The 56,508-nt window shown below is 65.0% G+C and carries 55 protein-coding genes, 1 pseudogene and 1 riboswitch (1 of these 57 only partly in view); of the genes and pseudogenes, 33 read left to right on the forward strand and 23 right to left on the reverse strand.

From position 1 onward, the window contains the following. Nucleotides 1-174 precede the first annotated feature (174 nt). Nucleotides 175-1,050 (forward strand): annotated as a pseudogene (locus B4393_RS03770) (purine-nucleoside phosphorylase); the annotation flags it as partial. Then, nucleotides 1,047-2,669: a phospho-sugar mutase gene (locus B4393_RS03775; RefSeq protein ID WP_078333036.1), complete on the forward strand. Its 1,623-nt coding sequence runs from the start codon at nt 1,047-1,049 to the stop codon at nt 2,667-2,669. The pseudogene B4393_RS03770 and the gene B4393_RS03775, both read left to right, overlap by 4 nt. 11 nt (nt 2,670-2,680) lie before the next feature. On the opposite strand, the gene upp is transcribed toward B4393_RS03775, so the two are convergent. Next, complete coding sequence (upp, locus tag B4393_RS03780) at nt 2,681-3,322, reverse strand: uracil phosphoribosyltransferase (protein ID WP_078333037.1); 642 nt, start codon at nt 3,320-3,322, stop codon at nt 2,681-2,683. A gap of 280 nt (nt 3,323-3,602) precedes the next feature. Between upp and B4393_RS03785 the strand changes: the two genes are divergently transcribed. Genes B4393_RS03785 through B4393_RS03800 form a run of 4 tightly spaced genes read left to right on the forward strand, consistent with a single transcriptional unit; the run spans nt 3,603 to nt 5,956 of the window. Beyond that, the gene (locus B4393_RS03785; RefSeq protein ID WP_070938641.1) at nt 3,603-3,929 is read left to right on the forward strand and encodes a hypothetical protein; all 327 of its coding nucleotides are present in this window, start codon (nt 3,603-3,605) and stop codon (nt 3,927-3,929) included. Between the two features lie 2 nt (nt 3,930-3,931). After that, nucleotides 3,932-5,287 (forward strand): C40 family peptidase, encoded by a 1,356-nt coding sequence (locus B4393_RS03790; RefSeq protein ID WP_078333038.1) that lies wholly within the window; start codon nt 3,932-3,934, stop codon nt 5,285-5,287. Then, the gene (locus B4393_RS03795) at nt 5,262-5,615 is read left to right on the forward strand and encodes a hypothetical protein (RefSeq protein WP_191987087.1); all 354 of its coding nucleotides are present in this window, start codon (nt 5,262-5,264) and stop codon (nt 5,613-5,615) included. Before B4393_RS03790 ends, B4393_RS03795 begins: the two co-directional genes overlap by 26 nt. Then, nucleotides 5,615-5,956 carry a YbaB/EbfC family nucleoid-associated protein gene (locus B4393_RS03800; RefSeq protein WP_078280134.1) on the forward strand — a complete coding sequence of 114 codons (342 nt, stop codon included), beginning with the start codon at nt 5,615-5,617 and terminating at the stop codon, nt 5,954-5,956. Before B4393_RS03795 ends, B4393_RS03800 begins: the two co-directional genes overlap by 1 nt. Nucleotides 5,957-5,967: 11 nt before the next feature. Here the strand turns inward: B4393_RS03800 and B4393_RS03805 are convergent, their stop codons facing one another. Further along, on the reverse strand, nt 5,968-6,711 hold the full coding sequence (locus tag B4393_RS03805; protein WP_078333317.1) for an FkbM family methyltransferase: 744 nt from the start codon (nt 6,709-6,711) through the stop codon (nt 5,968-5,970). A 319-nt stretch (nt 6,712-7,030) separates the two neighbouring features. Between B4393_RS03805 and B4393_RS03810 the strand changes: the two genes are divergently transcribed. From B4393_RS03810 to B4393_RS03820, 3 genes are all read left to right on the forward strand, one after another. Beyond that, a complete protein-coding gene (locus tag B4393_RS03810) occupies nt 7,031-8,005 on the forward strand; it encodes a GAF domain-containing protein (RefSeq protein WP_078333039.1) in 975 nt (324 codons plus the stop codon). Between the two features lie 62 nt (nt 8,006-8,067). Continuing rightward, entirely contained in the window at nt 8,068-9,066 is a 999-nt protein-coding gene (locus B4393_RS03815; protein WP_078333040.1) for a GAF domain-containing protein, read from the forward strand. Between the two features lie 85 nt (nt 9,067-9,151). Beyond that, nucleotides 9,152-10,507: a primosomal protein gene (locus B4393_RS03820; RefSeq protein ID WP_078333041.1), complete on the forward strand. Its 1,356-nt coding sequence runs from the start codon at nt 9,152-9,154 to the stop codon at nt 10,505-10,507. Between the two features lie 7 nt (nt 10,508-10,514). Here B4393_RS03820 and B4393_RS03825 read toward each other — a convergent pair whose 3' ends face one another. The 3 genes from B4393_RS03825 to B4393_RS03835 are packed head-to-tail and all read right to left on the reverse strand — an operon-like array spanning nt 10,515 to nt 13,320. Further along, the gene (locus B4393_RS03825; protein ID WP_078333042.1) at nt 10,515-11,603 is read right to left on the reverse strand and encodes an adenosine deaminase; all 1,089 of its coding nucleotides are present in this window, start codon (nt 11,601-11,603) and stop codon (nt 10,515-10,517) included. Beyond that, the gene (locus B4393_RS03830; protein ID WP_078333043.1) at nt 11,600-12,922 is read right to left on the reverse strand and encodes a thymidine phosphorylase; all 1,323 of its coding nucleotides are present in this window, start codon (nt 12,920-12,922) and stop codon (nt 11,600-11,602) included. Before B4393_RS03830 ends, B4393_RS03825 begins: the two co-directional genes overlap by 4 nt. After that, entirely contained in the window at nt 12,922-13,320 is a 399-nt protein-coding gene (locus tag B4393_RS03835; RefSeq protein WP_078333044.1) for a cytidine deaminase, read from the reverse strand. Before B4393_RS03835 ends, B4393_RS03830 begins: the two co-directional genes overlap by 1 nt. A gap of 343 nt (nt 13,321-13,663) precedes the next feature. Between B4393_RS03835 and sdhC the strand changes: the two genes are divergently transcribed. The 5 genes from sdhC (at nt 13,664) to B4393_RS03860 (ending at nt 17,797) form a co-directional block, all read left to right on the forward strand. Beyond that, a complete protein-coding gene (gene sdhC / locus B4393_RS03840) occupies nt 13,664-14,002 on the forward strand; it encodes a succinate dehydrogenase, cytochrome b556 subunit (protein ID WP_070938630.1) in 339 nt (112 codons plus the stop codon). Beyond that, entirely contained in the window at nt 13,999-14,481 is a 483-nt protein-coding gene (locus B4393_RS03845) for a succinate dehydrogenase hydrophobic membrane anchor subunit (RefSeq protein ID WP_070938629.1), read from the forward strand. The genes sdhC and B4393_RS03845 overlap by 4 nt, the downstream gene beginning before the upstream one ends. A gap of 12 nt (nt 14,482-14,493) precedes the next feature. Beyond that, nucleotides 14,494-16,272 (forward strand): succinate dehydrogenase flavoprotein subunit, encoded by a 1,779-nt coding sequence (gene sdhA, locus B4393_RS03850; protein WP_078333045.1) that lies wholly within the window; start codon nt 14,494-14,496, stop codon nt 16,270-16,272. Between the two features lie 103 nt (nt 16,273-16,375). Next, on the forward strand, nt 16,376-17,089 hold the full coding sequence (locus B4393_RS03855; RefSeq protein WP_413816131.1) for a succinate dehydrogenase iron-sulfur subunit: 714 nt from the start codon (nt 16,376-16,378) through the stop codon (nt 17,087-17,089). 108 nt (nt 17,090-17,197) lie between these two features. Further along, complete coding sequence (locus B4393_RS03860) at nt 17,198-17,797, forward strand: carboxymuconolactone decarboxylase family protein (protein WP_078333318.1); 600 nt, start codon at nt 17,198-17,200, stop codon at nt 17,795-17,797. Here B4393_RS03860 and B4393_RS03865 read toward each other — a convergent pair. Then, the gene (locus B4393_RS03865; protein ID WP_078333046.1) at nt 17,794-18,714 is read right to left on the reverse strand and encodes a sigma-70 family RNA polymerase sigma factor; all 921 of its coding nucleotides are present in this window, start codon (nt 18,712-18,714) and stop codon (nt 17,794-17,796) included. The two genes, B4393_RS03860 and B4393_RS03865, sit on opposite strands and share 4 nt — an antisense overlap. Before the next feature lie 33 nt (nt 18,715-18,747). Here B4393_RS03865 and B4393_RS03870 point away from each other — a divergent pair, with 33 nt between their 5' ends. Next, nucleotides 18,748-19,767, forward strand: a complete 1,020-nt coding sequence (locus B4393_RS03870; RefSeq protein WP_078333047.1) for an SMP-30/gluconolactonase/LRE family protein — start codon at nt 18,748-18,750, stop codon at nt 19,765-19,767. Nucleotides 19,768-19,843: 76 nt separating this feature from the next. After that, nucleotides 19,844-21,133 carry a D-alanyl-D-alanine carboxypeptidase family protein gene (locus tag B4393_RS03875; protein ID WP_078333319.1) on the forward strand — a complete coding sequence of 430 codons (1,290 nt, stop codon included), beginning with the start codon at nt 19,844-19,846 and terminating at the stop codon, nt 21,131-21,133. On the opposite strand, the gene yhjD is transcribed toward B4393_RS03875, so the two are convergent. From yhjD to B4393_RS03890, 3 genes are all read right to left on the reverse strand, one after another. Next, nucleotides 21,130-22,158 (reverse strand): inner membrane protein YhjD, encoded by a 1,029-nt coding sequence (yhjD, locus tag B4393_RS03880; RefSeq protein WP_078280156.1) that lies wholly within the window; start codon nt 22,156-22,158, stop codon nt 21,130-21,132. The two genes, B4393_RS03875 and yhjD, sit on opposite strands and share 4 nt — an antisense overlap. A 19-nt stretch (nt 22,159-22,177) precedes the next feature. After that, nucleotides 22,178-23,212 carry a tryptophan--tRNA ligase gene (trpS, locus tag B4393_RS03885; RefSeq protein ID WP_078333048.1) on the reverse strand — a complete coding sequence of 345 codons (1,035 nt, stop codon included), beginning with the start codon at nt 23,210-23,212 and terminating at the stop codon, nt 22,178-22,180. Nucleotides 23,213-23,276: 64 nt separating this feature from the next. After that, nucleotides 23,277-24,098, reverse strand: a complete 822-nt coding sequence (locus tag B4393_RS03890) for an exodeoxyribonuclease III (protein ID WP_078333049.1) — start codon at nt 24,096-24,098, stop codon at nt 23,277-23,279. Nucleotides 24,099-24,217: 119 nt separating this feature from the next. On the opposite strand from B4393_RS03890, the gene B4393_RS03895 reads away from it, so the two are divergent. Beyond that, nucleotides 24,218-25,096, forward strand: coding sequence for an alpha/beta fold hydrolase (locus B4393_RS03895; protein ID WP_078333050.1), 879 nt, complete (start codon nt 24,218-24,220; stop codon nt 25,094-25,096). Between the two features lie 93 nt (nt 25,097-25,189). Here the strand turns inward: B4393_RS03895 and B4393_RS03900 are convergent, their stop codons facing one another. After that, complete coding sequence (locus tag B4393_RS03900) at nt 25,190-27,427, reverse strand: NADP-dependent isocitrate dehydrogenase (protein ID WP_078333320.1); 2,238 nt, start codon at nt 27,425-27,427, stop codon at nt 25,190-25,192. 192 nt (nt 27,428-27,619) lie between these two features. After that, nucleotides 27,620-27,769, forward strand: a riboswitch (SAM riboswitch). 185 nt (nt 27,770-27,954) lie between these two features. Between B4393_RS03900 and B4393_RS03905 the strand changes: the two genes are divergently transcribed. From B4393_RS03905 to B4393_RS03920, 4 genes are read left to right on the forward strand one after another with little or no spacing between them, the layout of a single operon-like run. Beyond that, the gene (locus B4393_RS03905; protein ID WP_078333051.1) at nt 27,955-29,283 is read left to right on the forward strand and encodes a bifunctional o-acetylhomoserine/o-acetylserine sulfhydrylase; all 1,329 of its coding nucleotides are present in this window, start codon (nt 27,955-27,957) and stop codon (nt 29,281-29,283) included. Further along, nucleotides 29,280-30,467, forward strand: a complete 1,188-nt coding sequence (gene metX / locus B4393_RS03910; protein WP_413816128.1) for a homoserine O-acetyltransferase MetX — start codon at nt 29,280-29,282, stop codon at nt 30,465-30,467. The genes B4393_RS03905 and metX overlap by 4 nt, the downstream gene beginning before the upstream one ends. 24 nt (nt 30,468-30,491) lie before the next feature. Next, nucleotides 30,492-31,226 carry a class I SAM-dependent methyltransferase gene (locus B4393_RS03915; RefSeq protein WP_078333052.1) on the forward strand — a complete coding sequence of 245 codons (735 nt, stop codon included), beginning with the start codon at nt 30,492-30,494 and terminating at the stop codon, nt 31,224-31,226. A gap of 57 nt (nt 31,227-31,283) precedes the next feature. Next, nucleotides 31,284-31,952 (forward strand): hypothetical protein, encoded by a 669-nt coding sequence (locus B4393_RS03920; RefSeq protein WP_078333053.1) that lies wholly within the window; start codon nt 31,284-31,286, stop codon nt 31,950-31,952. A 3-nt stretch (nt 31,953-31,955) separates the two neighbouring features. Here the strand turns inward: B4393_RS03920 and B4393_RS03925 are convergent, their stop codons facing one another. From B4393_RS03925 to B4393_RS03935, 3 genes are read right to left on the reverse strand one after another with little or no spacing between them, the layout of a single operon-like run. Further along, complete coding sequence (locus B4393_RS03925; protein WP_078333322.1) at nt 31,956-32,255, reverse strand: DUF3017 domain-containing protein; 300 nt, start codon at nt 32,253-32,255, stop codon at nt 31,956-31,958. 14 nt (nt 32,256-32,269) lie between these two features. Then, complete coding sequence (locus tag B4393_RS03930; RefSeq protein ID WP_078333054.1) at nt 32,270-33,115, reverse strand: bifunctional methylenetetrahydrofolate dehydrogenase/methenyltetrahydrofolate cyclohydrolase; 846 nt, start codon at nt 33,113-33,115, stop codon at nt 32,270-32,272. A 19-nt stretch (nt 33,116-33,134) separates the two neighbouring features. Continuing rightward, a complete protein-coding gene (locus tag B4393_RS03935; protein WP_070939308.1) occupies nt 33,135-33,785 on the reverse strand; it encodes a nitroreductase family protein in 651 nt (216 codons plus the stop codon). 89 nt (nt 33,786-33,874) lie between these two features. On the opposite strand from B4393_RS03935, the gene B4393_RS03940 reads away from it, so the two are divergent. From B4393_RS03940 to B4393_RS03950, 3 genes are read left to right on the forward strand one after another with little or no spacing between them, the layout of a single operon-like run. Further along, nucleotides 33,875-35,053 (forward strand): NADH:flavin oxidoreductase, encoded by a 1,179-nt coding sequence (locus B4393_RS03940; protein ID WP_078333055.1) that lies wholly within the window; start codon nt 33,875-33,877, stop codon nt 35,051-35,053. Between the two features lie 10 nt (nt 35,054-35,063). Beyond that, nucleotides 35,064-35,381: a hypothetical protein gene (locus B4393_RS03945; protein WP_070938616.1), complete on the forward strand. Its 318-nt coding sequence runs from the start codon at nt 35,064-35,066 to the stop codon at nt 35,379-35,381. A gap of 54 nt (nt 35,382-35,435) precedes the next feature. Then, nucleotides 35,436-38,006, forward strand: coding sequence for an ATP-binding cassette domain-containing protein (locus B4393_RS03950; protein ID WP_078333056.1), 2,571 nt, complete (start codon nt 35,436-35,438; stop codon nt 38,004-38,006). 16 nt (nt 38,007-38,022) lie between these two features. Here the strand turns inward: B4393_RS03950 and B4393_RS03955 are convergent, their stop codons facing one another. Continuing rightward, nucleotides 38,023-38,577 carry a pentapeptide repeat-containing protein gene (locus B4393_RS03955; protein ID WP_078280795.1) on the reverse strand — a complete coding sequence of 185 codons (555 nt, stop codon included), beginning with the start codon at nt 38,575-38,577 and terminating at the stop codon, nt 38,023-38,025. A gap of 82 nt (nt 38,578-38,659) precedes the next feature. Between B4393_RS03955 and B4393_RS03960 the strand changes: the two genes are divergently transcribed. Continuing rightward, the gene (locus B4393_RS03960) at nt 38,660-38,896 is read left to right on the forward strand and encodes a hypothetical protein (RefSeq protein ID WP_078333057.1); all 237 of its coding nucleotides are present in this window, start codon (nt 38,660-38,662) and stop codon (nt 38,894-38,896) included. A gap of 46 nt (nt 38,897-38,942) precedes the next feature. After that, the gene (locus B4393_RS03965) at nt 38,943-39,404 is read left to right on the forward strand and encodes a tRNA (cytidine(34)-2'-O)-methyltransferase (RefSeq protein WP_078333323.1); all 462 of its coding nucleotides are present in this window, start codon (nt 38,943-38,945) and stop codon (nt 39,402-39,404) included. Here the strand turns inward: B4393_RS03965 and B4393_RS03970 are convergent. Beyond that, nucleotides 39,401-42,679 (reverse strand): error-prone DNA polymerase, encoded by a 3,279-nt coding sequence (locus B4393_RS03970; RefSeq protein WP_078333058.1) that lies wholly within the window; start codon nt 42,677-42,679, stop codon nt 39,401-39,403. The two genes, B4393_RS03965 and B4393_RS03970, sit on opposite strands and share 4 nt — an antisense overlap. Nucleotides 42,680-42,849: 170 nt before the next feature. Between B4393_RS03970 and B4393_RS03975 the strand changes: the two genes are divergently transcribed. The 3 genes from B4393_RS03975 (at nt 42,850) to B4393_RS03985 (ending at nt 45,301) form a co-directional block, all read left to right on the forward strand. Then, a complete protein-coding gene (locus B4393_RS03975; protein ID WP_078333059.1) occupies nt 42,850-43,875 on the forward strand; it encodes an alcohol dehydrogenase catalytic domain-containing protein in 1,026 nt (341 codons plus the stop codon). Between the two features lie 101 nt (nt 43,876-43,976). Further along, entirely contained in the window at nt 43,977-44,549 is a 573-nt protein-coding gene (locus B4393_RS03980) for a TetR family transcriptional regulator (protein WP_078333060.1), read from the forward strand. Further along, nucleotides 44,546-45,301, forward strand: a complete 756-nt coding sequence (locus tag B4393_RS03985) for a nucleotidyltransferase domain-containing protein (RefSeq protein ID WP_078333061.1) — start codon at nt 44,546-44,548, stop codon at nt 45,299-45,301. Before B4393_RS03980 ends, B4393_RS03985 begins: the two co-directional genes overlap by 4 nt. An 82-nt stretch (nt 45,302-45,383) precedes the next feature. On the opposite strand, the gene B4393_RS03990 is transcribed toward B4393_RS03985, so the two are convergent. Genes B4393_RS03990 through B4393_RS04000 form a run of 3 tightly spaced genes read right to left on the reverse strand, consistent with a single transcriptional unit; the run spans nt 45,384 to nt 46,860 of the window. Beyond that, nucleotides 45,384-45,878, reverse strand: a complete 495-nt coding sequence (locus tag B4393_RS03990; protein ID WP_078333062.1) for a hypothetical protein — start codon at nt 45,876-45,878, stop codon at nt 45,384-45,386. Between the two features lie 2 nt (nt 45,879-45,880). Further along, complete coding sequence (locus B4393_RS03995) at nt 45,881-46,402, reverse strand: PH domain-containing protein (RefSeq protein WP_078333063.1); 522 nt, start codon at nt 46,400-46,402, stop codon at nt 45,881-45,883. After that, nucleotides 46,402-46,860, reverse strand: a complete 459-nt coding sequence (locus tag B4393_RS04000; RefSeq protein ID WP_078333064.1) for a hypothetical protein — start codon at nt 46,858-46,860, stop codon at nt 46,402-46,404. The genes B4393_RS03995 and B4393_RS04000 overlap by 1 nt, the downstream gene beginning before the upstream one ends. A 130-nt stretch (nt 46,861-46,990) precedes the next feature. Here B4393_RS04000 and B4393_RS04005 point away from each other — a divergent pair, with 130 nt between their 5' ends. After that, nucleotides 46,991-49,003, forward strand: coding sequence for an SDR family oxidoreductase (locus B4393_RS04005; RefSeq protein ID WP_078333065.1), 2,013 nt, complete (start codon nt 46,991-46,993; stop codon nt 49,001-49,003). On the opposite strand, the gene B4393_RS27125 is transcribed toward B4393_RS04005, so the two are convergent. Beyond that, a complete protein-coding gene (locus tag B4393_RS27125) occupies nt 48,981-49,148 on the reverse strand; it encodes an FAD-dependent oxidoreductase (RefSeq protein ID WP_109558537.1) in 168 nt (55 codons plus the stop codon). The genes B4393_RS04005 and B4393_RS27125 overlap by 23 nt on opposite strands. A 129-nt stretch (nt 49,149-49,277) precedes the next feature. Between B4393_RS27125 and B4393_RS04010 the strand changes: the two genes are divergently transcribed. Next, entirely contained in the window at nt 49,278-50,309 is a 1,032-nt protein-coding gene (locus tag B4393_RS04010) for a nucleoside hydrolase (protein ID WP_078333066.1), read from the forward strand. A 10-nt stretch (nt 50,310-50,319) separates the two neighbouring features. Here B4393_RS04010 and B4393_RS04015 read toward each other — a convergent pair whose 3' ends face one another. Both B4393_RS04015 and B4393_RS04020 read right to left on the reverse strand, forming a co-directional pair. Continuing rightward, the gene (locus B4393_RS04015) at nt 50,320-51,963 is read right to left on the reverse strand and encodes a DNA polymerase Y family protein (RefSeq protein ID WP_204985579.1); all 1,644 of its coding nucleotides are present in this window, start codon (nt 51,961-51,963) and stop codon (nt 50,320-50,322) included. Further along, nucleotides 51,941-52,633 carry a hypothetical protein gene (locus B4393_RS04020; protein ID WP_078333324.1) on the reverse strand — a complete coding sequence of 231 codons (693 nt, stop codon included), beginning with the start codon at nt 52,631-52,633 and terminating at the stop codon, nt 51,941-51,943. The genes B4393_RS04015 and B4393_RS04020 overlap by 23 nt, the downstream gene beginning before the upstream one ends. A 132-nt stretch (nt 52,634-52,765) precedes the next feature. Here B4393_RS04020 and B4393_RS04025 point away from each other — a divergent pair, with 132 nt between their 5' ends. After that, entirely contained in the window at nt 52,766-53,821 is a 1,056-nt protein-coding gene (locus B4393_RS04025; protein WP_083069988.1) for an SMI1/KNR4 family protein, read from the forward strand. On the opposite strand, the gene B4393_RS04030 is transcribed toward B4393_RS04025, so the two are convergent. Together B4393_RS04030 and B4393_RS04035 are read right to left on the reverse strand one after the other, a co-directional pair. Beyond that, on the reverse strand, nt 53,818-54,459 hold the full coding sequence (locus B4393_RS04030; protein WP_078333069.1) for a LuxR C-terminal-related transcriptional regulator: 642 nt from the start codon (nt 54,457-54,459) through the stop codon (nt 53,818-53,820). The two genes, B4393_RS04025 and B4393_RS04030, sit on opposite strands and share 4 nt — an antisense overlap. After that, nucleotides 54,459-55,658 carry an ATP-binding protein gene (locus tag B4393_RS04035; protein WP_191988854.1) on the reverse strand — a complete coding sequence of 400 codons (1,200 nt, stop codon included), beginning with the start codon at nt 55,656-55,658 and terminating at the stop codon, nt 54,459-54,461. Before B4393_RS04035 ends, B4393_RS04030 begins: the two co-directional genes overlap by 1 nt. A 162-nt stretch (nt 55,659-55,820) precedes the next feature. Here B4393_RS04035 and B4393_RS04040 point away from each other — a divergent pair, with 162 nt between their 5' ends. After that, nucleotides 55,821-56,508: the 5' portion of a PspC domain-containing protein gene (locus tag B4393_RS04040; protein ID WP_078333070.1), read on the forward strand. It continues 485 nt past the right edge of the window; the window shows 688 of its 1,173 coding nt (coding positions 1-688); its start codon is at nt 55,821-55,823; its stop codon lies off the right edge, out of view.

Genomic DNA, 56,508 nt, shown 5'->3' on the forward strand with positions numbered 1-56,508 from the left:
GGCGACAACACCGATGAGCAGCTTGCGCGAAGAGGCGACAACACCGATGAGCAGCTTGCGCGAAGAGGCGACAACACCGATGAGCAGCTTGCGCGAAGAGGCGACAACACCGATGAGCAGCTTGCGCGAAGAGGCGACAACACCGATGAGCAGCTTGCGCGAAGAGGCGACAACACCGATGAGCAGCTTGCGCGAAGAGGCGACAACACCGATGAGCAGCTTGCGCGAAGAGGCGACAACACCGATGAGCCTCAGTCTCCGGACAACGCGGCGGCTCTCGCGGCCGCGGAAATCGCGGCCCGCACCGGCATCGCCGCCCACCGCGTCGCGGTGGTTCTCGGATCGGGCTGGGCCCCGGCAGCCGAGGAGCTCGGAACCCCTGCCACCACGATTCCGATGGCCGATCTCCCCGGATTCAGCCCACCGAGCGCAGCCGGACACGGCGGCTCGGTGTTGTCGGTGGCCATCGGTGACAGCGGCGAGCGCATGCTGGTCCTGCTGGGCAGGATCCATGCGTATGAAGGCCACGACCTGCGCCACGTCGTCCACCCGGTGCGCACGGCCTGCGCCGCCGGCGCGCAAACGATCATTCTCACCAACGCAGCCGGCGGGCTACGCGAGGATTACACGGTGGGTCAGCCGGTACTGATCAGCGACCACCTCAACCTGACGGCCCGTTCGCCGCTGGTGGGGGCGCAGTTCGTCGACCTTGTCGACGCGTATTCACCGCGGTTACGGGCACTGGCCCGGGAGATCGATGACAGCCTCGCCGAGGGTGTCTATGCGGGTCTGCCGGGCCCGCATTACGAGACCCCCGCGGAGATCCGGATGCTGCGCACGTTGGGTGCTGATCTGGTGGGCATGTCGACAGTGCATGAAACCATCGCGGCACGGGCGGCCGGGGCCGAGGTGCTGGGGGTGTCCTTGGTGACCAATCTCGCGGCCGGAATGACCGGGGAGTCCCTCAATCATGAGGAGGTGCTGGCGGCCGGGCGTGCGTCGGCGACTCGCATGGGCCAACTTCTACGCTCGGTGATTGGTCGGTTATGACGGGGTCCCCGCTGGCGGCGCACACGATCCAAGAATGGATCGACCACGACCCGGATCCCGAGACCGTGGCCGAGCTGCGCGCGTGCTCCGAAGACGAGCTCACGCAACGCTTCTCCGAACCGTTGGTGTTCGGCACGGCGGGCCTCCGCGGCCCGGTCCGGGGCGGCCCGCACGGAATGAACCTGGCCGTGGTGCTGCGCACCACCTACGGGGTGGCCAAGGTACTCAAAGATCGATGCCTCGGTGGGTCAACCGTGGTGGTGGGTCGCGATGCCCGACACGGATCCGAGAAGTTCGCGCAGGGCGCTGCCGAAGTCCTCGCCGCCGAAGGATTCAAGGTCGTGCTGTTACCCCGCCCGCTGCCGACCCCGGTGCTGGCGTTCGCGGTCCGGCACCTCGATGCGGCCGCCGGCATCCAGGTCACCGCATCGCACAATCCTCCCGCCGACAACGGCTACAAGGTGTACTGGTCCGGCGGAGCTCAGATCATCTCGCCCACCGACCGCGATATCGAATCAACCACGGCGACGGCACCTTTCGCCGATCAGATCCCCCGCACCCCCGTCGCTCCGGCCGACGACTCCCTGGTGGATGCCTATATCCAACGTGCCGCGACGGTGCGCCGAGGTTCCGGCGGCCTGCGCGTCGCGCTCACCGCACTGCACGGAGTGGGCGGGCCCACCGCCCTGGCCACCCTGAACGCCGCGGGCATCACCGACATCCACGTGGTGGACGAGCAGTTCCAGCCGGATCCGGACTTCCCCACCGTCGCGTTTCCGAATCCGGAAGAACCGGGAGCCTCCGACGCGGTGCTGGCCCGGGCCGCCGAGGTCGACGCCGATGTGGCCATCGCACTCGACCCAGACGCCGATCGATGCGCCATCGGAATCCCCAGCACCACCGGTTGGCGGATGCTGTCCGGGGATGAAACCGGCTGGCTGCTGGGCGACTACATTCTCTCGACGCAGCCGCATTCATCCACTCCGCCGGTGGTGGCCAGCACGGTGGTGTCCTCTCGCCTGCTCTCGCGGATCGCGGCATCGTTCGGCGCTCGGTACGTGGAAACCCTTACCGGGTTCAAGTGGCTTGCCCGGGCGGCGGATTCCGACCTGGTCTATGCCTACGAGGAAGCCATCGGGCACTGCGTCGATCCGGCGGCGGTACGCGACAAGGACGGCATTTCCGCGGCGGTACTCGCCTGCGACCTGGTGACACACCTTCGCGAGCTGGGTACCAGCGCGGAGGAGAAGCTCGAGAATCTGGCGATCAGGCACGGCATCCACGTGACCTCGCAGGTGTCGCGGCGCATGGACTCGCTCGACGAGATCACGGCGATGATGACCCGACTGCGCCAGAACATCCCCTCCGCTCTGTCCGGGTTCCCGGTCACCGCGGAGGATCTGTTGGAACGGCGCGGGCAGGAACGCACCGATGCGGTGATCCTGTCCGGCGAAATCGGCGGGTCATCCATCCGGCTGGTGATGCGCCCGTCGGGAACCGAACCAAAGGTCAAGTGCTACATCGAGGTCCGTGAGCCCGTCATCACCGATCCCACCGTCGCGCGGATCTGGGCGGGCGTGGTGGTCTCCGAGTTGGAGGCGTACGCCCGCAACATCTAGCTCGGCCGGCGCTATCTGGGCCCGAACTGCCGATCACCCGCATCACCCAGGCCGGGCACGATGTATGCGGCCTCGTTGAGCCCCTCGTCGATGGTGGCAGTGAACAGCCGCACGGACGTGGACGGACCGAACCGTGTGGCGCACTCCTGAACCGCCGCGACCCCCTGGGGTGCCGCGACCACGCACAACATGGTGATGTCGGCGGCACCTCGCGCGTGCAGCAGATCGAGCGTGTGCACCATCGACCCCCCAGTGGCAAGCATCGGATCCAGCACGAACACCGGCTGTGTCGACAGATCCGCGGGAAGCGATTCCAGGTACGGGGTGGGTTGCCAGGTCTCCTCGTCGCGCGCCATCCCGACGAATCCGACGCGCGCCTCAGGGATGAGGGCATGCGCCTGATCCACCATGCCCAGACCCGCCCGAAGAACCGGCACCAGCAACGGTGGATTGGCCAACCGGTATCCCGTCGTCTCCGCTACCGGCGTGCGCACCGTCAACGACTCCACCGGCGCCGAACTGGTGGCCTCGTAGACGAGCATCAGTGTCAGATCCCGCAGCGCAGCCCGGAATGCCGCATTGTCGGTACGGGCATCGCGGAGGCTGGTCAACCGGGCCGCGGCCAGCGGATGCTCGACTACGTGCACATGCATGGACCGACCCTAAAGCAGCAAGCATCGATCCCGGCGATCTCGAGTGTGATGGGCATCACCGGAACCCCTCGGCAGGCACATCCGCCGATATTGTTTCCAGCAAAGCTCAACAAGCTATGCTGAGCAGGTAATACGACGGGGTGGCCAGGTTGCCAAAAAATCTTTCAAAAATTTTGAGAAAGATGGAACCGAATCGCGACCACCCCCGTCGTATCTAAGTACAAGGCGAAAACTGCCCGAAAACAGGCGGTAGCCGAACCACCGAGGAGATGGAGGGGACATGGCAGAGGAATTGTCGGCCAATACAGACATGTTGCGCGGCGTTGCCGGCGTGCAGATGGGCATGGGCGGAACGCTCGCGGCGGTGGGCACCGCAGTCAGTATCTTTCCGGTCGCCGCACTGGCGCCGATCTTCGGTCCGATTGGCGCCCAGTACCTGGGTGCATTCGCCGCAACCTCCGCCAAGCAAGGGCTGGACGTCGGTCAGCTGGCAATGGGCGTCACCGAGTCCGGCGTCAGCACCACGGTCGGTAGCAATGACTACGACAACACGGAAGACCACTTCAGCCAGGGCTTTACCGCCACTACTGAAGGAATCGAGGCCTGATCATGGTTGACACCACACCATTGAGCAGCAGCCACGAGCTGTCCTCGGCGACCAACACCAACTACCCGAGCTTCGAGAACAATCCCTTCTCGGCGGGGCTGATCGGGCCGGCCTTGGACATGGCGGGCACGGTCGGTAACGGCCAGTTCAAAGAGGGCCAGGACCCCAGCAAGATGCTGGAGGGCGGCATGCAGGTCATGCAACAGGTCATGCAACAGGGCATGCAGGCGGGAAGCCAGCTCATCGGCTCCTTCGCCGGTGCGGCGGCTCAGGCTCTGGGGCAGTTCGCCGGCATGGCCGGCCAGGCGCTGAGCAGCATGGCCACCCGTAGCGGCGCCATGGGCGCCAATGTCGGACAGGCATCCGAGTCCACCGGCCGCGCCAGCGCCCTGATCACGGAGGCCCTGCAGCAGTTCCAGCACACCTCCGAGGCACTGACGCCGCTGATCGGCATTTTCCCTCCCGCTGCTGCCGAGCTCGCCCAAGCGGCATCCGAGTGCGCCACCAAGGTCTCGGCGTACACCGCGACGCTCGAGGGTGAGCTCACCGGACAGGCCGGTGAACTGACAGGTATGGCGGGTGCCGACATGGGCAACCCCGCCACCCCTGCGTCCGGAGCCACCCAGCCCGCCATGTCGGCCATGCAGGGCGGCCTGCAAGCCGGCACCCAGGCTTTGTCCGGCGTCGCGAGCGGCGTCACCCAGACCATGAGCTCCATGGGGCAGGGCCTCGGTCAGATCCCACAAGCCCTCACCGGCATGTTCAGCGGTGGCGGCGGCAGCGGTGCTGCCAGCGCGCTGGCGGGCGGCTCCGGCATGAGCGGCATCGCCGCGGGTGCCCTCGCCAACCCGTTCGGTGCGGGTGGCGGCCACGCCTCCAGCACCGCGGGCGGTAGCTCCAGCGGATTGGGTAGCTCGAACGCCGGCGCGTCCAAGATGCTGCTCGACCCGCGCAGCATGGGCAAGGGCGCACAGCTGTTCCTCCCGGACGGCAGCACCAGCCAGGCGCCGAACGCCGCCGCCGCCGAGGCAGTGCGCAAGGCGCTCAGCCAGGTGGGTGTGCCCTACGAGTGGGGTGGCACCAAGCCGGGCGTCGGCCTGGACTGCAGTGGCTTGACCCAGTGGGCCTACGGAGAGTCCGGCGTCAACATCCCCCGGCTCGCTCAGGAACAGGGTGTCGGTATCCACGTCGATCAGGGATCGGTCATGCCCGGCGACCTGGCGGTGTGGGATGGCCACGTCGCCATGGTGATCGGCAACGGCATGATGGTGGAGGCCGGTGACCCGGTACAGATCTCGCCGATCCGCACCACCAACGCCGGGCAGGGATTCCATGGATTCTTCCGACCCACTTCCTAGTTCGGGAGTGCCGCGGCCCGAGCCGCGTGCGAGCATCGACATGACAAATCGTGCTCGCACGCTGCGGGTCAAGGTGTCGGAATTCGGTCTGCCGCTTGAGGTTCAGGTCGAACCGGACATGCTCAACCGCGGCGCGTCGGCACTGGCACGGGAGATCATGAACCTGTGTCAACTCGGTGCGGCGCGCTGCGGTGCGGCCCGCCGCGAAGAACTCGCCGAAACCGGCATCCCGGAATACATCCTGGACAAGCTGGGGCTGGCGACACCCGCCCAGGTTGCCGACCTTGAACTGCGCCAGTCCGAAGAGCAGATGGAACGGAGATCCTGATGACGGAGCCAGACCTCAACTTCTTCAAGGCACTCGAACAGCAGTATCAGGAGACCATGGCGAAGGCCCGCGCCGGCGGCCATATCCTCAACGGCGCGGTCGAGGAGCTGAAGGACCTTCGCGGGTGGGCACGTTCGGCGCAAGGGCATGTCGAGGCGGAAGCCAATGGCAATGGCGCCCTGACCAACCTGAAGCTCGACGACTCGGTCACCAAGCTGTCGCCCAAGATCGTCGGGCAGATCGTGGTGGCCACCGCCGCAGCCGCCGCGGGCCAAGCCTTCGATCATCGTGAGCGAGTGTTCGCCCAACTGATGGTGGATCTCAAGGACCCGCAGCCGTAACCGATTTCGGGCTACAGCCCCGCACGGTCCCGATGCGAATCGGTAAGGAACACGGTGTTTTCGGCGTCACGCCAACCATGGCTGAGCCGACCATCTCGGTAGGCATACGGTTTCAACTCTGCCTGCTGTAACAGCGACACCACTTCGTCGGAGGGCGTCTCGACGATCATCACCGGCCGCGAGGCCGTGATGGTCGCGAGCCCGCCGCGAATCACCGCCGCCTCCATCCCCTGCACGTCGATCTTGATCGCCTGGGGATCCAGGCCGAAGTCATCCAGCCGACGTACCTGCACCGGATGGCGTTCGATCGTCAGTTTGGATTCGTCGAATCGCGCCATCGTCTCGGGGTTGAGCCAGCCGCGCGCCTCATTCTCATCGAGCGAGGCCAAACCGTCGTACACGAAATTGCGGTATCGCGGAATGAAGAGATCAAAGGTCCCGTCCGCATCGGAGAGCCCGCAGGCATGCACCTGCACGTCCCCGCTTTCATATCTGCGCTTAAGTCGCTGGGCCAGAACCGCATTCGGCTCAAAACTCACGATCCGCCGCGGCGACACCGCCCGTTGTAGCGCACAAATACTCTGGCCCCAGTTGCCTCCGATATCGATCGCTTCCGATATCGGCCCCACCCGGCTCAGCAGGTGGAACTCCGGGTCGACGCGCCATCCAAACAGGCGAGTACCCATGTTGTACGCGCCAAATTTGAGCGGCCGCAGAAACGGCAGATAGGTTTGCGCCAATCTCAGCGCCGGCATGCCCACGTGGGCACAGTAGCGCCATAGGCATTTACTGTCGCCGTCACACCTACCGACCCCTCGTATCTGCACCGGTAGGTGCTCGCGGCGACCAATGTGATGAACTCGTCCGCGGCCAAGTGACCGACGGGCACAACTCATCGACGCTGCGGGCACGGCCCGAAGACACAGGATCCGTACTTAGCCCGCCGATCGCGGGAGCGAGCCGAAAATATCGCGTCTGACCTGCTCTTCGCAACCTTTTTGGAATACTTGCCGCATCGCCCCCACACCGGCCGCTGACCGAATGCCAGGCACGCCCCGCTGATAACATCCGCATGTGGCGCGCGAGTGGCTTCTCCTGGAAACACTCGGCGAACAGCCAACTGTCATCGCCTCCGGCAATCAGCCGCGGAACATGGTTCCCCTCAGCACGTTCCTTCGTCGCAATCGAAATCTCGGTCTGCTTCGCCGGGTTATCACCGCCGCGACAAAGGCAAACAAAGCCGCGACCATCGGTCCCCCCGATTCGGACTCGGTCATCGACATCCGTCCGGTCGCCATGCCCGACGGCAGGGTGCACGGAGTGTGGTTGTGGACCGGCTCCACACCCCCACCCGCCGATCCCCCCGCCGAGGGCGGTGCGGTGGTCCTCAACGCCGATACCGGCGTCCTACACATGAGCGACGGCGCCGCCCTGGCCATGGGGATGGCCGCGGGTGAACCGCACGCCGAAATCAGCATGCCCGAGCTCTACCGCTACCTATCGCCCAATGCCGGCGAAACCGACGTCCTCGGGCTCATCGTGACCGCGACGGCCGGCATGACCTATAGCGCCACCTGGCCCGGAGTGGACAGCCACGGCAATCCCACGTTGTGCCACTTCGCAAGCCGACTTGTTCTCGAACCCAACAGCGAGGGCATCCCCCAGCGTCTGGGGCGCGCGATCAATCTGCGAGTGGGCCGACCCGCACCACCGGTTCCGCTGCTGGAACAGCAGGTCCTCGAGGCCGCCGCCGAACCGGGCGCATATCGCGCGCTGGTCATGATCGCGTCGCGCACATTGATCAAATGGATTGATCCGCCTGCACCGGAATGGCATTGGGAATTCGACCCGCAGGGCCGCCCCAAGGTTCACCCGGACGACGAGGCGAATCTGAACTTCATGATCGACAACGCCATGTTCGGCGTCACCGAAGCGGTGATCAGATTCCGGTGCCACGACGACAGCTGGGAATCGCTGCATTGCTCCACCCAGGTGGTCCGGCTCAACGAGAATGCGACCGTCGCGTTGGTCACCCACCGGCGTCGCTAACCTTCTCGACCCAGACCGGAATCGGGCCGCGCGGCATCACCCCACATTGCTAACATCCGCGCATGTCACGCGATTGGATGCTGCTAGAGACCCTGGGCGATGAACCCACGGTCATAGCCATCGGATTGCAGGCGCGCAACATGGCGCCGCTCGAGTCGGTGCTGCGCCGCAATCGGCACCGCCCCCTCATTGAGACCGCGATCGCCGACTGCCGCCGCACGGGCGAGCTCACGGTGGCCTTCACACCCGCGCGGGACCGCGTGGTGCGCGTGCACCCGATTTCCATGGGGAAGGCGAACGTCCACGGCGTTCAGGTGTGGTTCGGGCCGGCGGATGTCGAGCCGCCCCCACGGCCCGTCGCCGGGGCATGCCTGGGCGATCTTGATACGTCGCTGACAACGCTGACCGCGGGGTATTTCGAGGTGATGGGTTTCGATCCGCAGAACAGGTCCGAGAGGCAAGCCATCGCCGAAGGTCTCGCGCCCGTCCTACCAAGTCCGCGCAATGCCGAATTGATGGCGCACGTCGTGAACCCTGAACTTGATTCGACGTTCTGTGGGACCTGCCTGGCCGCCGACTATCAGGGGCACACTCTCCAAGTTCACTACGCCGGACGGGCATCCAAGGAAATAGATCCGGCGGGGGCCGTGGCGCGCATCAACAGGATCGTGTGCACCCGGGTGGACAACCGGCCTGCCGAACCCCGGGTGGGGTTGGCGCAGCAGATCCTGGATGCGGTCGCCGCCCCCGGCATGCACCGGATGCTGCTCAATGTCGACACCTTCGCCGTCCTCAAATGGATCGACGCGCCATTCCCGGACCTGGCGTGGCGTTACGACCCGGATCGGCCCGAGAACATCCACCCCGACGACGAAGCCGCGGCGCGGAACATGCGCGACGAGCTGCGCGCGGGCGCAACCAGCGGGGTGCTGCGGGTGCGGGCCATCTCCGGCGGTTGGCTGCGGGTGCATGTCTCTGCGACGAAATTCGCTTTGCACGACAACGCTTTTGCGGGGCTGGTTACCCTCACCGCCGCACCGGCAGTGGACATCGAGCCGTAGGCCGGCCGGCACGTGTTGCCGCGGTCACGCCGACTCTGGCGGTGGGTCTTTCCCTCGCGCCACACCTTCTGGCTAGGCTTGCCGCATGGCTGCTGACATCGTTCCCATCGAACTCGGGCTCACCGAAGGTGACGTGGTCACCTTGTGGGCCCCGCGGTGGCGCGACGCCGGGGACGAATGGGAAGCGTTTCTAGGCAAGGACGACGATCTGTACGTGTTCGAGTCGGTGGCCGATCTGGTGGCTTTCGTGCGAACCGACAACGACAACGACCTGGTCGATCACCCGGCGTGGTCCACGCTGGGGGCACTGTCGGCCGACGAGCTGGAGCCAGACGACGACAACCGCTACGACTTGATCGGCGTACCGGAGCTGGTTGCCGACAAGCCCACCGAGGACGCCGTCGACACACTGCGCGCCACGCTGGCGATCGTCGCCTCCATCGGCGCGGTCTGCGAGCTGGCACCCATCAACAAGCTCATCAACGGCAACCCGGTGCTGGGCACGCTGTCCGGCGGGGCCGAAAGCTTCACGGGTAAAGACGGATTGAAGCGCTGGAACCAGATCGGTGCCATCGTCGGCAAGTCGTGGGACTCCGTGGTCGATGCCATTGACGAAATCGCCGCAACACCCGACGTCGACGAGGAGCTCTCGGCCGCCGCGGACGCCGAGCTGCTTGCTGCCGCCGAGAATGCCGTCGACAACGACAACGATCTTGAGGACGACCTCGAGGATGACGACGATCTGGACCTTCTCGACGAGGAAGCCGACTCGGAGACAAAGAGCCCGGACGACGCTGACAGCGCCGACGACGACTCCGACGATGCAGATGAGGACGCGGACGAAGAAGCCGAGGATGACGAGGTCGAGGGAGAGGACCTGATTCTCGGCGGTGACGAGGACTTCTGGCTGGAAGTCGGTATCGACCCGATCCAGATGATCACCAACTCCGGAACGTTCTATACGCTGCGCTGCTACCTCAACGACGAGCCGATCTTCTTGGGGCGCAACGGAAGAATCAGCGTCTTCGGCTCCGAGCGCGCGCTGGCCCGGTATCTCGCCGACGAGCACGATCACGATCTGTCCGACCTGAGCACCTACGACGACATCCGCACCGCCGCCACCGACGGCTCGCTGCGGATCGACATCACCGACGACAACATCTACGTGTTCACCGGACTCGCCGACGATCTGGAGGACGGCGTCGACGAGGTGGACCGGGATCAGCTTGAGCTGGCCGTCGAGCTGCTCACCGATGTCGCCGAATACTCCGAGGACGACAGTGTCGACGCCGAGCTGGACAGCGACACCCCGCTAGGCAAGCTGGTCGGGCATCTGCTCGAGCCGGAGAAGCACGATGAGCCGAAGGGCCCGTTCGCGGACGCCGCCGAGCGTTGGCGGACCCTGGAGCGCGCGATGGAAGCGCGGCTGCGGCGCGAATAGCGCGCAGCTAGCCGATCAGGACCGCGTAGCCGGGCTTGATCACGTCGTCGATGATCGCCAGTCGCTCATCGAACGGGATGAAGGCAGACTTCATCGCGTTGATGGTGAACCGCTGAAGATCACTCCAGCCGTAGCCGAACGTCTCGACAAGGCGCAGCATCTCGCGGCTCATCGAGGTATCGCTCATCAGCCGGTTGTCGGTGTTGACCGTCACCCGGAACCTCAGCCGCGCCAGCAGATCGAAGGGGTGATCGGCGAGGCTGCCGACCGCTCCCGTCTGCACGTTGGAGCTCGGGCACAGCTCCAACGGCACTCGTTTGTCCCGTAGCAGCGAGGACAGTCTGCCCAGGTGGGCCGTGCCGTCGGGGTCGATGTCGATGTCGTCGACGATGCGCACCCCATGGCCCAGCCTATCGGCGCCGCAGAAGGCGATCGCCTCGTGGATCGAGGGCAATCCGAATCCCTCACCGGCATGGATGGTGAACCGGGAGTTGGCATTCCGCATGTATTCGAAGGCGTCCAGGTGGCGGCTCGGCGGATAACCGGCCTCGGCTCCGGCGATGTCGAAGCCGACGGCGCCGCGGTCGCGGAACTTCACGGCGAGTTCGGCAATCTCCCGTGACCGCGCGGCGTGCCGCATCGCGGTGACCAGGGTGCGCACCGTGATGCGCTTGCCGGCGGCACTGGACTGCCGCTCACCGTCGGCGAATCCGGCCAGCACGGCATCCATGACGTCATCGAGAGTGAGTCCCGCATCGATGTGCAGCTCCGGCGCGAACCGGACCTCGGCGTACACCACACCGTCCGCGGCGAGGTCTTCAACGCATTCGGCGGCGACCCGATGCAATGCGGACGCCGTCTGCATAACGCCCACGGTGTGCTCGAATGTCTCCAGATACCGCTCCAGAGAACCGCTGTCGGCGGCGGTCCGGAACCATGAGGCCAGGGCGCCTTCGTCCTCGGCCGGTAGGTTTTCGTACCCCGATTCACGCGCCAGGTCCAGAACGGTGCTGGGTCGCAGACCCCCGTCCAGATGATCGTGCAGAAGCGCCTTGGGAGCCCTGGTGATTGACACCAAATCAAGTTCGGCCGTCACACCGAAAGTCTATCGATGATGAGCGGCCTGACGGTGCTATCTCCTCTTCGCGCGAGCCGCTCATCGGTGGGGCCCGCGGCGATCTCCCAACCACCCTCCAGGGCGGTGAGCGCCGCGGGCAACCGTTCCGGGGTATCGGTGTACAGCGTGAACAGCGGTTCTCCGGCGACGACGGGTTCACCCTGGCGGCGGTGAATACGCACTCCCGCGCCGTGTTGCACCGTCTCTCCGGGCCGGCTACGCCCGGCTCCGAGGCGCCAGGCCGCGATCCCCACCGGCATCGCGTCGATACGGTGCATGACCCCGTCGACCGGGGCGAGCACCGTTTCCTGGCACTGTCCAAGGTTCAGCGGCACCGAAAGGTCGCCGCCCTGCGCGCGGATCATCGCGCGGAACACGTCCATCGCGGTGCCGTCCGTCAACGTGGCGGCCGGATCCTTGTCGTCGATACCGGCTGCGGCAAGCATTTCGCGGGCCAGCGCCACGGTGAGCGCGACAACGTCATCGGGCCCTCCCCCGGCCAGCACGTCGAGTGACTCCTGCACCTCGATCGCGTTTCCCGCGGTAGCGCCCAGGGGCGTATCCATCGCGGTGAGCAGGGCGCTGGTGACGACGCCATGCGCGGTGCCCAGGTCCACCATCGCCGCTGCCAGTTCGCGGGCCTGCTGCTCGGACTTCATGAACGCACCCGCGCCCACCTTGACGTCCAGGACCAGCGCAGCGGTTCCCTCTGCCAGTTTCTTGCTCATGATCGACCCGGCGATGAGTGGTATCGATTCGACGGTGCCGGTGATATCCCGCAACGCGTAGAGCTTTCGATCCGCCGGCGCCAACGACGCTCCGGCGGCACAGATCACTGCCCCGACATCGGAAAGCTGCTGACGTATCTGTTCATTGGTGAGGTCGACACGGATACCCGCGATCGCTTCGAGCTTGTCGAGAGTGCCGCCGGTGTGTCCCAGACCCCGTCCGGAAAGCTGCGGAACCGCCGCGCCGCAGGCGGCCACGACGGCGACCAGCGGCAGGCTGATCTTGTCTCCCACTCCGCCCGTGGAATGTTTGTCGACGGTCGGCCGGGACAGCCCCGACAGGTCCAGCCGCTCGCCGGAGGCAAGGATCGCCGCGGTCCACGCCGTCGTCTCGGTGCTGTTCATGCCGCGCAGATAGATCGCCATCAGCAGCGCGGCGACCTGCTCCTCACCGATGCCGCCGCGGGTGTACTCCTCGATGAGCCAATCGATGGCGCCCAGACTCAGCTCTCCGCCGTCACGTTTGGTCGCGATGATGGACGGCATATCAAACGCGTAGGGGTTTGCCATCAGATACGCCCCCGATCCAGATCGTCGGGGCCAAATGCCTCCGGCAGCAGCTCCGCAAGGCGTAGTGGCCCGTCCGCGTGATCGATCAACAGGTCTGGTCCGCCATGTTCGAGAAGTAGCTGACGGCACCGGCCGCACGGCATCAGCGGCTCACCGCGGGAATCGACACAGGACAGTGCCACCAACCGGCCGCCTCCGGTGGCGAACAGGGCGCACACCACTGAACACTCCGCGCAGAGACCTAGCCCATATGAGACATTCTCCACATTGCAGCCGGCGAGCACGCGACCGTCGTCGACAAGCGCGGCGGCCCCCACCGGATACTTCGAATACGGTGCATACGCGTGCTTTGTTACCGCATATGCCTTGTCCCGCAATTCATTCCATTCGATTTTCATGATCCCGAGACCTCCCCGTCGACCCCAGCAGAGTCGCATCGGCTCATCATTTGCTCGTGCAAGGTTTACCTAACTTACTTTGGAGTACGGTGCATTTCGGCGCTTTTTCGTGCTCACACGATTTCGGCGCCAGATCGGATTGGGTTTAGAGTTCGGAAGACGGTTCGCCGACCACCGTTGGGCCATCGGATGCGCGTCATGGACGCCCCCATCTACCGCACCGTTTGGCCCCAGTCCACCATTGGTGTTGGAGGCCCACGTGACGACTGCGACGCCCGAGACGGCCAAATCTGGCCGTGAAGGTAATCGCCTCAAGCGATCGCTATACCGTGGTGATCCAGGAATGTGGTCCTGGGTCCTGCATCGCATTACCGGTGCCACGATTTTCTTCTTCCTCTTCGTACACGTCTTGGATACCGCTCTCGTGCGGGTCAGCCCCGAGACGTACAACTCGGTGATCGAGACCTATAAGACCCCGATCGTGGGTCTGATGGAGCTCGGCCTCGTAGCGGCGGTTCTGTACCACGCACTCAACGGCGTCCGAGTCATCCTCGTCGATTTCTGGTCCAAGGGCCCGCGTTACCAACGCCTCATGCTGTGGGTCATCGGCACAGTCTGGTTCGTGGTGATGGTTCCCGCAGTGACCCGGATTCTCATGCACATGGCGGAGCGTTTCCTATGACAACTCCTCAGACCGGTTCGCACACGAGCGTTCGCGCCAGCGGCCGCCCCGCTCCCGTGATGGAGCGCAACTACGACCGCCCTGCGGCACTGGACAATCCGCGCGCGCCCCGCCGCGCGTCGGGTATGCCCAACTTCGAGAAGTACGCGTGGATCTTCATGCGGTTGTCGGGCATCGTCCTGATCTTCTTGGCCCTGGGCCACCTGTTCATCATGCTGATGTGGGACAACGGCGTGTACCGCCTCGACTTCAACTTCGTGGCGCAGCGCTGGGCAAGCCCCTTCTGGCAGACCTGGGACCTGACAATGCTGTGGCTGGCTCAGCTGCACGGCGGTAACGGGATGCGCACGATCATCGCCGACTACACCCGCAAGGACTCGACCCGGTTCTGGCTGAATTGCTTGCTGGCACTGTCGATCATCTTCACCGTGGTGCTCGGCACCTACGTCCTACTGACCTTCAACCCGAACATCGGTTAGGGGCACCGTTTTATGTCTTCGCCTAAATCTGAGGCAACCATCCAGGAACATCGGTACGACGTCGTCATCATCGGCGCAGGCGGGGCAGGTATGCGCGCCGCCGTCGAGGCCGGACCTCGAGCCCGTACCGCGGTGCTGACCAAGCTGTACCCGACGCGTAGCCACACCGGCGCCGCCCAGGGCGGTATGTGCGCCGCACTGGCCAACGTCGAGGAAGACAACTGGGAATGGCACACGTTCGACACCGTCAAGGGCGGCGACTACCTCGCCGATCAGGACGCCGTGGAGATCATGTGCAAGGAAGCAATCGACGCCGTCCTCGATCTCGAGAAGATGGGTATGCCGTTCAACCGGACACCCCAGGGCCGAATCGATCAGCGCCGCTTCGGTGGTCACACCCGCGATCACGGTAAGGCCCCAGTGCGCCGGGCCTGCTACGCCGCGGACCGTACCGGGCACATGATCCTGCAGACGCTGTACCAAAACTGCGTCAAGCACGATGTCGAGTTCTTCAACGAGTTCTACGCACTGGACATCGCACTCACCGAGACCCCGAACGGTCCCGTGGCCACCGGTGTCGTCGCCTACGAGCTGGCGACCGGTGACATCCATGTGTTCCACGCCAAGGCCATTGTTTTCGCCACCGGCGGTTCGGGCCGCATGTACAAGACCACCTCCAACGCGCATACCCTGACCGGCGACGGCCTGGGCATCGTGTTCCGCAAGGGACTTCCGTTGGAGGACATGGAATTCCACCAGTTCCACCCGACAGGCCTGGCCGGCCTGGGCATTCTGATCTCCGAGGCCGTGCGCGGTGAGGGTGGTCGTCTGCTCAACGCCGACGGCGAACGGTTCATGGAACGCTACGCACCCACCATCGTCGACCTCGCGCCTCGCGACATCGTCGCGCGGTCAATGGTTCTCGAAGTGCTGGAGGGCCGCGGCGCCGGACCGAACAAGGACTACGTCTACATCGACGTGCGTCACCTCGGTGCCGACGTGCTGGAAGCGAAACTCCCGGACATCACCGAATTCGCCCGTACCTACCTGGGTGTCGACCCGGTGACCGAGCTGGTTCCGGTGTACCCCACCTGTCACTACGTGATGGGCGGCATCCCGACCAACATCAAGGGACAGGTGTTGCGCGACAACGACAACGTTGTCCCCGGCCTGTACGCGGCCGGCGAGTGCGCTTGCGTCTCGGTGCACGGTGCCAACCGGCTGGGCACCAACTCGCTGTTGGACATCAACGTGTTCGGTCGCCGGGCGGGTATCGCCGCGGCCGAGTATGCCGAGGCCCACGACTTCATCGACCTGCCGGAGAACCCGGCGACGATGGTCACCGAATGGGTGGCGGACGTCCTGTCCGAGCACGGCGACGAGCGGGTGGCCGATATCCGCACCGAGCTGCAGCAGTCGATGGACAACAACGCCGCGGTGTTCCGGACCGAGGACACCCTCAAGCAGGCGCTCAACGACATCCATGCACTCAAGGAGCGGTACAGCCGAATCACGGTGCACGACAAGGGCAAGCGCTACAACAGCGACCTGCTCGAGGCCATCGAGCTGGGCTTCCTGCTCGAACTCGCCGAGGTGACGGTGGTGGGTGCGCTCAATCGCAAGGAATCGCGCGGCGGACACGCCCGCGAGGACTACCCGAACCGCGACGACACCAACTACATGCGACACACCATGGCGTACAAGCAAGGTGCCGAGCTGCTGTCCGACATCCGGCTGGACTACAAGCCCGTTGTCCAGACCCGGTACGAGCCGATGGAACGGAAGTACTGACCATGAGCCGCTTGCGCGAAGAGGAGAACGCACAGTGACCGCGGTTATCGAGAAAGCCGAAGCGGGCGACCCGCCGCTGCCTCCGGTCCCCGAGGGCGCGGTCATGGTCGATCTGAAGATTCAGCGTTTCAACCCCGAAGACCCCGACGCCGCCGGGTGGCAGACATTCCGGGTGCCCTGCCTGTCGACGGACCGGCTGCTGAACCTGCTGCTGTACGTGAAGGGCTACCTCGACGGCACCCTCACCTTCCGCCGGTCGTGCGCCCACGGTGTGTGTGGCTCGGATGCCATGCGCATCAACGGCGTAAACCGGTTGGCCTGCAAGGTGCTGATGCGGGATCTGCTGCCCAAGAACCCGAAGAAGACCCTGACCATCACCATCGAGCCCATCCGCGGTCTGCCCGTGGAGAAGGATCTCGTGGTCAACATGGAGCCCTTCTTCGACGCGTACCGCGCCGTGAAGCCCTTCATGATCACCAGCGGTAACCAGCCGACGCGCGAGTACATCCAGAGCCAGACCGACCGCGCACGCTTCGATGACACCACCAAGTGCATCCTGTGCGCCTGCTGCACCACCAGCTGCCCGGTGTTCTGGAGCGACGGAAGCTACTTCGGCCCGGCGGCAATCGTCAACGCGCACCGGTTCATCTTCGACAGCCGCGATGAGGCCGCCGCCGAGCGCCTGGACATCCTCAACGACGTCGACGGGGTGTGGCGCTGCCGCACCACCTTCAACTGCACCGACGCCTGCCCTCGCGGTATCGAGGTCACGAAGGCGATCCAAGAGGTCAAGCGCGCACTGATGTTCGCGCGCTAGCCGGTATCTGTCTGCACTGCCGGGGGTGAGCACCTACGCTCACCCCCGGCAGTTTTTTCTGTGCCGCAACGTCTGTCACACATTCATGGGCCATCTCGTCAGATGGATATGACTGAGACACCACGCAAGACAACGCGCATCAAGCCCGTCCCCCCGCACCAAGCCTCGCCGCTTACCCGCATCATGTATCGGGTCAGCAGGCGGCGGTTCGGCCAAGTGCCCGAACCATTCACGGTGATCGCCCACCACCCGAAGCTGATGGTCGCGGCCGCCGTGCACGAACAGATGCTGGGCAGTGCGTCGCGGGTCCTGCCTGCCAACGTCCGTGAGCTGGCGGTGTTCTGGACCGCCAGGACGGTGGGCTGCTCGTGGTGCGTCGACTTCGGCGCCATGCTGCAACGTCTGGATGGTTTGGATGTGGATCGCCTGAAGGCCATCGACGACTACGCGGCCTCTCCCCTATTCACCGATGACGAGCGGGCTGTCATCGCGTACGCCGACGCGATGACCGGCAATCCGCACGACATCACCGACCAACAGATCGAGGATCTGCGAGGTCGCTTCGGCGATGCCGGGGTGATCGAGCTGACCTACCAGATCGGTGTGGAGAACATGCGTGCCCGCACCTACGCGGCACTGGGAATCACCGAGCAAGGCTTCAACTCCGGTGATGCCTGCCGAGTCCCCTGGGCAACCGAAGACGCCTAGTTGTTGCGCAGCGGCGTGCCGCGGAACTTGTCGGGATTGCTCACATCCCAGACCGCGAGCACACGCCCGCCACGCACGGTGAATGCACTCACCCGGGGCAACACCGGCCAATAGCCGGAGTCGGTGGCCGCATCTGCCGGAGTCTCGGTCAGATAGATCCCGAACTGTCCATTGACCAGCGCCAGGTTCATGGCCTGCGTCATATTCGGACCGTAACGCTCCATCAGGCCGAGCAGGAAACGCGCCACCTTGTCGGGACCGTGGATGACGCGCACCGCGGTCGGTGCCTTGCCGTCGGAATCGCCCGTCATCGTCACATCCGGATGCAGCAGTCGCACAACGGCTTCCACGCTCCCGGACAGGAGCGCCTGCAGAAGCTTGCCCACCACCTCGTTGTGCTCGCCGTCGGCCACCGGCGCCGGGGTGTCGGTCACCGCCCGCCGCGCACGGGAGGCCAGTTGGCGCGCGGCCACGTCAGTGATGCCGAGAATCTCGGCTATCTGCTTGAACGGCACCGAAAATCCGTCATGCAATACGAAGGCGACGCGTTGATCGGGGACCAGCCGGTCCAGCACCACCATGGCCGCAAAACGTGCGTCCTCGCTGGCCACCACCGCGGCCAGTGGATCATTACCGTCCAGGCCCGTGACCACAGGCTCCGGAAGCCATTCCCCCACATAGGTTTCCCTGCGATAGACGGCCGACCGGAGCCTATCCAGGCCGAGCCGGGAGACCACGGTGGTCAGCCAGGCCGGCAAGTCCTCAATCTCGACAGTCGCGGAATGCAGGCGCAGCCAGGCGTCTTGAACGATGTCCTCGGCATCGGCGACACTGCCGGTGAGCCGGTAGGCCACCGCCTGCAGTCGCGGTCGCAACGCCTCGAACTCATCGGTGCGATCGCCAGCGTGAACCGACATCGCTTCAGACTAGGCCTGCAATAGGGTGGGCCCATGGCCAAGCCGTCCATCGACCCCGTCCGCTGGCAGCCGCCAGGAGTACGCGCGCTGTCCCTGAACCCGCAGCCACTGCCACCACTGAGCATCGTGACACTGCCCGGTCACGGCCCCGAAGATGTGGTGGCCGACGCCGCCGGAAACATCTGGGCGGGTGTGGCAGACGGAAAGATCCTGCGCATCACGCCCGACGGGGCGGCAGACACCGTGGTCACGCATGTCGCCACCACCGAGCATCCACCGCTGGGCCTGCACATCGCACGTGACGGCCGAGTGCTGATCTGCAGCCGCGACAAGCTGCTGGCCCTCGACCCGGCCTCCGGAGAGATCGAGCCGCTGGTCACCGAGGTCGACGGGCCGCCGCTGATCTTCTGCTCGAATGTCACCGAATCAGCAGACGGGACAATCTATTTCAGTGAATCGACGGCGCGCTTCCCGTTCGAGCAGTTCATGGCGGCCATCCTGGAGGGACGCCCCACCGGACGGGTCTTCCGCCGCGATCCGGACGGCACGGTGAGCACCATTGCCACCGGGCTGGCGTTCACCAACGGGGTCACGCTCACCGCCGACGAGTCCGCCTTGATCATCGCCGAGACCGTCGGTCGCCGGGTGAGTAGGTACCAGCTCACCGGCCCCGACGCCGGCAAGCTGACGCCGATCCTGGAAGAGATTCCGGGCATGCCCGACAACATCAGCACCGGCGCGGACGGCCGCATCTGGGTCACGCTGGCCAGCCCGCGCAACGCGCTGGCCGAGTGGCTGCTCCCCCGTTCTCCGGCAATTCGGAAAGCCCTATGGAAGCTGCCCGACGCATTGCTTCCGAGCACGGACACCGATCCGTGGGTCATCGCGGTAAACCCGGACACCGGTGCGGTAGTCGCCAACATCAGCGGCGCGTCACGGGATCTGCGCACCGTCACCGGCGTCGTCGAATCGGCCGGGCGTCTCTGGATGGGCTGCATCGGCTCATCGGCGGTCGGTCACATCAGCCTGGCCGAAATCATCCCGCACCCGTAGCGAGCCGCTAGGTCACATCCGACACAGGCGTAACATCCCCCAGTTCAGAGTGGTGTTCGCTTACTGTGGCAAGGCGATGACCACCTGGACTCCTGCGCCCGACCGCCGCCCGTCGCCGCGGACAGCCGCCACGCGCCTCGCCGCGGCGACCGCCGCCGGGTTGATGGTCGCCGTCCTCCCGCTGAGTGTGCCGCCACTCGCGAGCGCCGAGCCCGGATTCACAGCACCGGACACCAGCGGCTGCCCCTACAAGGTGGTCACCCCACCCGCCGTCGATACCTCCGAGGTACCCAAGGCAGGCGGCGACCCGCCCGCACCGCTCCCGGTACCGGCCAAGCCCATCGGCGGCGACATGCTCGGACGCTGCGACGTGATCACCCCGGACGGGGCCGGGCCGGTGCCCAACGACGTCTCCGCGGAATCGTGGCTCATCGCCGATCTGAACACCGGGAATGTGGTGGCCGCCAAGGATCCCCACGCCCGGCATCGTCCCGCCAGCGTCATCAAGGTGCTCGTCGCCATGGAGGCCATCACCAACCTGAATCTCAACCAGGCGGTGGTCGGAACCCAAGACGACGCGAACAGCGAGGGCACCCGGGTCGGCGTCGACGTCGGCGGCACCTATACGGTCCGCCAGCTACTCACCGGCCTGCTGATGAACTCGGGTAACGACGCCGCACACGCGCTGGCCGTTCAGCTGGGCGGCATGGATGAGACCGTCAGCAAGATCAACGACATGGCGCAGAAACTGGGCGCGCGGGATACCCGGGCGGCCACCCCCTCCGGTCTCGACGGTCCGGGCATGAGCACCTCCGCCTACGACCTCGGCCTGTTCTACAAGTTCGCGTTCGCCGACCCCACCTTCGCCGATCTGGTATCCGCGCCGAAGGCCACCTTCCCGGGCCATCCCGCCAAACCCGGTGAACCCGATAACCATCCGGCGTACGAGATGACCAACGACAACAAGCTGCTCTACAACTACCCCGGCGCGCTCGGCGGCAAGACCGGATACACCGATGACGCGCAACAAACCTTTGTCGGCGCGGCCGAACGTGACGGCCGCCGCTTGGTGGTCACCATGCTGCGCGGCACTCGTCTGCCGATCGCGCCGTGGGAGCAGGCTGCCCATCTGCTCGACTACGGGTTCTCCACTCCCCGCGACGCGTCGATCGGCAAGCTTGTCGATCCGGACCCGTCGCTGTTGACCAGACCGCACGCCAATGACACGCCTACCGCGCAGGCGGCGGGCCTCCCCGCCGAGGCAGTGAACAGCGTCCCCGTCCGGGTTGGCGTGACGATCATCGGCACCATGATCGTGTTCGGTCTCATCCTCGCGGCGAGGTCACTCAACCGCAGGCAGGCCTAGTCGCCGCCGCGGCCCAGCCACGAAATACCTATCGCGCCAAGAACTCCGGCCCCGAACGCGGCGACAACTCCCAACCGCGACGCACGGTCGACGGTCTCGACCCGCGTGGTGATGACCACGGGCTCGGGCGGCGGCACATACACAAATGCCCGGTTCTCGTCGGATGTGGCCGCCCACGCGGTGGCATACAGCAGCAGGCGGGCGGTGATGTAGGCGAACACCATGATGCCGAGCACGGGTCCGAAGGTGGAACCCGCCGGGCCATGCATGATGACGCTCAAATAAATCGAGGCCACCTGTTTGAACAGCTCGAAACCGATCGCGGCGATGAGACCCGCGCGCACGGAACTCGAGAACGGCAACCGCTCCCTGGGCAACCGCGAGATCATCCAGGTGAACAACGCCCACGACAACACGGTTGCTATCCCGATGGTCACGACTTTGAGCAGAATCGACGGGATGGTGACGTCGTGCAGCCCCATCCAGCCGAGTATTCGCAGGATGGTCTTCTCGTCGCCGACGGCGGTCACCGCGATGGTGAGGGCAAGCGCCACAAACGTGGAGCCGAGGGCGAGCAGGTCCGACAGCTTGCCCTTGACGAAGTTCTCCGAGTCGTTGGGCTGCTCCCACATGGCACTGAGCGCCGCCCGCACGTTGGCCATCCAGCCCAGCCCGGCCCAGGCCGCGGTTGCCAGACCCGCGATACCCAGGCTGGTGCGCGAGGCAATCGCGGTATCCATCAAATTGATTAGCTGGTTACCCACCTCGCCCGAGATGGCGCCACTGATGCGTCCACGTAGCTCCGCAATCGTGTCCGGCCGCCGGGACAACACGAACCCCATGGCCGCGAACGCGACCATCATGAGGGGAAACAGCGCAAAGACGGTGAAATAGGTGATGCCCGCCGCGAAGAAGTTGCCGTTTACTTTCCCGTACCGCTCTTGCATGCGCATGATGTGGTCGAACCAGGGAAATCGTGCGCGATAGCGGTCGAGAATCCCAGGCTTATCGTCTTCGGCCACCACTCACCGCCTCTGCTGTTCGCTACCTCGCGGGCCGGACAAACCCTATCCGGTCATAGACCTCGGTGAGAGTCTTCTCCGCCAGCTCCCTGGCACGCGCCGCGCCGGAAGCCAGGATGTCGTCGAGCGCCGCGGTATCGGCGAGCAGCTCATTCGTCCGATCACGGACCGGCGTGACGAACTCGACCAGCGCTTCGGCCGTGTCCTTCTTCAGATCCCCGTAACCGCGACCGGCGTAGCCGTCGACCAGGGTATCGATATCGGCACCGGTGAGGGCGGACTGGATGCTCAGCAGGTTCGAGACACCCGGCTTGGCCTCACGATCGAACCGGACCTCCCGATCGCTGTCGGTCTGCGCCGACTTGACCTTCTTGGCCGAGACCGCGGGATCATCGAGCAGGTTGATCAGCCCGGCGGGAGTCGAAGCCGACTTGCTCATCTTCACCGTCGGGTCCTGCAGGTCATAGATCCGGGCCGCGTTCTTCGGTACGAACGTCTCCGGCAACACGAACGTCTGGCCGTATCGGCCGTTGAATCGCTGTGCCACGTCACGAGTCAGTTCGAGGTGCTGGCGCTGATCATCGCCCACCGGCACCACATTGGTCTGATACAGCAGGATGTCGGCGGCCATCAACACCGGATAGGTGAACAGGCCGACCGTGGTCGCGTCGTTGCCCTGCTTGGCGGACTTGTCCTTGAACTGGGTCATCCGGGCGGCTTCCCCGTAACCGGTCAAACACCCCAACACCCAAGCCAATTCAGCATGCGCGGGAACGTGGCTTTGCACGAAGATCGCGCTCTCGGCCGGGTCGACGCCGAGCGCTACATACTGGGCGACCACCGCGCGGGTGCGTCGCCGAAGTTCCTCGGGATCCTGCGCGACGGTGATCGCGTGCAGGTCTACGACGCAGAAGAGCGCTTCGTACTCATGCTGCAACCGCACCCACTGTTGCACCGCGCCCAACACGTTTCCGAGGTGAAGGGAATCGGCGGTGGGTTGAATTCCCGAGAACAGGCGTCCGCGGGAGGCGGCATCAACAGTGCTGTCGGCAGTCATAGTGCGTCCATCCTGGCATGACCGGTCAACGCGAAATTTGCCTGCCGCCCGTGGTGCGTGCGGCTTACCGGTACTCCACGGTCACCGGCGCGTGGTCAGACCAGCGCAGCGCATAGGCATCCGCCCGCTCGACCCGCGCCGAGTGCGCACGTCGGCCCAGGTCGGCGGTGGCCAGGTGATAGTCGATGCGCCAGCCGGCATCGTTGTCGAACGCCTTGCCGCGCCACGACCACCAGCTGTACGGCCCGTCCACCTCCGGATGCAGCAGCCGGAAACTGTCGACCCAGCCGGACTCCAGCAGCGAACCCACCCAGGCCCGCTCCTCCGGCAAGAAGCCCGCCTTCTTCTGATTCGCCTTCCACGCCTTGATATCTCGCTCGGTGTGGCCGATGTTCCAATCACCACAGATCACCGTGTCGCGACCGCCCGCGACCAGGGCAGCCATCCGGGCGCCCACGGCAGCCATGAAGCGCTCCTTCTCCTCCTGGCGCTCGGTCCCCGCCTCACCGGTGGGCAGGTAAATGCTCGCCACGGTGAGATCGCCGATCTCGGCCTCCAGATACCGGCCCGACTCATCGAATTCGCCGCCGTCGGCGTCCAGGGCCACCCGCGTGGAGGCCGCGGGAACACGGCTCAGAATCCCCACGCCGCTGCGCCCCTTCACGCTGGACGCGGCACTCACCACCTGCCACCCGGCATCCAGGGCCGGGGCCAGCGCCTCCCGCAGCTGGTCCTCCTCGGCGCGCACCTCCTGCAGACACACGATGTCGGAGCTCGTCTGCTCCAGCCAGGGCAGCAGTCCGCGGTTCTCTGTCGACCGTTCCTTGACTGCGGCACGAATGCCATTGACGTTGATGGTGGTGACGGTGATCTTCTTGGCGCTCATCGGTCGCCGACGATAGCCGAGCGGTGTGACAGTCCTGAGTGGGCGAGAAAACAGGGCACTGTAAATTGACGCAACAGACAGTAATGTCAACGCAGATGTTGGCGCACTAGGAGGACCGCATGCTGGAAGCCATTTTGTCGAAGCCGTCGAACCGGCGTGCACCCATCGAAATAGGTGAAGGCGAGCCGGTGCTGCTGCTGCATCCGTTCATGCTGTCGCAGTCGGTCTGGGAGACGGTCGCCGAGCAGCTCGCGGACGCCGGATACGAGGTGTTCGCCCCGACGTACCCCGGGCACAACGGTGGCGGTCCGATGCCCAAGCTGCCCCCGTTCTCGCAGCGGTCGGTCGACGTGTACCTGGACCAGCTCGAACAGATCATGGACCAAAAGGGCTGGGAAACAGCACATCTGGTGGGCAACTCACTGGGTGGCTGGATCGCCCTGGGCCTGGCGCAGCGTGGCCGCGCCCGCAGCGTCACCGCCATCGCTCCCGCCGGCGGCTGGACCAAGTACTCGGCGCTCAAGGCGGAGATCGTGGTGAAGTTCGCGGCCATGCTCCCTTGGCTGGCGTTCTCGCGGCTGCTGGGCCGTCGCGCGGCAGGACTGCCGTTCGTCAAGTTCGCTACCGCCCGCGCCCTGTGCGGTGAGACCGAGTCGCTGAGCCTGCCGGACTTCCACAGCATCTTCGAGGACATCACCCACTGCCCGGCGTACTTCGCGTCGCTGACGTCGATCCTGCCCGCGCCCGGCCTACAGAACCTGAACACCATCGCGGTGCCGGCACAGCTCGTGCTGTGCGAGAAGGACGAGATCGTGCCTCCGGGCCGGTTCGGAAAGCTCATCGGTCAGGGCCTGCCCTCCGGCGCCCGACGGATCACCTTGGCGGGCATGGGACACGTGCCCATGCTCGAGGCGCCGGGTCAGGTCACCGAGGTGATCACCGACCTGATCGATCCACTGATCGCCGCCAAGCGCAGCGCCGCCTCCGACGCCGGGTAACGCCCCGAAACCACACCGACACGCCGTGTTCTGCGCGTCCCTCTCGGGAAACGCGTCAGAACGCGGCGTGTCGGTGTGTTCGGTGTGGAAGGACTAGACCTCGACGGACGCCAGGGCGGCGTTGAACGTCTGGCTCGGCCGCATGACCGCAGTGGTCTTCTCAGGATCCGGTGCGTAGTAACCGCCGATATCGGCCGGGCTGCCCTGCACGGCGGCGAGCTCGGCGACAATCTCGTCCTCGTTCTCGACCAGCTGCTTGGCCAGCGGCGCGAACAGCTCGGCCAGCTCGACATCCTCGGTCTGGGCGGCAAGCTCGGCCGCCCAGTACAGGGCCAGGTAGAACTGGCTGCCGCGGTTGTCGAGCTCGCCGGCCTTGCGCGACGGGCTCTTGTCGTTCTCCAGCAACTTGCCCGTCGCGGCATCCAGCGTGGTGGCCAAGATCTTGGCCCGCGCGTTCCCGGTCTTGATTCCCAGGTCCTCGAGGCTGACGGCCAGCGCCAGGAACTCGCCGAGCGAATCCCACCGCAGGTGGTTCTCCTCGACCAGCTGGCTGACGTGCTTGGGCGCCGAACCGCCTGCACCCGTCTCGTACAGCCCACCACCGGCCATCAGCGGCACGATGGACAGCATCTTGGCGCTGGTACCCAGCTCCAGGATCGGGAACAGGTCGGTCAGGTAGTCACGCAGGATGTTGCCGGTGGCCGAGATGGTGTCGAGCCCGCGGATGACCCGCTCCATGGTGTACCGGATCGCCCAGACCTGCGGCATGATCTGGATCTCCAGGCCTTCGGTGTCGTGGTCCTTGAGGTAGGCCTTGACCTTCTTACGCAGCTCGTTCTCGTGCGGGCGCTCGGTGTCCAGCCAGAACACCACGGTCATACCGGACTCGCGGGCACGTGTGACGGCCAGCTTCACCCAGTCCTTGATCGCCGCGTCCCGGACGACCGGCATACGCCAGATGTCACCCTCTTCGACGTTCTGGGTCAGCAGCACCTCGCCGGTGTCGATGTCGACGATGTCGGCGACACCGGCCTGGGCGATCTCGAAGGTTTTGTCGTGGCTGCCGTACTCCTCGGCCTTCTGCGCCATCAGACCGACGTTGGGAACGGTGCCCATCGTCGTCGGGTCGAATTGGCCGTGGGTCTTACAGAAGTTGATCATCTCCTGGTAGATCCGCGAGAAGGTCGACTCGGGGTTGACGGCCTTGGTGTCCTTGAGCTTGCCGTCCGCGCCGTACATCTTGCCGCCGGCCCGGATCATGGCGGGCATCGAGGCATCGACGATCACATCGCTGGGCGAGTGGAAGTTCGAGATGCCCTTGGCCGAGTCCACCATGGCCAGCTCCGGCCGGTGCTCATGGCAGGCGTGCAGGTCGCGGATGATCTCCTCGTGCTGCGACGCGGGCAGCGCCTCGATCTTGCTGTACAGATCGGACATACCGTTGTTGACATTGACGCCCAGCTCGTCGAACAGCTCCTGATGCTTGGCAAAGGCGTCCTTGTAGAAGATCTTGACCGCGTGCCCGAAGACGATGGGGTGGCTGACCCGCATCATGGTGGCCTTGACGTGCAGGGACAGCATCACGCCGGTCTTGTAGGCATCCTCGATCTGCTCCTCGTAGAAGGCGCAGAGCGCTTTCTTGCTCATGAACATGCTGTCGATGATGTCGCCCGCACCCAGCTTGACCTCGGACTTGAGCACGATAGCCTCGCCGCTCTCGGTCGTGAGCACCATCTTGACCTTGCGGTCGCGATCCAGCGTCAGCGACTTCTCGCCGTGATAGAAGTCGCCCTCCTTCATGGTGGCGACGTGAGTCCGCGAGGCCTGCGACCACTCCCCCATGCTGTGCGGGTGCTTGCGCGCGTACTCCTTGACCGCACGCGGTGCGCGGCGATCCGAGTTTCCTTCGCGCAAAACAGGGTTCACCGCGCTACCGAGACACTTGGTGTAGCGGGCCAGAATGGCCTTCTCTTCGTCGTTCTTCGGGTCCTCGGGGTAGTCCGGCAGCTTGTAGCCCTTGGCCTGGAGTTCCTTGATGGCGGCCAGCAGCTGCGGCACGGAGGCGCTGATGTTCGGCAGCTTGATGATGTTGGTCTCCGGCAGCTGCGTCAGGCGGCCCAGCTCGGCCAGGTTGTCCGGAAACTGCTGGTCTTCGGGCAGGTATTCGGCGAACTCGGACAGGATGCGCGCGGCGACGGAGATATCGGTGGTTTGGACGTCGATACCGGCGGGTCCGGCGAAGGCCCGGATGATCGGCAAGAAGGAGTACGTCGCGAGTAGCGGCGCCTCGTCTGTCAGCGTGTAGATGATGGTCGGCTGCTGCGCACTCATGGTCACTCCCGGCATCGTTGATCGGACTTGTTGGTCGGTCAAAATCTCAGGCACCCCGTGGGTCACACGGTTGCCTATTCAGTATCACGTCGCCTCCGAGCCTAGGCGGGCGGACGGCTTGTGATCGCGCTCCCATATGCGCTTGGACTACCTGGTGGCAACCATTCGGTGAATTGCGATAGGCTTCTAGTCGGTCATGAGTACCAGCGTCAAGCCCCGGCTCGCTGGTCGGCAACCCTCCAACCGCGGTGGGGTGCCCCGGGTGATTGACCAGGTTGAGTAGCGGACTGAGCTGTTGACAGGTTGTTGACGGAACAGTCGGCCACACGGCAAGCGCGGGTCCGATGGCGGGCCCCGAGAAGACAGGTTGGCCCGATGGAGTATTCGTCACCCGGGGGTAATTCCCTGCGTTCCTGTTGTCGGTTTGGTTTGTACTTCGCGCCAGCGGCTCATCAGCACTGTCTCTGTCGTTGTCGCTGTTGTCACCAGCCCTGACTGCCTCACCCGACTACCTCCAGGAGAGCCCCATGACCGATATCGATCCCACCGCACAACGGGCGTTCGAGACCAAGCAGATCCACGCGGGCCAGTCCCCCGATCCGGCGACCAATGCGCGCGCTCTGCCGATCTACCAGACCACCTCGTACGTCTTCAATGACACCGCGCACGCGGCGGCCCTCTTCGGGTTGTCCGAAGAGGGCAACATCTACACCCGCATAGGCAACCCCACCCAGGATGTTGTCGAGCAGCGCATCGCTGCCCTCGAGGGTGGCGTGGCGGCGCTGCTGCTGGCCTCCGGGCAGGCCGCGGCGACTCTGGCGATCGTCAACATCGCGGAGGCCGGCGACAACATCGTCTCCAGTCCGCGCCTCTACGGCGGCACCTATAACCTGCTGCACTACACGCTGCCGCGGCTGGGCATCTCGACCACCTTCGTCGACGATCCCGACGATCTGGAGTCCTGGCGCCGGGCCATCACCCCGCAGACCAAGGCGCTGTTCGCCGAGTCGATCTCCAACCCGCAGAACGACATTCTCGATATCCGCGGCCTGTCCGAAATCGCGCACGCGGCGGGTATACCCCTCATCGTCGACAACACCGTCGCCACGCCGTACCTGATCCAGCCACTGGCACACGGCGCCGACGTGGTGGTGCACTCGGCCACCAAATACCTTGGCGGACATGGCAGTGCGATCGGCGGCGTAATCATCGACGGCGGCGCCTTCGACTGGACCCAGGGGCGCCACCCCGGATTCACCACCCCCGACCCGAGCTACCACGGGGTCGTCTTCGCCGACCTGGGCGCACCGGCCTACGCCCTCAAGGCGCGCGTGCAGCTGCTGCGCGACCTCGGACCCGCCATCTCGCCGTTCAACGCGTTCCTGATCGCACAGGGCCTGGAGACGTTGAGCCTGCGCGTGCAGCGCCATGTGGAAAATGCCGAACGCGTCGCTCATTACCTGGTGGGCCAGCCGGAAGTCACCCGCGTCAACTACGCCGGGCTGCCCACCTCGCCCTGGCATGAGCGCGCGAAGGCCCTGGCCCCCAGGGGCGCCGGTGCGGTGCTCGCCTTCGAGCTGGACGGCGGCGTCGAGGCGGCGACGACATTCATCGATGCTCTGACACTGCACAGCCAGGTCGCCAACATCGGTGACGTGCGCTCGCTGGTCATCCATCCCGCGACGACGACGCACGGACAGCTTTCGCCCGCCGAACAGGTTGCCTCCGGTGTCACCCCCGGACTGGTTCGGTTGGCCGTCGGCATCGAGGGCATCGACGACATCCTGGCCGACCTGGATACCGGATTCGCGGCCGTACGCCGACTCAAACAGCCCGCGGCGGTGGCATCATCGTGACCTTGACCGACGATCTTCGCGCCAGCGGCTCATCCGCCGAGCAGCAGCTTCCGCGCCCCAACGTCGCCCTCCCCCAGGGCGACGAGATCGCCTATGTACCCATAGGTTCGATCACGCTGGAAAGCGGCGCTGTCCTCGACGACGTGACCGTCGCGGTACAGAGCTGGGGAAAGCTCTCACCCCGGCGCGACAACGTGGTGTTTGTCTGCCACGCACTCACCGCCGATTCTCACGTGGTCGGATCGGCCGGACCCGACCACATCACCGGCGGATGGTGGGAAGGAATCATCGGCCCCGGCGCGGCGATCGACACCGATCATTGGTGCGCCATCGCCACCAATGTCCTGGGCGGCTGCCGGGGTACAACCGGCCCGACTTCCCAAGCCGGCGACGGAAAACCCTGGGGCTCACGATTCCCCGAGGTCTCGGTGCGCGATCAGGTGGATGCCGACGTCGCCGCGCTCGCGCAGCTTGGCATCACCGAGGTCGCCGCCATTGTCGGCGGTTCGATGGGTGGCGCACGCACACTGGAATGGGCTGTGATGCACCCTGATTCGGTGCGTGCGGCGCTGGTGCTGGCGGTCGGCGCACGTGCCACCGGTGACCAGATCGGCACGCAGAGCACCCAGATCGCGGCCATCCGGGCCGATCCCGACTGGCAGGGCGGCGACTACCACGCCAGCGGACGCAATCCGGAGAAGGGGCTGAACCTCGCCCGGCGTATCGCGCACCTGACCTACCGCGGAGAGGTCGAGCTGGACACCCGGTTCGGCAATGATCCGCAGGTCGGCCCGGACGGTCCCGAGGACCCATGGGCGGACGGCCGGTACGCGGTACAGAGCTATCTGGAACATCAGGGCAACAAGTTCGTCCGGCGCTTCGACGCCGGCAGCTACGTCATCTTGACCGAGTCGCTCAACCGGCATGACGTCGGCCGGGGCCGCGGCGGTGTCGAGAAGGCGCTGCGCGGCTGCCCGGTCCCCGTCGTCATCGGCGGCATCACCTCCGACCGGCTGTACCCGCTGCGGCTGCAGGAGGAATTAGCAGACCTGCTGCCCGGTTGTACCGGCTTGCGGGTGGTCGAATCTGTACACGGCCATGACGCCTTCCTCATCGAGTTCGATGCGGTGAGCGAGTTGGTGCGGGAGACGCTCGCACTGGCCAAGGCAACACAGGCTTCGTAAACACCGAATCTCAAGGGAGCGCGAATGCCGGACGCACAGGCAGAACCATCGCTTTCGTTCGGTTCGCAGGCGGCCGCCTACGAACGGGGCCGGCCGTCCTATCCGCCGGAGGCGATCGACTGGCTGCTGCCGCCCGGCGCACACGACGTACTGGATCTGGGTGCCGGCACCGGCAAGCTCACCACCCGGCTGGTGGAACGCGGACTCAACGTGGTCGCGGTGGACCCACTGGCGGAAATGCTTGAGGTACTGAGCAAGTCGCTCCCCGATACGCCCGCGTTGCTGGGCACCGCCGAGGAGATCCCACTGCCCGACAACAGTGTGGATGCGGTGCTGGTCGCGCAGGCCTGGCATTGGGTAGATCCCGAGCGGGCCATCCCCGAGGTGGCACGGGTGCTCCGCCCGGGTGGCCGGCTGGGCCTGGTCTGGAACGCCCGGGACGAGCGCTTGGGCTGGGTGGCCGATCTCAGCAAGATCATCGGCAACGAAAACGACCCATTCAATCACGCCGTCAACCTGCCCGCACCATTCGCCGAGCAAGAGCGTCATCAGGTCGAGTGGACGAGTTACCTTACCCCGCAAGCACTTCTGGATATGGTAGCCTCGCGCAGCTACTGCATCACGGCCCCCGAGGCCGCCCGCAAGAAGACGCTGCAGCAGGTTCGGGAGCTACTGGCCACCCACCCGGCGCTGGCACAGTCAACCGGCCTGGCGCTGCCCTATGTCACGGTGAGCATCCGGGCAACGCTGAATCAGTAAAACCCCGGCGCCCCAATTCACCGCGACGAATGCGCCCGGTGCCGCTACGGTGTACCCGTGCGTACGGATCGCCGCCTGCTGGCAGCCCTCTTTGTCACCACCACACTCCTGACCCCGGCACTCGCCAGCTGTGGCTCCCGCGAGGCTCCTTCGGAGTCGACAAGCGAGCCCGCGCCCACCTCCAGTAGCGCGCCCACCGAACGGCACACCCGGCAATTCATCCCCGAACTGGGCATCTACATCAACACCCCGAACGACTGGGTGGCCTTCGCCGACGGGGTGCACAACAACAAGGGACTGGTGACCTACCAGGTCCGGCCCAAGTGGGAATCCTCTGAGTTGGCACAGTACGTGCGTATCCGCAAGCTGGTGCCCTCCGATGACGCCCCCGAAGTAAAGGGCTGGTTGGCGTCGTCCAACGCCGATGCGGTAAGCGACTTCGTCAAGACCCGCAAGACGAAAGTCACTGCAGACAAACGAGACTCGTGGGATGGCCCCAACCTGCCAGGGGCCTCGGCCAGCCTGGAACTGGAGAAGCCGCCGGCCGCTGAAGGCAAGCCGCCGGTCGCTGCCACGCCGAAGATCTATGTTGCGTTCGTGGGCCAAGGCGATCAGCGCTGGCAGATCGCCACGACCAATGGCACCGGCGCCAACGGCGAGCCGTCCGAGCAGTTCCTCGGCGAGCAGGCCGACACGATCGCCCGCTCGGTGCAACTGCTCAAGTAGCGCCTAGCCGGTGCCCAGCGGATCGATGGTCAACGCCAAGTAGACCATCGCCGCCGCCACCGCACCGAGGGCACCGACATCAAAGGTCTTGCTGCGCACCGCAAGTAGACCCGCGGTCTCGTCGGTGAGCGCCAACCGCAACGCCGCCGCGATCCCCACGGCAATTCCCACGACCAGGGCGCCGCGCCGCCAACGGTCGGCGATCACCAACCCCAGCGCCACCAGAAAGACCACCGACACCACCAGAATCGGCCACTGCTCACGGGCGAAACGGCGGATGGCATCCAACGCTGCGGCAAACATATCGCGCGTCGCGGTCACGAACGTTCCGCCCGCTCGATCACATTGGTGAGCAAGAAGGCCCGGGTCAACGGCCCCACTCCGCCGGGGTTCGGCGAGACGTACCCAGCAACATTCCAAACATCCGCCGCCACATCACCGGTCAGCTGGTCGTCGACGCGGCTCACGCCCACATCGATCACCGCGGCTCCCGGCTTGACCATGTCTGCCGTCACCATGTGCGGCACGCCTGCGGCGGCCACGATGATATCGGCCTGTCGGGTCAGCGCTGCCAGGTCCCGGGTTCCGGTGTGACACAGGGTGACTGTCGCGTTCTCCGAGCGCCGGGTCAGCAGCAGTCCCAGGGGACGCCCCACCGTGACGCCGCGACCGATCACCACAACGTGCGCGCCGTTGAGTTCGACGTCGTAACGACGCAGCAGATACACGATCCCGCGGGGCGTGCAGGGCAGCGGAGCCTCCTTGCCCAGCACCAACCGACCCAGGTTGGTCGGGTGCAGACCATCGGCATCCTTGTCGGGATCGATGCGCTCCAGCGCTTCGTTCTCGTTGAGATGCTTGGGCAACGGCAGCTGCACGATGTATCCGGTGCACTCCGGGTTGGCGTTCAACTCGTCGATGGTGGCGCACAAGGTGGCCTGATCGATATCGGCGGGCAGGTCGCGCCGGATCGAGTTGATGCCCACCTTGGCACAGTCGTTGTGCTTACCGCGGACATAGGCCTGCGAGCCCGGGTCGTCCCCTACCAGGATCGTGCCAAGACCCGGCGTCTTGCCCGCCGCCGTCAGCGCCGCCGCGCGAGTCGCCAGCTCTACAAAGATCTCGTCGCGGGTGGCCTTGCCGTCAAGTCGAGTCGCCGTCACACGCCCAGTATTCCAGCCCTCACCAAGAGTCCCAGTGCAGGACGTCGGCGAGGGGCTGGCGCTTGGCGAGCTTGAAGTCGGTGCCGACGGTGTACGCGATGGGGAACAGCCCGCCCTGGGTGACCTTGTCGAACGGAATGCCCAGGATGTCGGCTGCGCGCTTCTCGCCATCGCCCATCAGGTGCAACGTCGTCCACGCCGATCCCAAGCCGCGGTTACGCGCGGCGAGCATGAAGCTCCACACCGCCGGCAGTAACGATCCCCAGGAACCTGCTCCGCCCACAACAGGCAGGTTGTCGAGACGGCCTTCGATGCAGGGGATCAGGAACAACGGCGCCCGCTCAAGGTTCTCGGCGAGATAGCTCGCCGAATCCACTACCTTGTCGCGGCGCTCGCCACGAGTGTCGCCCTCGGCGTAGGTGGGGCCCTGAAGGGTGGCGTACTTGTTCCAGCCGTCACGGTAGATATCGGCGATGGCCTTCTTCTTGTCCGCGTCCTCGACGATGACAAAGTGCCAGCCCTGCGAGTTGGAGCCGGTCGGGGCCTGCATCGCGATGTTCAGGCATTCCTCGACGACCGAACGCTCGACGGGCTTGTCGAAATCCAGGCGCTTACGCACCGAACGGGTGGTGGTCAGAACTTCGTCGGCTGACAGATTCAGAGAGGTCATGACACGAACGTACATCCCCTCGGCTTGCCGAAAAGTAGGAGTGCACATCCAGAATTTGCGACCCGTCGTCGCGGCGTAGTCTCCCGCTCATGGGCAGTGACGCCGCTGAAGTTCCCGACGTTTTGGCACCCGCGCGGCTCGGTCCAATCACACTACGCAACCGGACAATCAAGGCCGCCACGTTCGAAGCCGCCTCCCCTGACGCCGTGGTCACCGACGATCTCATCGAGTATCACCGCAGGCCCGCCCTCGGCGGCGTGGGCATGACAACCGTCGCCTATTGCGCCGTCGCCCCCGAGGGCCGCACCGAATACGGCCAGGTCTGGATGCGTGAAGAAGCCATCCCCGGCTTGCGCCGCCTCACCGACGCGATCCACGACACCGGCGCCGCCGTCTCGGCGCAGATCGGTCATGCGGGCCCGGTGGCCAACGCGCGATCCAACGGCTCGCAGGCCCTCTCCCCTATCCGGTTCTTCAATCCATTGGGAATGAAGTTCGCGCGCCGGGCCAGCACCTCCGATATCGAGGGCGTCATCGCCGCACACGCGAACGCGGCCCGGCTGGCGATCGAGGCGGGTTTCGATGCCGTCGAAATCCATTTGGGGCATGGATATTTCGTGAGCTCGTTCCTGAGCCCCCTGTTCAATCGGCGAGGCGATGAATACGGCGGCTCGCTGGCCAACCGCGCCAAGGTGGCCCGCGCCGTGGTTCAGGCAGTGCGCAAGGTTGCGGGTGACAAGCTGGCCATCACCGCGAAACTGACCATGACTGACGGCATCCGTGGCGGCATCCCCATCGAGGAATCCCTACAGACGGCCCTGTGGCTGCAGGAAGACGGCGGGCTCGATGCGCTGGAACTGACTGCGGGCAGCTCCCTGGTCAATCCCATGTACCTGTTCCGTGGCGACGTGCCGATCCGCGAGCTCGCCAAAGGATTCCCCAAACCCATGGGTTGGGGCGTGCGCCTGACGGGAAAGAAGTTCTTCCGGTCCTACCCATACCGCGACGCATTCTTGCTCGACGATGCCCGCCAGTTCCGTGCCGCACTGGACATGCCGCTGATTCTGCTGGGCGGCATCACCGGTGGTGAGTCGATGGATCTAGCGATGGCGGAGGGCTTCGAGTTCGTGGCCATGGGCCGCGCGCTGCTCGCCGATCCGGACCTGGTGAATCGGGTGGCCGCCGACCGGGAGACCCACTCGCGGTGCACGCACTGTAACCAATGCATGGCAACAATTTTCAGCAAAACTCACTGCGTGCTCACCTAACATCGCCGTCATGACGACTGCGCCGCAGCGCCCACGACCGGGAACCGCCGAGACCGTCGTCAGCTGGCTGCTGTGGGTGCTCGCGAGTGCGACGGCAGGCATTGTCGCGTTCGCTTCGATCTTTCCGCTCGCATTCAGCGGCGCGGTGCCCGAGCAGGCCGACGCCGCCGCCGCGGTGTTCGTCTGGTCGCTACTGACGGTGATGACGTGCATCTCCGCGCCCATAGCGATGGGCATCGGACACTGGCGTCACTGGCACATTTGGTACTGGCCGGTGCTGTGCGCCGCGGTCCTGGCCAGGACGCTGTTTCTGCTGCAGAGCCTGTGAACATCCGGCGCGGGAAGACTGACCACTCGCTGTGAACCGATACAGTCGGTAGCGATGACTGGTCGGGAAGCACCCACTCTCACGGTGGCATTCGACGGTGACGAGCGAAAGTTCGCACCCGGGCACGATATTCATATCGGCCGCGATATCCACGCCGATGTACGCATCACGCACCCGCTGGTGTCGCGTATTCACCTGATAATCAGGTTCATTGACGGTAGGTGGGTCGCGGAGGACCAACGCAGCCTCAACGGCATCTTTGTCAACGGCCACCAGGTGGGCTGGGTCGAGGTGCGCGATGACACCGTGATCAACCTCGGCGACCCCGGCGGCCCCCGGCTGACGTTCGCGCTCGGCGGCCTGGGTGGCGAGACGCAGCTCGGTATCGCTCCCCCGACCATGCGCGGTTACCTTTCCGGACCGCAGCAGGTGCACAACACCGGTGTGCAGCAGCCGTACCAAAGCACTCAGCAGCATTACCCCACGGACTACCAGTCCGCCCCGCAGACCTACGGTCAGCCGCCCAGCCAGCAGCATCCGTACGGAGCTCCGCCATCGGGAGCCCATACCTATGGGACGCCCAGCACCTCCGGCCCCACCCGGCCGCGCCAGCAGTACCCGCCGGAACCCGCACCGGCGCCGGCTGCCTACTCCAGCGAGCCGGTCGAACCCTTCGGCACCCGGGCGATGCGGGCGCTCGGCATCGGTGGCGCACCCAAACCGACTCCCGGCGCGATTACCGTCGGTCGCGCTCCCGACAACACCATCGTCGTCAACGACGTGCTGGCCTCGCGTCACCACGCCTTGTTGCTCCCGACCCCCGGTGGCCTGGAGATCCAGGACCTGCACACCATCAACGGCACCTTCGTCAACGGTGTCCAGGTCGAGCAGGCGTCGGTGCGCGAGGGCGACACCGTCACGATCGGTAACGTCGACCTCGTCGTCCAGGACGGCACGCTGGTCAAACCCACGACGGCCACCCGGGTCGGCGGGCTCGAGGTGCAGGGCATCGACTTCACCGTCGAAGGCGGCAAGAAACTACTCGATAACATCAGCTTCTCGGCAGGTCCCGGCTCGCTGACCGCGGTCATCGGCCCCTCCGGCGCCGGCAAGTCCACCCTGGCCCGACTGATCGTCGGCAACACCCAGCCGTCGGCGGGCAAGGTGTCCTTCGAAGGTCACGGGGTGCACGCCGAATACGCCGTGATGCGAAACCGCATCGGCATGGTGCCGCAGGACGATGTGGTGCATCCGCAGCTGACCGTCAGCCAGGCACTGCATTACGCCGCCGAGCTGCGACTGCCGCCGGATACCACCAAAGAAGACCGCGAACAGGTCGTGTCCCGGGTTCTCGAGGAACTCGAGATGACCAAGCACGCCGAGACGCGCGTCGACAAGCTCTCCGGCGGGCAGCGTAAGCGCGCCTCGGTGGCCATGGAGCTGTTGACCGGTCCGTCTCTGCTGATCCTGGACGAGCCCACCTCGGGCCTGGATCCGGCACTGGACCGTCAGGTGATGAGCCTGATGCGACAGCTCGCCGACGCCGGCCGCGTGGTGGTGGTGGTGACGCACTCGCTGACCTATCTGAGCTACTGCGACCAGGTGCTGCTGCTGGCCCCCGGTGGCAAGACCGCGTATTGCGGACCTCCGCGCAGCATCAACCAGGAGATGGGCACCACCGACTGGGCCGACATCTTCGCCAACGCAGCGGCCGACCCGGACGGCGTGCACCAGGCCTACCTGGCCCGGCATCCCGCTGCGAACAAACCCGTCACCGCCCCGGTACAGCCGGGCGACCTCGGCAAACCCCCGAAGACGAGTCTGCTGCGACAGGTCTCCACAGTGGCACGCCGTCAGGGACGGCTGATCCTGGCCGACCGCGGCTACTTCATCTTCCTGGCGCTGCTGCCGTTCGTCCTTGCCGGATTGGTGTTGTCGGTACCCGGCAGCGCCGGTTTCAATGTGGCGTTACCCGACAACCCGAACGAACCCGGACTGCTGCTGGCGCTGACCAACCTCGGTGCCAGCTTCCTGGGTCTGGCGCTGACCATCCGTGACCTGATCGGTGAACGGGTGATCTTCCGCCGTGAGCAGGCGGTGGGCCTGTCGGCCACCGCATATCTGCTCGCCAAGATCATCACCTACTGCGGGGCCGCCATCCTGCAGTCGGCGATCATGACGGCCGTCATCGTGATCGTCCGCGGTGGACCGACGCAGGGCGCGGTGCTGCTCGGGAACGCGAACTTCGAGCTGTGGGTCGCCGTGGCCGCCACCGCCTGCGCGGCCACCGTGCTGGGCCTGGTGCTGTCCTCGCTGGCCACCTCCGCCGAACAGGTGATGCCGATGCTGGTGATCGCCACCATGACGCAGATCGTCTTCAGCGGCGGCCTCATCCCGGTGACGGGACGTGCGGGGCTGGAACAGTTCTCGTTCCTGTTCCCCTCGCGCTGGGGATTCGCGGCCACGGCCTCGACCACCGACCTGCGCAAGCTGGTACCGGTAGGGCCGCAGGACGAGTTGTGGAACCACGATGCCGGCACATGGCTGTTCGACATGGGCATCCTGGCACTGCTGGCGCTGGTGATGGCGGGGTTCGTGCGCTGGCGCATCCGCCTGAAGGGCTGAGCTTCTGCTGGGTTGCCTAACCCCCGTGCACGTCTAAGCCGTGCGCCGCGGCGTACGCGACAGCTTGAGGCAGGTCGACTTTGGCGGCGATCAGGGTTGCGGTGGTCCATAGCGTCGGGTCGATGCGGGCACCGCGCAGGTCGGCGCCGTCGAGTTTGAGGTTCTGGGTGCGGGCGCCGGTGAAGTCGGCGCCATGCAGGTTGGCCTTGCGCATATCGGTGCCTACCAGATTCGTCTCACGGAAGCGGCAGTCCGACAGGTCCATCTCGCGCAGATCGAGGCCGCCGAGCGAGGACAGCGTGAAATCGGTCTCGATGAATTTCGACGGCCGCACCCGGCAATCGGTGAATGTGGAGCCCAGCAGGCTGCACTGCCGGAACTCCGAATGCCACAAAGATGTCCGGCGGAAGGTGCAGTTCCGGAACGCCGAACCTATATGCAGCGACTCGGTGAGATTGGCCCCGCTGAAATCGCATTCGGTGAAAACCACGCGCTCGGTGCGCAGTTCACGAAAGTCCTCGTCGTAGAAGGTCTCTGCGGTGATCTCGCGGTCAGTCCAGTGCTCGGCCATGACTGCCATCATGCCGGTCGGGTGTGACGGGCTGGAAGCACGACGGTCTGCTCAAAACCTAACTCACATAGGGTGTGAAGCGATGAGAGCGCCGGACCCTGAGTTCTATGCAGCCTTGACGGCAATCGTGACCGGAGGCATCTGCGTACTCGCGGAACCGCGCGAAAGCACCGTTCAGAAGTGGCTTTACTGGGCCGTCGCCCCGGTGGTCGCCATCATATGCATGTCATTGGCCTTTAAGAACGTGCTCGCGGGATTGGGCTTGGGCGTCTTCGTAGTCTTGTTCATTGTCATGGGCTACTTCCGCTACAAGCTCTGACTCCCCTCCGGCTTAAGTACCCAAGACCGTGCCGCAAGATAGTGAGGTGTTTCGCATCCTGTTCCACGAGCCCCGGATCGCTCCCAACACCGGGAACGCGATCCGGATGGTGGCGGGCACCGGGTGCGAGCTGCATCTGGTGCAGCCGCTGTTCGACCTGTCGGAGGCCAAGGTCCGGCGCGCCGGCCTGGACTATCACGACTTGGCGTCGGTGACGGTCCACGAGAGTCTTTCCGCTGCTTGGGAATCACTGAGACCGCAGCGGGTGTACGCCTTCACCGCGCATGCGACTGTCAGCTACACCGATATCGCCTATCAGCCCGGTGATGTGCTGCTGTTCGGCCCGGAGCCCACCGGTCTGGCCCCCGAAGTGCTGGCGGACCCGCACATCACCGAGAAGGTGCGCATCCCGCTGCTGCCCGGGCGCAGATCACTGAACCTGTCCAATGCCGCAGCCATCGCCGCATACGAGGCCTGGCGTCAGCACGGTTTCGAAGGCAGCGTTTAACGGAAGTCCCGCGAGGTAGCACGGATCCGAAGATCCAGCGGTCGCAGCTGATCGGCCACCACGGAAACGGCGCCGCTGGCGTTTTGCACCCGACCACGGATGATCAATGCCTGCGCGGTCACCGCCAGCTTGCGGTGGCGCGCCCACAGGCCCACCGAACACACCACGTTCACCATGCCCGTCTCGTCCTCGAGATTGATGAACGTCACCCCGGCCGCCGTGGCGGGCCGTTGACGATGAGTAACCGCCCCCGCCACCAACACCCGTGACCCGTCGGGCACGTCCAAGAGCCCCTTGGCCGGAATGACACCCAGTTCGTCGAGGTGTTCTCGCAGGAACTGGGTGGGATACGCGTCGGGGGTGACCCCGGTGGCCCACACGTCGGCGGCAGCCTGTGTCACCTCGCCCATCGCCGGAAGCTCCGGGATGCGTGAGGACACTCCGACACCGGGCAACCGGTCGGGCCGCTGGGCGGCGGCCGCACCCGCCACCCACAGCGCCTCACGCCGGGACATGCCGAAGCAGCCCAACGCGCCCCCGGTGGCCAGGGCCTCGACCTGCGCCGTGGTCAGCTGGATGCGGCCGGTCAGATCCAGCAGAGAGGCGAACGGGCCGTGCGCTTTTCGTTCCTCGACGATCGTCTGTGCCAGGTCGCCGCCGATGTGACGGACGGCACCCAGGCCGATCCGCACCTCCAGGCCCGCATTCTCCAACGTGGCGTACTGCAGGCTGGCGTTCACATCGGGGCCGTGCACGGCGACACCGTGCCGACGCGCGTCGGCCACCAAGGACTGTGGCGAGTAGAAGCCCATGGGCTGCGCACGCAGCAGGGCGGCGCAGAACGCGGCCGGGTGATGCAGCTTGAACCAGGACGAATAAAACACCAACGAGGCGAAGCTCTGTGCGTGACTCTCCGGGAACCCGAAGTTGGCGAAAGCGTAAAGCTTTTCGTAGATCCGGTCGGCCAGCTCGCCGGTGATGCCGTGCAGATTCCGCATGCCCTCGTAAAATCTGCCGCGCAGCCGTTCCATCCGTTCCGGTGACCGTTTGGAACCCATGGCCCGGCGCAGCTGATCGGATTCGGCGGGGCTGAACCCGGCGACGTCGACGGCGAGCTGCATCAGTTGCTCCTGAAACAGCGGTACCCCGAGCGTCTTGCCCAACGCAGCGGCCATGGACGGGTGGTCGAACACCACGGGGTCAATCTTGTTGTACCGCCGGATGTATGGATGCACCGAGCCGCCCTGGATGGGACCAGGCCGGATCAGCGCCACCTCCACCACCAGGTCATAAAAACACTTGGGCTTCAGCCGGGGCAGCGTGGCCATCTGAGCGCGTGACTCCACCTGAAACACCCCCACCGAATCGGCGCGGGCCAGCATCTCGTAGACCGCGTGCTCCTTCAGGTCGATGTGGGCCAGGTCCACGTCGACCCCCTTATGCTCGCGGACCAGATCGATGCAGTAGTGCAGTGCCGAGAGCATGCCGAGACCCAAAAGATCGAACTTCACCAAACCCACTGCCGCACAATCATCTTTGTCCCATTGCAGCACACTTCGGTTCTCCATGCGCGCCCATTCGACGGGCACCACGTCCGCCAGTGGCCGATCGCAGATGACCATGCCGCCGGAGTGGATGCCCATATGGCGGGGAAAATTCTTGATCTGCTGCGCCAGCTGGATCACCTGCGGCGGGATGCCGTCGACCTCCGCCGCGTCGGCCATGCCGCCCCAATGCCCCAGCTGTTTACTCCAGGCATCCTGCTGCCCCTGTGCGAACCCGAGAGCTTTGGCCATGTCCCGCACGGCCATTCGTCCACGGTAGGTGATCACGTTGGCCACCTGCGCCGCATACTCGCGACCGTATTTGTTGTAGACGTACTGGATGGCCTGTTCCCGCTCATCCGATTCGATATCGATGTCGATGTCCGGCGGTCCGTCACGGGCCGTTGACAGGAATCGTTCGAACAACAAACCATTGGCCACCGGGTCCACGTTGGTGACCCCAAGCGCATAACAGACCGCCGAATTGGCGGCGGAACCACGACCCTGGCACAGAATGTCGCTGCGACGGCAGAACTGGGTGATGTCGTGCACCACCAGGAAATAGCCCGGAAAATTCAGCTGCGCAATGATTTCCAGCTCACGCTCGATTTGAGCGTAGGCCTTCTCCGCGCTCGCCCGGGGACCGTATCGGCGCTCGGCACCTTCGAGAGCCAGATGCCGCAACCAGCTGTCCTCGGTGTGCCCGGCCGGGACATCGAACGGCGGCAATTGTGGAGCGATGAGCCGTAGATCGAAGGCGCACGCCTCCCCTAGCTCGGCGGCCGCCGTCACCACCTCCGGACAGTGCGAAAACAGCCGTGCCATCTCATCCCCGGAACGCAGATGCGCCCCGCCCACCGGATCCAGCAAGCCCGCCGCGTCATCGAGGCTCTTACGCGCCCGCACCGCAGCCATAGCCATGGCCAGGCGCCCGCTCTGCGGTGTGGCGAAATGCGCTGCCGTGGTGGCGATGACGCCAACACCGAAGACCGAGGCCAGCGCGGCGAGCTCCGCGTTGCGTTCATCCTCATCCGGGTGGCCGTGTCTGCTGAGCTCGATGCTGACGCGATCGGCGCCGAATCGGGCGACCAGATCGGCCAGCGCCTCACCTGCCGCGGCAGGGCCTCCACCGGCGAGCGCTCGTCGCACATGCCCCTTGCGGCACCCGGTCAGAATGTGCCAGTGTCCTCCGGCCGCCTCCGTGAGCACATCAAGGTCATAGCGCGGCTTACCCTTTCGGTCTTTGGGCGTCCCGCCCGATAAGTGCGCTGCCGCCATCTGTCGCGACAACCTCCGATACCCCTCCTGGCCGCGAGCCAGCACCAGTAGATGTACCGAGTCCTCCGTATTGCCCCGCCCCCCAAGAGATAGTTCCGCACCAAACACGGTGGGCAGGCCGAGCTCCTTGGCGGCTTCCGCGAAGCGGACGACCCCGTAGAAACCGTCGTGATCGGTAATGGCCAGTGCCTTGAGATCCAGACGCGCAGCCTCTTGCGCCATCTCCTCCGGCAGGCTGGCGCCGTCGAGAAAGCTGAACGCCGAATGCGCGTGCAGCTCCGCGTAAGGCACCGCCGACCGCCCGCGCTCCCGCGTGGGCGGCTCGTAGGGCGGGCGCTTGCGGCTCCACGCCGGACCATCCCCACCGTCACCCGGCGGGGCGTGACTATTGAGGCGCCCGTCAAGCACCCGCTCCATTTCCGCCCAGGTCGGCGGACCCTGCGACCAGCCCACCCGATCAGTATATCGAACATTTGTTCGGATACGCCCGGCCGGATATCTCCGACATGCCGCTTCCAGCTAAGTAACTATCTAGTTATTGATATTTGAGAATACGTTCACTAGCCTTCAGGACAACGGGGCAGACAACCCTGCGGAACGTACTCAGCCAAGGAGAGATCGTTATGAAAGCTATTGTCATGACAGGCGCCAACCAACCCTGGCAGGTACAGGAGGTGCCCACCCCAACCGCAGAACCCGGCCAGGTTCTGGTCAAGGTCCATGCCTCCGGTATGTGCTACACCGATGCTTGGGCAACCCAGGGCTTCGGCGGTGACATCTACCCACAAACCCCCGGCCACGAAATCGTCGGCGAAGTTGTCGAGGTCGGCGCCGGCGTGCACACCCGCCAGCTAGGAGACAGAGTGGGCGCCACGTGGGTGCAATCTGCCTGCGGGCGCTGCGCCTACTGTCGGGAAAACCGCCCATTGACCGGCCAAACCGCCATGAACTGCGCGAACCCACGAACCTCAGGGTTCTCCGCGCAGGGCGGTCATGCCGAATACGTCGCACTCGCGGCCGAGGGCACAGTGCTCTTGCCGGACGGGCTCCCCTACGAGCTGGCCGCACCCATGATGTGCGCCGGATACACCACCTGGAGCAGCTTCCGGGACGCCGCACCGCAGCCGCATGAACGGGTGGCGGTGGTAGGTATCGGCGGTCTTGGGCACGTCGCAGTCCAACTTTCCAAGGCCAGCGGATTCGAGACCATCGCAATCACACACTCCCCCGATAAACGAGACCTGGCCCTGCAGCTCGGGGCAGATCATGTCGTCGCAAACGGAAAAGAGCTGTTCGAACTGGGTGGCGCCGACATCCTGATGGTCACCACAAACGCGTTCTCCGCCGCCCAGGAGGCCATGACCGGACTGCGACCGGACGGTCGCGTAGCTCTCAGCGGCCTGGACTTCAACCACCCATTCTCGATCTCGTCCGAAGGTGTGCCCTTTCACATGATGCGACAGAAGGTGATCGGTTCGACGCACGGTGGCCTTCAGCGACTTGCTGAAGTGCTCGATTACGCCGCAAAGGGGCGAGTGAAGCCCATCGTGCAGACCTACTCCTTGGATCAGGCCACCGAGGCATACGACCGTCTCGTATCCGGGCAGGTGCGTTTCCGCGGAGTCTTCACTCCATTTGCAACCGGCTAGCCTGCATCCCGCAACGCGCAGGTCGGGGTCAGCGGACTCACCGCCACCCCGACCTGCGCCGCTGACCAATCATGCGGCCGCTTGGCTCTAGGCTCAGAGCTATGCCGCCCGACGCTTCAGCCACCAAGAAGCGTCTGCTCGATGCCGCATATGCCGAGTTCGCCGAGCATGGGCTCGCCGGTGCGCGCGTCGACCGGATCGGCGCCGCCGCCGAGGCCAACAAGCGGCTGCTCTACGTGTACTTCACCAACAAGGAAACGCTGTTCGATACCGTCGTCGCGCATTCCATCCAGCGCATGTCCGATGCGGTCCCGTTCACCCCGGACGATCTGCCCGGCTACGCGGGCGCCCTGTTCGATCACCTCATCGAGCATCCCGAGCACCTGAGACTTGCCACGTGGGCACAGCTGGAACGGCCGGTAGCCGGCCCGGCAGAAACCGCGGCCTACGCGGCGAAAGTCCAATCCATCGCCGAGACACGGTTACCCACAGGCGATATGGAGCCCGCCGATATTTTGGCGCTCACGCTCGGGCTGACCACCGCGTGGCTCGGCGCATCGCCGGCCCTGCGCGGCCTCGCCACGTCTGAGCCCTTCTCCCCCGAACGCCTGGCCGTTCACCGCGGCGCACTCATCGCAACAGTCGAGGCCCTCTTAGGCGTCGCGGCGCGATGAGCACATCGGACGCCACGTTCCTCGATTCCATCGCCGACGAACTGGCAGCACTTCCCACGGTCGAAGCGGTGACACTCGGCGGTTCTCGAGCACAGGGAACCCATCGACCGGACAGCGATTGGGATCTGGCGATCTACTACCGCGGCGGCTTCGACCCCGAGGACCTGCGCCAGATCGGGTGGGAAGGGGAGGTCTCCGAAATCGGCGCGTGGGGCGGCGGGGTGTTCAACGGCGGCGCATGGCTTCATATCGATGACCGCGACGTCGACGTGCACTATCGCGATCTGGCGCACGTCAAGGAACAGCTGATACGCGCGGAGCGGGGCGAATTCCACATCGAGCCGCTGATGTTCCACCTCGCGGGGATCCCCAGCTACCTGGTGGTGGGCGAGCTTGCCCTCAACAAGGTCTTGCACGGCATCCTGCCGTGCCCGGATTACCCTGCCGCGCTTCGTGAATCGGCACCCGATGTGTGGTCGGCACGCGCCGCGCTGAACCTGCTCTACGCGAAGAAGAATCACGCACCGCACGGACGGGTAACTCAGTGTGCCGGGCTGTTAGCGGTCGCGGCGCTGGAGTATGCCCACGCGTCACTGGCCGCACGCGGCGAATGGGTGACCAACGAGAAGGCCCTGCTTGATCGCGCCGGAATGTCCGATGTACACACGATTCTCGGCGGGCTGACAGCTGACCCTGCCGCGCTCGCTCGGGCATGCACAGAGATTCGCGCGCTCGGCGCAGGTGTCCACTAACCCGGCGATCTAGGCCGGAACGGGTCTCCGCAATCCAAAGATGGTGCGATACAAAAGAAAAGCTTGTCGCAGAACATCTCGATCAACCGCTCAAGCGGTCAGGTGCCGACCCTCCCAACGAATTAGGTGAGGACGAGAATCGCCGCATCCATATCTCCCGCAGAGCGGATACGGTCAGTACGCCGATTGCCACACCTAGAGGGCTTAGCACCGGCATGGTCAGCGGCGGGCGCAGTACCAAAACCACTAGAGCCAGCGAAGCGCACGAAATCATCACCGTCGCGACCCCGATCCAACGCCGTACCATGACCACCTCGGCCAGGGCGGTAGCGATCACGACAATGCCCGCAAGCTGAGCAAGAATCATCGGCCCGTCCAGTCCCGCAGGTAAATACTCGGCGTAGCGCGGCGATGTCGACGATCCCAGCCCATGGCCGAAGAGTTCAAGATCTTCGACACTCATGAATCGCCAACCGCTACCGAACGGCCGCACCGCCGTCAGCATGCCGACTACGTAAATCCACCAGGCGCCGGTACCTACCGCTCGGATCATGTAGAAAGTCTTGCTTCTGCCCATCACTAGACCGAAACCTCGTCGACTCTGGCGAAGAGCCACTCGACCACCTGCCGCGCGACGCCGACCTCGAGCCCTACAAACCGTAGCTCACCTTGATCCGCCCGAACCCGTATCATCGCCAGTCCGAAAACACGCGAGAGCGGGTCTTGCCGCAGTTCCACCGTTCGCACCAGCGCCAGCGGAATTACCCAAAATGACCTATGCCACAACGTCTTCGACGTGACATACACCAGAGTGCCATCAAGCACGCCCCACCGATAGGTGCGGTAACGCTGCAGGGGCCGAAGCACCACCCACGCCACCGCGCATGACATACACAGCAACCCCAGTGCGCCGAAGACGTGCTGCTGTGGGGTTGCCGCATCGGAGGGCAACGCGGTCACCGCCCACACCGCCGCGATCATGGCAACCAGAGGGATGCACGCCAGTGCGTATTGGATGGCCCAGAGCACCGGTGCCGATCTGCTGGCCCTGCGTTCGACCAGCGCACTGGGCGTCACACGCTCTGCTGAAACCAGATCCATCACCGTTCATCCCCCACCGTCGGAGCGAACCGATGCATCCACACCTGCCGTATCGCGACGGCCACAAGCACGAAAAACAGCACCGCGGCCGGCGACCAGATGATCGTATGGTCGAGCTCGCCGAACGCGTAGGCGATCAGGCCCAACGAGGCGAACGGAATGACCACCAACACCCCCGCGGTCCATCGCCGAACGATGACCAACTCGACGATGGCCGCAACCACCACCACACCGAACGCAACCCAGGCCACCGCGCCCGCCAACTGCACGGTGGGATCAAACGGCACGTAATCGGCATACCGGCGCGGCGCGGCGTCGGTAAGCGGCGTGTACGCGGTCCACCCGTAATCCCAGCCCTGCAGGCTCAATCCCCGGTTCACCAGGACGGCAACCACGAATACCCACCAAGCAATGTTGCCCGTGACGCGAGCAGCACTGACTACCTGGATGCGCGACATTCCTGGAGTATCCCTTACGGCTAACTCGGCGACGACGAACGTGTCACACATCGTTGACGAAATACCCCAAAACGGCAACGATGACTCCAGGCGGGCCGATAAGCGGCCTAACAGTCTCAGGGGTAAGCACGTGAAATACATCGTCACCGGCGGCACCGGATTCATCGGACGACGGATCGTGACCCGAATCCTCGAGACCCAACCGGGCGCCGACGTCGCCGTCCTGGTGCGGCGCGAATCCCTGTCACGCTTCGAAAAGATCGCCGAACAATGGGATGACCGCGTACAGCCGCTGGTCGGTGACCTCACTCAGCCCGATCTCGGCCTGCCCACCGAAGGCGATCCGATCACCGCCGACCACATCGTGCACTGTGCCGCGATCTACGACATCACCGTCGACGACGCGGCACAGCGCGCCGCGAACGTCGAGGGCACCCGATCGGTCATCGCACTTGCCAAGCGCGCCGGCGCCACCCTGCACCACATCTCCTCCATCGCGGTCGCGGGAAGCTACGAAGGCGAATTCACCGAAGAAGACTTCGACGTCAACCAGGACCTGCCGACGCCCTACCACCAGACCAAGTTCGAGGCCGAACTGCTGGTGCGCTCGGAACCCGGTCTGCGCTACCGGATTTACCGACCCGCCGTCGTCGTCGGCGATTCCAGAACAGGCGAGATGGACAAGATCGATGGTCCGTATTACTTCTTCGGAGTCTTCGCGAAGCTGGCCAAGTTGCCCAACTTCACTCCGATGATGCTGCCCAAAGCCGGACGCTCCAACATCGTTCCGGTCGACTACGTCGTCGATGCGACCGTCGAGCTGATGCATCAGGAGGGGCGCGACGGGCAGGCCTTCCACCTGACCAACCCCGAAGTGACGTACCTGCGCGACATCTACTCCGGCATCGCAGCCGCCGCTGGCCTGCCGCCGATGCGCGGCTCACTTCCGCACGCCGTGGCCACTCCGTTCCTACGGGCCCGCGGCACGCTCAAGGTCTGGCGCAACATGGTGGTCACTCAGCTGGGCATCCCGCCCGAGGTCATCGACATCACCGAGATCATGCCCACCTTCGTTTCCGAATCGACACAAGAAGCGTTGCGCCCCAGCGGAATTAAAGTACCTCCGTTCGGCAGCTACGCCGGCAGGCTGTATCAGTACTGGCGCAGGAACTTGGACCCCGAGCGGTACCGTCGCGATGACCCCGCCGGACCACTGGTTGGCCGGCACGTCATCATCACCGGCGCATCCAGTGGCATCGGACGCGCCGCGGCCATCGCGGTCGCCAAGCGTGGCGGCACCGTCTTCGTGGTGGCGCGCGACGGGGAGGCACTCGATCAGCTGGTCACGGAGATTCGCGAGGACGGCGGCAAGGCCCACGCGTTCCCCTGCGACCTCACCGATTACGCCGCCGTCGACGACACCGTCAAGAGCATCCTCGGCCAGTTCGGTCATGTGGACTATCTGGTCAACAATGCCGGCCGCTCGATTCGCCGCTCGGTGGTGAACACCGTCGACCGATTCCATGACTACGAACGGGTCATGGCGATCAACTATTTCGGTGCCGTGCGGCTGGTGTTGGCTCTTCTCCCCCATTGGCGGGAAAGGAAATTCGGCCATGTCGTCAATGTGTCGACGGCCGGTGTGCAGACCCGTAACCCCAAGTACGCGTCGTACATTCCGACCAAGGCTGCGCTGGACGCGTTCGCCGATGTGGTGGCGACCGAGACGGTATCCGATCACATCACCTTCACCAATATCCATATGCCACTGGTGAAAACACCGATGATCGCACCCTCGAACAAGCTCAATGTGGTACGCGGGCTCACCCCCGAGCACGCGGCCGCCATGGTGGTACGCGGTCTTATCGAGAAGCCGACACGCATCGACCACCCGATGGGCACCTTCGCCGATATCGGGCAGTACCTCACGCCCAAGCTGAGCCGACGGGTTCTGCATCAGATGTATCTGGCATACCCGGATTCCAAGGCGGCCCGTGGGCTCGAACCCGTCGATGACCGTCGGGACCTGTCGACCTCACGACGCCGCCCCAGGGCAGCCAAACGCGTTGCGGCCGTGTCCCGGTTACGCGTTCCAGGTCCGGTGATGAAGGCGGTACGCCTCATCCCCGGAGTGCATTGGTGACCGCCCGGGTACCCGCCTCGATGGCTCCATCGAGATAACCCGGGCGACCGCTCGCCGTTTCCGTGCCTGCCCAATGGATGTCACCAACCGGCGCTGAGGGCATCGGCATGACCACCTCGGTGATACCGATATCCAGCAGCGCCATATACCCACCGCCGGCGTCTTCGAATCCGTACTAGCCACCATTCAGTCAGTCGTATGACTTTTACTATGCGTGGCGCTCCACCGCTTGTCGAATCCGTGTACAGAGCTAACTGGCGGTAGGTTGACGTCCATGGTTCCTGTTTTTGCCGACGTCGATACCGGAGTGGACGACGCACTGGGATTGATCTATCTCCTTGCTAGCGAGAATGTGGAGATCGTCGGTATCGCTTCTACTGCGGGCAATGTCTCGGTGGACCATGTTTGCGCGAACAATCTGGGTCTGCTGGAGCTGTGCAAGACGCCGCAGATCCCGGTGTCCAAGGGTGTCGCCGAACCGTTGAGCGCGGCGCTACGTACCGCCGAAGACACACACGGTCCCACCGGAATCGGGTATGCCGCACTGCCGGACTCCACCCGTACGCTCACCGATCACGACTCCGCCGAGGCCTGGGTCAAAGCCGCGCATGCCCACCCCGGCGAGCTGGTGGGCTTGGCGACCGGGCCGCTCACCAATCTGGCACTGGCCCTGCGCACCGAACCCGAATTGCCCAAGCTTCTCAAACGGCTCGTGATCATGGGCGGCTCCTTCGACTACCCCGGCAACACCACGCCGGTGGCGGAATGGAATGTCGTCGTGGACCCGGGCGCCACGGCGGAGGTGTACGCCGCCTGGGGAGCCGCTGGCGTACAAGAACTCCCGATCGTGTGCGGCCTGAATCTCACCGAGACCATTGCCATGACACCGGAGCATCTGGTCAGGCTGGCTGATGCCGCAGGCGCTACCACCACCCCGCTGTCGGTGCTCGACTCTCCATCGAGCCGATCCTCGGCGAGCAACTCGGTACTGCGGTTCATCGAAGATGCGGCGCGGTTCTACTTCGAATTCCACATGAAGCAGGACGAAGGCTTCCTGGCGCATATGCACGATCCCTTCGCCGCTGCGGTGGCACTGGATCCATCACTCGTCCAAACCCGTTCCGCAACCGTCGATGTCGAGCTGACGGGCGATCTGACGCGTGCGATGACCATCGCGGACTGGAAGGGTCAGTGGGGCCAGAAGCCCAACGCGCAGATCGCGGTGGAGACCGATCCCGAAGTGTTCTTCCAGCGGTTCATCGAGCGAGTGAGCGCGTTCGCGCGAAAAGTCGACGAGGCCAGCTGACCTTCGCCTGTCATTCATATACGCCCTCCACATACCAACGCTGCCTGCGGAAATGCAGGAGCAACGCCTGGCCACCGCCCTTGTCTTCGAGTAGCACCTGAGCCCTGGCCGCCACACCCGCGGCCTTGCGCCCCAGAGGTTCATCACCCGAGACGAAGAGCGGTTCCTGCTCCTCCCACCATCTCTCGTCGATCGGCCACGGCCCCGCCCACCAACTCAGCTCCCAGCGCCCATTGCCCCGCCGGACCCTGGCCGGCTCTCCTGAGAACATCCCCCGTCCGGTCACCATCACCGGCGCTCCGTCGACATCCAACAACTCCACCGGTTCATCGGATAACACCACCGGAGCCGGATCGGGCACCTTTCCGGGCCATGGGGCGCCAGGGTCGGCCCGCGGCCTCAGCTCATCCCCTAAGGGCACCAAAGTAATTCGTTCGGCCGGACCGCGCCCGCCGCTGACAACTCCCACCTGTACCGACTCCTCTCCCAACAGATCCTGAACCCTCGTCAGCGCGCGTCGCGCCCGCTGCCGTTCCTCAGCGCCCACTGCTCCCCACAACGTCAGCTGCAACGCCTCGGCCGTCACCACCTCGACCGGCTCCAGCCGCAACATCGCCACCGGCCCATCCAGAGAACGTCGCCTGGCCAGCCAACCGTCGAGCTGCCAGCGCACACGGTCGGCGGTCGCCTCCTCGGTGAGCGGTTCGGCACACCGCCACACCCGAGACAGCTCCTGACCGTCCACCGTGACGGCGTGAATAGCCAACCGGGAGCAGGCCACTCCGGCCGAGGACAGCGTCTCGTGCAGGCTCACCGCCAACGTCCGCCCCGCGAAGGCCGCGGCATCGACTCGATCGATCGGCGGATCGCAGGACAGCTCGACTCCCAGCTCGGCTGGAACCACATGTCCCGAGGGCGGACGCTGCGGTTCGGCTCGCGCATGTCGATGTGCCTGCACCGCGTCATCATCGAACCGCGAGGCGACATCCGACCGCGCCAGTTCCGCAAAAGCACCGATGGTACGAATACCCATGCGCCACAACAGGTCAACCAAGTCTTCACGTTGCGGGCAACACAGACTGGGCTCGGCGGCCATCTCCTTGATCGACAGCGCAGCCAGGAATCGCGCATCCCCACCGGGCACCACCAGTACCGCATGCCGCGCGGCGTATACCGCCGTGGACATCTGGTCGGCGATCCCCACCTGACATTCGGCCCCGGCCACCGACACCGCATCGGCCAGCCGTTCTGCCGCAATCTGCTCACTGCCGAAGTACCGGGCGGCTCCGGTCACCGGCAGTGCCAGCAGCCCGGGACGCAGAATCTCGGCCCCCGGCACCAGATCATCCACTGCCGCGATCATCGGTTCGAAGAACCGCGCATCACGATCGGCATCGGCCACCGCGATATGCAGCTGCGGACAACGAGCCTGGGCCTCGCGTCGCCGCATACCCCGGCGCACTCCCAGCGCCCGTGCGGCCGCAGTGCATGCCGTCACCCTGTTGGCCAGGGTCACCGCCACGGGCCGGGTGGCAGGAAGATCCGCCATCGCCGCGGCGGCCACCGCAGGCCAGTCTGGGCACCAAATCGCCAGTACCCGTGGCGCTTTGCGCCGTCCTTTCCCTGGCCTTTCAGGCAGATCTGATCGCGCCACGGCCGCCACACACCTCCCGACCACCACGCCCACGCGTCCGTACCGTTGTCCGCACCCCACGGATCCGCCCCAGACCGCGGGCCGACACCCCGTCATAGCCGGTCACCTGCGCCCGCAATCGCAGCGAGGCGCCTTCCCAATCCCCATCGACGGCCAGCAGCGTGCATCCGTTGCTGTGTGCCCGGGCCACTATCGCGCGTGCCGACGTCGAGGCCACCCGTCGGCCACCCAGACCCAGCACCACCAGATCCATTCCGTCCATGAGCACCGAGGCCACCTCCACCGCACTCAGACCCGGGTGGGGAATCAACGCCAGACGGCTTAGGTCCGCCCCCCGCTCCACTGCCGCCAACACGCTCACATCGGGAATGCCCACAATCGCGGCATATCCGCCCGCAGCGGTCACCGAAGCCACCACGTCCAAAGGCAGTGACCGGGCCCCGCTGGCCACCGCGACCGTCCCGCGCCGCAACACGTGACCTATTGATCTGGCCAGCGCATCGGACCCTGGCAGCAAAGATTGAACGTCCGGCAGTGCCTCCTGAAACCGGCCAGCCGAAGACCGATCCCCACCGACCTTCCCCGATATCGTCGCCATCTGCTGCCGGAGCTTTTGCAGCTGGTCAGCACGGTTTACCAGCGCTTCATCGGCGGCCGCCACAGCCGTCACAACCGCACCTCCAGACACATTCAACTAGAACGTATGTTCGATACGATTGAGTAAACACCCACCCCCTGACAACCGTCAACACACGATTAGTACCCTGACAGCCAGCAAACTAACTTCAGCGGAATGGTAGACATGGGTGACGAATCGGAGTCCCACGAGATACGTGCCCTCGTTGAGGCATACCTTCACGCAATCAACGCCTCTGATATCGACAGCCTGAAAAGGCTCTCAGTCGGTCCCGCACGCGATGAACTTTCACCCAACTACAAAGGGGTGCCCGGCAAGTTGCCGTACTGGCATCACTTGATGATCCGCACAGAGAAAGACAATCCCTGTCACATCAAAACATTCAAAGTCTTGGCAAACGGCCCAGAGCACATCGTGGTGGAGGTGTACACCGAGTTTGCCGATCAGCGTGAAAAGACGTACTACCTGCCGGGTACCTGGGTCAGGTATGACATCGCCTCGGTACGGGGTAAGTGGAAGATCGAACTGATCCGCGATTTCAGTGACCACAATTTCCATTGGCGCAAAAAAGGCGCCATATTTATCCGAGTTCCGGAATCCTGCGGCTTCCCTTCGTTAAGAGAAGCGGCACCGCACTCACTGGACAGCACCGGCAGTCTGCAGGTCACCTTCGATCTTGGTTCTGCCATCGCAGCCGGGAGAACTGCCATGCTGCCCGGCCAACTTGGTTTTGCTTACACCGTGCCAGTGCTTGCCACAGGGAAGACTCCATTACCACTATCGGCCCTCGACGAGGCCGCACTCAAGGAATATCCACATCTCACGTACCGCGCAGGGCACCCAGACAAAGAGATCGACACAGTCGAAGAGGCGATGGGGTGGCCAGTACCCAAGCTATGGCGTCAATATCTCACCAGCCCAACCATTCTCCAGACTGGCTGCCTAGACACCGATGACCACATCGACATCTATACCCCTGCCCAAATCGTCTCCCTAACGCGAGCCTGTGCCGATGGCGGCGCCCACAATCCTGGGTATCTCCACGTAGCGGGAGCTGGCGGCGGCAATATCGCTATCGATACCCGCAATCCGAACGGACCCACGTACTTGATGTATGCGTCGGAGGGCTGGGAATATCTTCAAGTTCAGACCAACACACTCGAGGAATTCATTACGCGGCTGGATTCCCGTACTTTCAAGCTCCGATTTGACGAGTCCTAATCGAGCTGGCGGGTGTGCGCCCAGCGGGTCAACGCGTTGCGATTGGACTGCTGGGTCTTACGCAGCACATTGGAGGCGTGCGTTTCCACCGTCTTGACCGAGATCACCAAATCCTCGGCAATCTCCCGGTAGGTGTACCCCCGGGCCAGGAGCCGCAGCACCTCGAGCTCACGCGGAGTCAGCGAATCCAACTCGGGGTCCAATGCCGGCTCCGGGCTATTCGAGCGCCCGGTGAAGGAGTCGAGCACAAATCCGGCCAGCCGCGGGCTGAACACCGCATCCCCACCGGCTACCCGACGCACCGCGTCGGCGAGCTCGCTCCCCGAAATCGTCTTGGTGACATAGCCTCTGGCGCCCGACCTGATCACCGCGATGACATCCTCCGCGGCATCGGACACGCTGAGCGCAAGAAACACCGGGCCGGAGCCGCCGACTCCGTTGATGACGGCAACCCCACCGCCAGAAGGCATGTGCACATCGAGTAACACCACATCCGGTGCGCTGGCACGAATCCCGGTGACTGCCTCAACAACCGACCCTGCCTCGCCCACGATCTCGATATCCGATTCGCCGGCCAGCTCGGCCCGCACCCCGGACCGAAACACCCCATGATCGTCGACCAGGAATACCCGCAGCATCACTCTTCCCTCTCGTCGGCGTCGTTGGTCTTGTACGGCAAGATAATTCGCACCTCAGTGCCCTTACCGATCTCCGACTTGATCTGCACCTGCCCACCCCGGCGCACCACCCTGGCCTTGATGGAACGCGCGATGCCCTGCCGATCCTGCGGCACCTCGTCGGGATCGAACCCCTTACCCCGATCCCTGACGAAGACGCTGATCTGGCCGGGTTCCACCTCGGCGTACAGGTTGATATCCGATTGCCCGGAATGCTTGGCAGCGTTGACCAACGCCTCACGGGTGGCCCCGACCAATGCGCGCCCGGTCTCGGGCTCACGTGCCAGATCGGCATCGCCGACGATCACCGAATTGACCACCACGGTGTGCGTGTCCTCGACCTCCCCGGCCACGGTGCGCAACTCCTGCGCCAGTGACGAGTCCGACGACGCCCCCGAGGAGAACAGCCAGCTGCGCAGCTCCCGTTCCTGGCTGCGGGCCAGACGCAACACCTCGCTGGGATTGTCGGTGCGTTTCTGGATCAGAGCCAGCGTCTGGAGCACCGAATCATGGAGATGCGAGGCGATCTCGTCGCGTTCCTCAGTACGGATACGGGCAGCGCGCTCGATGCCGAGCGCACGCCACAACCGCAACCACAGCGGCACCGTCAACAACACCGCGCCTACCAAAGTGGCCGCGATGGCCACCAGTGAGTCGCGCAAAGAGGACAGGTCCACATTGCGCAAAACCACCACCGCGATCCCGCCGAAGACCAGCGCCGCGCCGGCGATCACCCGAACCAACGTCAGTATCGACGGCCTGCCGGGCGCTCCCAATACCGCCAAACTTGGTCCCTGCGCATCGAATTCGCGCCACACCACCGCAAGACCGGTCAGCGCCAACACGGTCGGGAAGACCAATGACGCCGCCGAGCCGCTGACCGTCGACATCAAAATGATCAGCGCGGCGAGGCTTAACAGCAACAGCCCGGTGGCTCGCCTGCGGTCGGTAGCGCTGACGGCGGCAACATCGTCGCCCGGCGGCATCAGCATCCACAGCAGTCCATAGGCCACGATGCCCATCCCGCTGGCGGCTCCGAGCACCGCGAAGGCCAACCGCACCCGGAACACCGGGACATCGAGATGATCGGCGAGCCCACCGGCGACACCGGCCACCACTCGCCCACCGGTACGCCGGCGCAGCGGCGGAGCGGCGGTCAGCCGATTTCCGCCGGCGAAGGCATTCCGGAACCTGGGACTCACCTCTGCGATACTGCCATGGCAAAGCTCCGCATGGCATCGGGCTTATCCCTGAAGCCGTATTGCAAAGATCAGGGTGAATCCTGATGGCGGACATGCCCGCGGCTGGGCACCATAGCTGTCATGGATACCGATACCACCACCAAGCGGACGCCGTCCTCCACTCTGGGAGACATGTGGCGGACTCGTCCGTTGCGGCTGCCCGGACACGGCAAGCTCGCCGGTGTCGCCGCGGGAATCGGCTACCGCTACAACGTGGATCCGCTACTGGTTCGTGTAATTTTCGTGGTCACAACGATTTTCGGTGGCGCAGGCGCCATCATGTACGTGGCGTGCTGGCTGCTTATGCCTACCGCCCGCTACACGACCCCGTATCACGAGTCCAAGGTGAAGATGGTCTTCTGGATCATCGTCCTGCTGCTCCTCGGCGGACCGTTCATCGACCCCGATCGCGACCCGTGGGGATTCGTCAGCGCCGCGGTCCTGCTCGGTGGCTGGTATCTGCTCTATCAGCGCCAGACCGACCCCCCCTCGGCTCCGGCGGCTTCTGCCGATCAGCCTCCCGTCACCACGGATGACCAATCGGACACCGTAACGGCCCCGGTCGACGTGACCAAAACAGAAGCCGGGCCACTGTCGGTACCGCTGCCGCCGCCCCCGCCCACATGGAACCCACCGGGAATGTCGCCCTTCACCTGGGATCTGCCCGATCCGACTCCGCTGCCCGCACCACCCGCCAAGCCCAAGTCCCGCGTGGCCCCAGTGACCATCGGCGCGATGCTCATCGTCAGCGCAGTACTCGTGGCCATCG

Origin of the sequence: Mycobacteroides franklinii (assembly GCF_002013895.1) — a bacterium.
Lineage (GTDB): Bacteria > Actinomycetota > Actinomycetes > Mycobacteriales > Mycobacteriaceae > Mycobacterium > Mycobacterium franklinii.

Bases quoted from the DNA above. Each gene is read 5' to 3' on its own strand.
- B4393_RS03775 (WP_078333036.1), top strand. From the start codon at position 1,047: ATGACGGGGTCCCCGCTGGCGGCGCACACGATCCAAGAATGGATCGAC.
- upp (WP_078333037.1), bottom strand. From the start codon at position 3,322: ATGCATGTGCACGTAGTCGAGCATCCGCTGGCCGCGGCCCGGTTGACC.
- B4393_RS03785 (WP_070938641.1), top strand. From the start codon at position 3,603: ATGGCAGAGGAATTGTCGGCCAATACAGACATGTTGCGCGGCGTTGCC.
- B4393_RS03790 (WP_078333038.1), top strand. From the start codon at position 3,932: ATGGTTGACACCACACCATTGAGCAGCAGCCACGAGCTGTCCTCGGCG.
- B4393_RS03795 (WP_191987087.1), top strand. From the start codon at position 5,262: ATGGATTCTTCCGACCCACTTCCTAGTTCGGGAGTGCCGCGGCCCGAG.
- B4393_RS03800 (WP_078280134.1), top strand. From the start codon at position 5,615: ATGACGGAGCCAGACCTCAACTTCTTCAAGGCACTCGAACAGCAGTAT.
- B4393_RS03805 (WP_078333317.1), bottom strand. From the start codon at position 6,711: ATGCCGGCGCTGAGATTGGCGCAAACCTATCTGCCGTTTCTGCGGCCG.
- B4393_RS03815 (WP_078333040.1), top strand. From the start codon at position 8,068: ATGTCACGCGATTGGATGCTGCTAGAGACCCTGGGCGATGAACCCACG.
- B4393_RS03820 (WP_078333041.1), top strand. From the start codon at position 9,152: ATGGCTGCTGACATCGTTCCCATCGAACTCGGGCTCACCGAAGGTGAC.
- B4393_RS03830 (WP_078333043.1), bottom strand. From the start codon at position 12,922: ATGGCAAACCCCTACGCGTTTGATATGCCGTCCATCATCGCGACCAAA.
- B4393_RS03835 (WP_078333044.1), bottom strand. From the start codon at position 13,320: ATGAAAATCGAATGGAATGAATTGCGGGACAAGGCATATGCGGTAACA.
- sdhC (WP_070938630.1), top strand. From the start codon at position 13,664: ATGTGGTCCTGGGTCCTGCATCGCATTACCGGTGCCACGATTTTCTTC.
- B4393_RS03845 (WP_070938629.1), top strand. From the start codon at position 13,999: ATGACAACTCCTCAGACCGGTTCGCACACGAGCGTTCGCGCCAGCGGC.
- sdhA (WP_078333045.1), top strand. From the start codon at position 14,494: ATGTCTTCGCCTAAATCTGAGGCAACCATCCAGGAACATCGGTACGAC.
- B4393_RS03855 (WP_413816131.1), top strand. From the start codon at position 16,376: ATGGTCGATCTGAAGATTCAGCGTTTCAACCCCGAAGACCCCGACGCC.
- B4393_RS03860 (WP_078333318.1), top strand. From the start codon at position 17,198: ATGACTGAGACACCACGCAAGACAACGCGCATCAAGCCCGTCCCCCCG.
- B4393_RS03865 (WP_078333046.1), bottom strand. From the start codon at position 18,714: ATGTCGGTTCACGCTGGCGATCGCACCGATGAGTTCGAGGCGTTGCGA.
- B4393_RS03870 (WP_078333047.1), top strand. From the start codon at position 18,748: ATGGCCAAGCCGTCCATCGACCCCGTCCGCTGGCAGCCGCCAGGAGTA.
- B4393_RS03875 (WP_078333319.1), top strand. From the start codon at position 19,844: ATGACCACCTGGACTCCTGCGCCCGACCGCCGCCCGTCGCCGCGGACA.
- trpS (WP_078333048.1), bottom strand. From the start codon at position 23,212: ATGACTGCCGACAGCACTGTTGATGCCGCCTCCCGCGGACGCCTGTTC.
- B4393_RS03890 (WP_078333049.1), bottom strand. From the start codon at position 24,098: ATGAGCGCCAAGAAGATCACCGTCACCACCATCAACGTCAATGGCATT.
- B4393_RS03895 (WP_078333050.1), top strand. From the start codon at position 24,218: ATGCTGGAAGCCATTTTGTCGAAGCCGTCGAACCGGCGTGCACCCATC.
- B4393_RS03900 (WP_078333320.1), bottom strand. From the start codon at position 27,427: ATGAGTGCGCAGCAGCCGACCATCATCTACACGCTGACAGACGAGGCG.
- B4393_RS03905 (WP_078333051.1), top strand. From the start codon at position 27,955: ATGACCGATATCGATCCCACCGCACAACGGGCGTTCGAGACCAAGCAG.
- B4393_RS03915 (WP_078333052.1), top strand. From the start codon at position 30,492: ATGCCGGACGCACAGGCAGAACCATCGCTTTCGTTCGGTTCGCAGGCG.
- B4393_RS03925 (WP_078333322.1), bottom strand. From the start codon at position 32,255: ATGTTTGCCGCAGCGTTGGATGCCATCCGCCGTTTCGCCCGTGAGCAG.
- B4393_RS03935 (WP_070939308.1), bottom strand. From the start codon at position 33,785: ATGACCTCTCTGAATCTGTCAGCCGACGAAGTTCTGACCACCACCCGT.
- B4393_RS03940 (WP_078333055.1), top strand. From the start codon at position 33,875: ATGGGCAGTGACGCCGCTGAAGTTCCCGACGTTTTGGCACCCGCGCGG.
- B4393_RS03945 (WP_070938616.1), top strand. From the start codon at position 35,064: ATGACGACTGCGCCGCAGCGCCCACGACCGGGAACCGCCGAGACCGTC.
- B4393_RS03950 (WP_078333056.1), top strand. From the start codon at position 35,436: ATGACTGGTCGGGAAGCACCCACTCTCACGGTGGCATTCGACGGTGAC.
- B4393_RS03955 (WP_078280795.1), bottom strand. From the start codon at position 38,577: ATGGCCGAGCACTGGACTGACCGCGAGATCACCGCAGAGACCTTCTAC.
- B4393_RS03960 (WP_078333057.1), top strand. From the start codon at position 38,660: ATGAGAGCGCCGGACCCTGAGTTCTATGCAGCCTTGACGGCAATCGTG.
- B4393_RS03975 (WP_078333059.1), top strand. From the start codon at position 42,850: ATGAAAGCTATTGTCATGACAGGCGCCAACCAACCCTGGCAGGTACAG.
- B4393_RS03980 (WP_078333060.1), top strand. From the start codon at position 43,977: ATGCCGCCCGACGCTTCAGCCACCAAGAAGCGTCTGCTCGATGCCGCA.
- B4393_RS03985 (WP_078333061.1), top strand. From the start codon at position 44,546: ATGAGCACATCGGACGCCACGTTCCTCGATTCCATCGCCGACGAACTG.
- B4393_RS03990 (WP_078333062.1), bottom strand. From the start codon at position 45,878: ATGGGCAGAAGCAAGACTTTCTACATGATCCGAGCGGTAGGTACCGGC.
- B4393_RS03995 (WP_078333063.1), bottom strand. From the start codon at position 46,402: ATGGATCTGGTTTCAGCAGAGCGTGTGACGCCCAGTGCGCTGGTCGAA.
- B4393_RS04000 (WP_078333064.1), bottom strand. From the start codon at position 46,860: ATGTCGCGCATCCAGGTAGTCAGTGCTGCTCGCGTCACGGGCAACATT.
- B4393_RS27125 (WP_109558537.1), bottom strand. From the start codon at position 49,148: ATGGCGCTGCTGGATATCGGTATCACCGAGGTGGTCATGCCGATGCCC.
- B4393_RS04010 (WP_078333066.1), top strand. From the start codon at position 49,278: ATGGTTCCTGTTTTTGCCGACGTCGATACCGGAGTGGACGACGCACTG.
- B4393_RS04025 (WP_083069988.1), top strand. From the start codon at position 52,766: ATGGGTGACGAATCGGAGTCCCACGAGATACGTGCCCTCGTTGAGGCA.
- B4393_RS04030 (WP_078333069.1), bottom strand. From the start codon at position 54,459: ATGCTGCGGGTATTCCTGGTCGACGATCATGGGGTGTTTCGGTCCGGG.